Here is a 57,671-nt window from a genome sequence, read left to right as displayed (position 1 = left end):
CGAGGGTGAGCGGCTCCTCGGGGTCGGCATCCTCCTCGGCCTCGTGGTTCAGGCCCTCGCGATGATCCCCTACCTGCGCGAGACCGGCTTCAGGCTCCGACTGCGGTTCGACTGGAAGGGCCACGGCCTCGGCAAGGCGGCGATGCTCGCCAAGTGGACGATCCTGTTCGTGCTCGCCAACCAGGCAGGCGCACTCGTCGTCATCCAGCTGGCCACGGCGTCGGTCACGGACGCCGACATCGCCGGCACCGGTTACAGCGCCTACGCCAACGCCCAGCTCATCTGGGGCCTGCCTCAGGCCATCATCACCGTCTCCCTGATGGCCGCCCTGCTGCCCCGCATCTCCCGCTCGGCAGCCGAGGAGGACGGCGGCGCGGTCCGGGACGACATCTCCCAGGGCCTGCGCACGACGGCCGTCGCCATCGTGCCGGTCTCGTTCGGTTTCGTCGCGCTCGGCGTCCCGATGTGCACGCTGATTTTCGGCTCCTCGGGTACAGGCGCGGCCACCAACATGGGCTACATGCTGATGGCGTTCGGCCTCGGCCTCATCCCGTACTCCGTGCAGTACGTCGTCCTGCGCGCCTTCTACGCCTACGAGGACACCCGGACGCCCTTCTACAACACCGTCATCGTGGCCGTGGTCAACGCGGCGGCCTCGGCACTGTGTTACTTCCTGCTGCCCTCGCGCTGGGCCGTCGTCGGCATGGCCGCCGCCTACGGCCTGGCCTACGTGATCGGTGTGGGCGTCGCCTGGCGCAGGCTGCGCAAGCGGCTCGGCGGAGACCTGGACGGTGCCCGGGTACTTCGGACGTACGCCCGGCTGTGCATCGCCTCCGTCCCGGCCGCCCTGCTCAGCGGTGCGGCCTGTTACGCGATCAGCCGCGCGCTCGGTCAGGGCGTGCTGGGGTCGTTCGCCGCGCTGCTCGCCGGCGGGGTGCTCCTGTTCGGTGTCTTCTTCGTCGCCGCCCGCCGGATGCGCATCGAGGAAGTCAACTCGCTGGTCGGCATGGTGCGCGGACGCCTGGGACGCTGAGAGCGGGGGTAGGCGCACAACCATCGTCTGCCGCCGTGTGTCGTGCATAGCGGCGGACTGTGGGCACAATTGGGTTCGGCGTCGGACTGCGCGCATCGGGAGCCGGCCGGCGCGCATCGATTGGGGAGGCAGGAACGACGGTGGCGGAACGGAGCACAGCTGCCGTCGACGTGGCAGACAACAGCGGCGATGAGCCGCTGACCGCACAGGCGGACCAGTCCACGGCCGACGGGGTGGCCAACAACCGGGAGCGGGACACGGACGGCGACGAGGCAAAGGGCAGCCCCACGAGCGAGGATTCCGGCAAGGCCTCGCCTCCCGAACTGCACAGCGGGCACAAGCTCGCCAGACGCTACCGCCTCGAGGAGTGCGTCACCCGCCTGGACGGTTTCAGCAGTTGGCGGGCCGTCGACGAGAAGCTCCGCCGCGCCGTCGGAGTCCACATCCTTCCCGCTGACCACACGCGCGCCCGCTCCGTGCTGGCCGCGGCACGCTCCTCCGCCCTTCTCGGCGACCCGCGCTTCGTCCAGGTCCTCGACGCCGTCGAGGACAACGACATCGTCTACGTCGTGCACGAGTGGCTCCCCGACGCCACCGAGCTGACCGCCCTCCTCGCCTCCGGCCCGCTGGAGGTGTACGACGCCTACCAGATGGTCAGTCAGGTCGCGGCCGCCATGGCGGCCGCCCATCGCGAAGGCCTCGCGCATCTGCGCCTGAGCCCCACCGCGGTGCTGCGGACGTCGACGGGTCAGTGGCGGATCCGCGGGCTCGCCGTCAACGCCGCCCTGCGCGGCATCAGTTCCGACACCCCTCAGCGCACCGACACCGAGGCCATCGGCGCCCTGCTGTACGCCGCCCTCACCCAGCGCTGGCCGTACGAGAGCGACGCCCACGGTCTGGCCGGTCTGCCCAAGGACATCGGACTGATCCCGCCGGACCAGGTGCGCGCGGGCGTCCACCGCGGCCTTTCCGAACTCGCCATGCGGGCGCTCGCCAACGACGGCGCCACCGCCTCCCGCCACGAGTCCCCCTGCACCACGCCGGAAGAACTGGTCAAGGCGATCGGCGAGATGCCCCGCATCCGCCCGCCCGAGCCGGCGTACACTGCCCCGCCCCAGTACCAGCGCACGGCCTACCAGCAGGGCGCCTACGGCCGCACCGCGCCACACCCTCGCGTCACCCAGCCGGCACCGGCCCCGCCGCCCCCGCTGCAGAGCCGCACCGGCAAGGCACTGAAGTGGAGCGTCTCCGCCCTGCTGATCGCCGCACTCGGCCTGGGCAGCTGGCAGCTCGCGGACGCGATCATGGAGCGGGGCGGCAAGGCCGACGACCAGAACCAGACGCAGACGACCGACGGCAACGACAAGAACAGCGAGCAGACCAAGCCGGTCAAGCCCATCAGCGTCCAAGGAGCCCAGGAGTACGTCGCCGAGGGCGTAGCCCAGGCCCCGGGAGACGTGACCAAGACCTACGACGGCGACCGTTCCACCTACTGGCGTACGAAAAAGTACGTCGACGGGCCGACACTCGCGCCGTACAAGCCCGGCGTCGGCATCGTCTACGACCTCGGATCGGCGCAGGAGCTATCGACGGCGTCGATAGGTCTGCGGTACGCCGGTGATCACACGACGGTGCACCTCTACGCCACCGATTCACTGTCGCCCTCGACAGGCATCGACGGAATGGAGAAGATCGCGACCGCCACGACCAGTGGCACCTCGCTCACGGTGAAGGCAGCCAAGCCACTCAAGACCCAGTACGTCCTGCTGTGGATCACGGCCGTGCCGAGTGCTCCCTCCGACGGCTACAGCGGCGCCGGGTACAAGCAGGCCGTCACCGACGTGACGTTCAAGGGCTGAGAGCCCGCCGGGGAAGAGGGAGAGGAGGCCCATGGCGGATGACACCGCATACAGCGGCATCAGCGATCAGGACCTCCTCGCCCGGCATGTCGAGGGCGACACCGACGCCTTCGGTGAGCTCGTACGCCGCCACCGTGACCGCCTCTGGGCGGTGGCCCTGCGGACGCTGGGGGACCGCGAGGAGGCCGCTGACGCCGTTCAGGACGCCCTGGTCTCCGCCTACCGGGCGGCTCATACCTTCCGCGGGCAGGCAGCCGTCACCACATGGCTGCACCGGATCACGGTGAACGCCTGCCTGGACCGCGCCCGCAAGGCCGCCTCCCGCAAGACCGCCCCCGTCGACGACACCGAGCGCCTGGAGCAGCTTCTGGAGCCGCACGAGTCGGCCTCGGCCCCCGCCGAGCGCAACGACCTGCACCGCCAGCTGCTGGAGGCCCTGGGCACCCTGCCGGCCGACCAGCGGGCGGCCCTGGTTCTGGTGGACATGCAGGGTTACCCGGTCGCAGAGGCCGCCCGGATCCTCGAGGTGCCGACCGGCACGATCAAGAGCCGGTGCGCCCGGGGCAGAGCCAGACTTCTGCCGCTGCTCACCCACCTGCGCCCCGAGGGCAGCGGCGAGGACGGGAGGCCCGGCACCGAACGGAACCGGGCGCAGGGGACATCCGTCCCACCCGCAGCGGGACCGCACCGTGCGGGTCCGTCGAGCGCGGGGCCGAGCGATTCAGCCGTAGTGAAGGGCGGAGGTGGACGAGCGTGACGTCGTCGACGACAGACATGACCGGGCACCCGGACGTCGCGGAGATCTCCGACCTCGCCGAAGGCCTGCTCCCGCCCTCGCGGACCACAGATCTACGGCGGCACCTGGAGACCTGCGCGCTCTGCGCCGACGTCTACACGTCGCTGGAGGAGATCCAGGGACTGCTCGGCACGCTGCCGGGACCGGCTCGGATGCCCGACGACGTGGCCGGCCGGATCGATGCCGCCCTGGCCGACGAGGCCCGGCTGAACGCCACTGCACCGGAAGCTCACGAGTACACGCCTGCCGCTACCGCGCCCGCCGCCTCGGGCAGGAACGACGGCACCCACGTTTCACGTGAAACATGGTCATCGGCAGACCGGCCCGCCGGACGTGCCCGCCCTTCATTCACCGGACCGGGCCGCAAGGACCGCCGACGAAGTGGGCGACGCAGGATCGCCGTCCTCAGCGCCGTCGCCGCCGCTGCCGCCCTCGGGCTCGGTTCCGTGCTCGTCTCCTCACTCAGCGGGGACGACTCGTCCGAGGACACCGCCCACGGGCAGCAGACCGCTCTCGCGGACACCTTCTCCGAGGGACAGCTGAAGGAACAGGTCACCGATCTCCTCGCCAGTGAGCAGGGCGCGCAGAACGGTCCGCGTACACCGCGCAGCTTCGGCACGGAGTCCGAGGCCAGTGGTGAGAACCATGTCTTCAAGCAGCCGACGGTCCCCGAGTGCGTCCAGAAGGGCATCGGCCGCGACGACGCTGCGCTCGCCACCAAGGAGGGCGTCTACAAGGGCAAGGAAGCGCTGCTCGTCGTGGTGCCCGACGCCTCGAACGACAGCCGTGTCACCGCGTACATCGTCGAGTCGGCGTGTGTGGATCAGCCTGCTGTGAGCAAGGCCAAGATCCTCCTGAAGCACTCTTACGCACGTTCCTGAGCACTGAGATCTGTTCCTCTTCAAGCACTGGCATCTGTTCCTCGTCCCGTCGGCCCGGGACTTCCACTCCGTGTGCCCCGACACAGCGGGAATGCGCGCCCCGTAGGATCCGTTGGGTGGGGTGAGAGCTCCGAGAGAAGCTCCACCCGGCCCTGAAGACGCAGTCCAGAGACGAGGAATGAAGCCGTGAGCGACGTCCGAAACGTGATCATCATCGGCTCCGGGCCCGCCGGCTACACGGCGGCGCTCTACACCGCGCGCGCGTCGCTGAAGCCGCTGGTGTTCGAGGGCGCCGTCACAGCGGGCGGTGCGCTGATGAACACCACCGAGGTGGAGAACTTCCCGGGCTTCCAGGACGGCATCATGGGCCCCGAGCTCATGGACAACATGCGTGCCCAGGCAGAGCGCTTCGGCGCCGAGCTGATCCCGGACGATGTCGTCGCCGTCGACCTGACCGGTGAGATCAAGACCGTCACCGACACCGCGGGCACCGTTCACCAGGCCAAGGCCGTCATCGTCACCACCGGCTCCCAGCACCGCAAGCTCGGTCTGCCGAACGAAGACGCCCTGTCCGGCCGCGGCGTCTCCTGGTGCGCGACCTGCGACGGCTTCTTCTTCAAGGACCAGGACATCGCTGTGATCGGCGGCGGTGACACCGCGATGGAGGAGGCCACGTTCCTCTCCCGCTTCGCCAAGTCCGTGACGATCGTCCACCGCCGTGACACCCTGCGTGCCTCCAAGGCGATGCAGGAGCGCGCCTTCGCCGACCCCAAGATCTCGTTCGTCTGGGACAGCGAGGTCGCCGAGGTACAGGGCGAGCAGAAGCTCTCGGGCCTGAAGCTGCGCAACGTCAAGACCGGCGAGCTTTCGGACCTGGCGGTGACCGGCCTGTTCATCGCGATCGGCCACGACCCGCGCACGGAGCTCTTCAAGGGCCAGCTCGACCTGGACCCGGAGGGCTACCTGAAGGTGGACGCCCCGTCGACCCACACCAACGTGACCGGTGTCTTCGGCGCCGGTGACGTGGTCGACCACACCTACCGCCAGGCGATCACCGCCGCCGGCACCGGCTGCTCCGCCGCGCTCGACGCCGAGCGTTTCCTCGCCGCGCTCACCGACGGGGACAAGGCCGAGCCCGAGAAGACCACTGTCTGACCCCTTCCACCCCACGCACCAACCAGTTAAGGAGCCCGCCGTGGCCGAAGCCCTGAAGAAGGTGACCGACGCCTCCTTCGACGAGGACGTCCTCAAGAGCGACAAGCCCGTCCTGGTGGACTTCTGGGCCGCCTGGTGCGGTCCGTGCCGCCAGATCGCGCCGTCCCTCGAGGCGATCGCCGCCGAGTACGGCGACAAGATCGAGGTCGTCAAGCTGAACATCGACGAGAACCCGGGTACGGCCGCCAAGTACGGCGTCATGTCCATCCCGACCCTGAACGTCTACCAGGGCGGCGAGGTCGCCAAGACCATCGTCGGTGCCAAGCCGAAGGCCGCGCTCGTCCGCGACCTCCAGGACTTCATCGCCGACTGACGTTTCACGTGAAACACGAATGGGCCGACCCGTCCGGGTCGGCCCATTTCGCATGGAAGCGGTTGTCGACACCGCAGCGCCGCTACAGCGGCCGCAGCGCCGGTTCCTTCTGCACGGCTCCGAGCAGGCGATCCAGTGCCATCTCCACATCTTCCTTCCAGGACAGCGTGGAACGCAGATCCAGCCGCAGCCGCGGATGGCTGGGATGGGGCCGGACCGTCTTGAAGCCCACAGCCAGCAGGTGGTCCGCGGGCAGGACACAGGCGGGCTCTTTCCAGCGGGCATCCCCGAACGCCTCGATCGCCTTGAAACCCCGGCGCAGCAGATCCTTGGCGACTGTCTGAACCATCACCCGGCCCAGTCCCTGCCCCTGATAGCCCGGCATCACGAACGCGGTCATCAACTGCACCGCATCGGGAGAGACAGGGCTGGTGGGAAAGGCCGTCGAGCGCGGTACGTACGCCGGTGGAGCGTAGAGGACAAAGCCCACCGGAGCATCGTCGACGTAGACCACCCGGCCGCACGATCCCCAGTCCAGCAGGACGGCGGAGATCCAGGACTCCTTCTCCAGGGCCGGCGTGCCTGCCTCTACCGCGGCTTCACCGCTGACGGGGTCCAGCTCCCAGAAGACGCACGAGCGACAGCGCTGGGGAAGGTCCTGAAGGTTGTCCAGCGTGAGCGGTACGAGCCGGCGCCCCATGAAGGCCTTTCCTCGCTTCCTTCGCCCGCCGCGTCGCGGGCCGCTGTCAGAGCGCTCCGTTCCCTGAGCAGGCTGCCGATGAACCCACCGACCGCACCCAGCCCCAAGCCCGCGCTCACCAATCCGGTGCGGCTCATCGTTCGCATGGCCCCTGCCTTCCTCTCAGAGGTACCGCCAGGTGCTCGCGCCATCCTGATCGCATCGTATCCACGATGCGGTAACCCCGACACCGACGGAAAGCAAAGGGCGGGCCGTGTTCCGGTACGCACCGGACACGACCCGCCCCGTCAGCAGGTGGAGCACCGCCCGTGCTCCATCTGCCCTGGCCTCAGGAGTCGAGCTCCTCGGCTTCACCGTCCAGGAGGCCCTTCTGCAGCACGGGCCCTTCACCGGGAGCGAGGCTCCCAAGGATCCGCTCAAGGTCCTCCATGGAAGCGAACTCCACGGTGATCTTTCCTTTTTTCTGCCCCAGGTCGACCTTCACCCGGGTCTCGAAGCGATCCGAGAGCCGTGTCGCCAAGTCCGAGAGCGCCGGGGAGACCAGAGCACCGGCGCGCGGGCCCTTGGCGCGCTGCGCCTTCTGGGGCCGGGAACCCATCAAGGTGACGATCTCTTCGACGGACCGCACCGAAAGCCCCTCGGCCACGATCCGATGCGCCAGCCGGTCCTGCTCCTCAGGGTCCTCCACGGAGAGCAGTGCCCGCGCGTGCCCGGCGGAGAGCACTCCGGCAGCCACTCGGTTCTGAACCTTCGGCGACAGCTTCAGCAGACGCAGCGTGTTGGAAACCTGGGGACGGGAGCGACCGATGCGGTCCGCCAGCTGGTCATGCGTACAGTTGAAGTCCTTCAGCAGCTGGTCGTAGGCGAAGGCCTCTTCCAGCGGGTTCAGCTGGGCCCGGTGCAGGTTCTCCAGCAGCGCGTCCAGGAGGAGCTTCTCGTCCTCTGTGGCCCGCACGATCGCTGGGATGGCATCCATCTCCAGCTCTCGGCAAGCCCGGAGTCGACGCTCGCCCATGATGAGCTCGTAGCGTCCGGGCCCCGTCTGACGGACCACGACCGGCTGGAGGAGACCGACCTCCCTGATGGAGGTGACAAGCTCGGCCAGCGCGTCGTCGTCGAAGTCCTTCCGCGGCTGCTTCGGATTCGGCGTGATGGCCTCGAGGGGGACCTCCGCGAAGTGCGCCCCCATGGGCGGCCTCAGCCCGTCCATACCGCTCGGTGCCGCACTGCGCGCCGCCGACTCCTCCGTTTCACGTGGAACCGGGGGCAGCGTCGCGACCTTCGCGGCGGCCACTCCACGGTCGCTCGGCAGCAGGGGCATCGTCCCCTGCGGCGCGGAAGCCGCACTCCCCAGTGCCGCCGAAGCCACCGACTTCTCCGTCGGAGCATTGGGGATCAGTGCGCCTAGACCTCGGCCCAGCCCCCTCCGTCGATCACTCACTGGATCCCCTCCACCATGTTCGGGTCGTTCTGTGCGCCGATGTGGGCGTGCGTCGCGTCGTAACTGACACCTACACCCTTCAGCGCGATCTCGCGAGCTGCCTCCAGATAGGAGAGCGCTCCACTCGATCCTGGATCGTAGGTCAGTACCGTCTGTCCGTAACTCGGGGCCTCGGAGATACGAACCGACCGCGGAATACTCGTCCGCAGCACCTCGTCACCGAAGTGACTGCGCACCTCGTCAGCGACCTGGGACGCGAGTCGCGTCCGGCCGTCGTACATGGTGAGCAGAATCGTCGACACATGCAGCGTGGGGTTGAGGTGCCCCCGGACCAGGTCGACGTTCCGCAGCAGCTGCCCCAGTCCTTCCAGCGCGTAGTACTCGCACTGGATCGGGATCAGTACCTCCTGGCCCGCGACGAGCGCGTTGACTGTCAGCAGGCCGAGGGAGGGCGGGCAGTCGATGAGGATGTAGTCCAGCGGCTGCTCGTACGCCTGGATCGCCCGCTGAAGCCGGCTTTCGCGCGCCACCAGAGAGACCAGCTCGATCTCCGCACCGGCGAGATCGATCGTGGCGGGTGCACAGAAGAGACCCTCGACGTCGACTACCGGCTGGACCACTTCGGACAGTGGCCTGCTCTCGACCAGCACGTCGTAAATGGATGGGACGTCGGCGTGATGGTCGATGCCCAGCGCTGTGGAGGCATTGCCCTGCGGATCGAGGTCGACGACCAGGACCCTGGCACCGTGCAGAGCGAGCGACGCCGCAAGATTGACGGTCGTCGTCGTCTTGCCCACACCGCCCTTCTGATTGGCGACCACCATGACCCTGGTCTGCTCGGGCCGCGGCAGTCCCTCGCCGGCGCGTCCCAGAACCTCCACCGCCAGTTGGGCGGCACGACCGATCGGAGTGTCGTCCATCGGAGGCGGTGTTTCACGTGAAACATCCGCCCCCATCGACTCGGTACGGGGACCGGGGACCGGATCGGTCATCGGTCCCGCGATATTGGCGTCGGACCGCAAGGATTCACTCTCCTCGACTTCAGGCTCGCAATGAACAGAGCCTCCCATGTCTTCGGGGTCATGAACCAGTGAGGCCTGGTGTTCTGTGGAGAAATCCACCTCTGTGGACAACTCCGTGCCCTCCCCGAGCGACCCGAGAGGCTTTCGGTCACGAGGGTCGGCCGCAGCGCGGCCGCGACTGATGATGCCGTGCAGCAGTGAGCGACGTTTCACGTGAAACACGATGCACAGCAGCCGAAGCCGAACTGTCGCGACACTCCGGCGCGCGAAGGTTCGGCAGCTTGTGTGGAGTACTGCCGACCTTCAGGGCCCATCAGAACAGAGAGGCGCCGCCCACGCCCATTGCGGCTACCCGCGCGGCTATCCGCGACGCCGACGCGTCCGCCCCGTCCGGGCCGCCTTGGCCCGCTTGGCGGCAAAACGCACGCCTCCCGGGCTTTCCCCGACCTCGACCCGCACCACGGTGGACATGGGGTTCACGACGCCCTCACCGACATGCAGGATGGACGTCTCCACCGCACCCAGCTTGCTCAGCGCCGAGGCCGCGGCCTTCAGCTCGTCCTCGGCCGTATCGCCCTTGAGAGCGAGCATCTCGCCGTACGGGCGCAACAGCGGAACCCCCCATGTGGCCAGACGGTCCAGCGGGGCGACGGCACGAGCCGTCACCACATGCACCGGCGGCATCTTGCCCATGACCTCCTCGGCCCGGCCACGCACGACCGTGACATGGTCGAGACCCAGCAACTCCACGACCTCGGTCAGAAAGTTGGTACGCCGCAGCAGCGGCTCCAAGAGCGTGATCTTCAGGTCTTCCCGGACGAGCGCCAGCGGGATTCCCGGCAGGCCCGCACCCGAACCGACATCGCACACCGTCACACCCTCGGGCACAACCTCCGAGAGCACCGCGCAGTTCAGCAGATGGCGCTCCCACAGGCGGGGAACCTCGCGTGGACCGATCAGGCCACGCTTCACTCCCGCCTCGGCGAGCAGCTCCGCGTAGCGGACCGCATCCGCGTACCGATCACCGAACACGTCGCGTGCCTGCTCAGGCACAGGGGGAAGCTCCGCTGCCTCCGTCACAGGGGGACCGTCCTTCCGTACGGCACCGGCGCACCAGTCGCCGCTACAAGAACCACCAGAACTATCAGGCTGACAAAATCCGGCCCCGCCTGCGCAACAGACGGGGCCGGAGAACGTGAGAACAGGTCAGGCGGGAAGCACGACGACGAAGCGCTCGGGCTCCTCGCCCTCGGACTCGCTGCGCAGCCCCGCGGCCTTGACCGCGTCGTGCACGACCTTGCGCTCGAACGGCGTCATCGGCTTCATTCGCACGGGCTCGCCGCTGCTCCTGACCTCGGCAGCGGCCTTGGCGCCCAGCTCGGAGAGCTCGGCCCGCTTCCCGGCCCGGTAACCCGCGATGTCGAGCATCAGCCGACTGCGGTCGCCGGTCTCCCGGTGCACGGCCAGGCGCGTGAGCTCCTGCAGAGCCTCCAGCACCTCACCGTCCCGGCCGACCAGCTTCTGCAGGTCACGGCTGTTCGAGTCGCTGATGATCGAGACAGAGGCACGGTCGGCCTCGACGTCCATGTCGATGTCGCCGTCGAGGTCGGCGATGTCGAGCAGGCCCTCCAGGTAGTCCGCAGCGATCTCGCCCTCGTTCTCGAGGCGAGTCAGGGTGTCTGCACCCTCGGCAGCGGCGGAGGTGGTGCCTTCCGTCACGGGATGGGCTCCTTCTTACTTCTTCGACGGGGACTTGGGCCGCTGCGGGCCCTTGCGCTGTCCGGACTGGGCCTTGCTACGGCCACCGCCGCCGGACTTCTGAGCCGGCTTGTTGGCGCCGGCGGCAGGCTTGGCGTCCTGCGGTTCGTCCGACTTGGTCAGCGACGTTTTCGACTCGGGCTCACCGGCCACCTTCGCGGCCTGGCGCTGAGACTTGCTCTGCCGCTTGGGCTGCTGGCGCTTGGGAGTGGCCGGAGTGGTCACGGTCGCGCCGTCCTCGGTCTGGGCGGAGACCGCGGCGTCGTTCTTCACCACGGTGCCGTCGGCCTGGGCCGCCATGCCCGCCTTGTTCAGACCGTTGATGAACTTCCGCTCGAACTCGTTGCGGTCCCGGCCCTTGGCGACGATGGCCTTCACGATGGCCTTCTCACCACGACCACGCGTCTTGCCGTGCTGCGTGACGCTCTTCTGCAGTCGCTCCAGGTAGGCGGCCTGCGCCTTGGAACCCGGCGTCGGGTTGTTGCGGATGACGTACATCTGCTGGCCCATGGTCCACACGTTGGTGGTCAGCCAGTAGACGAGGACACCGACGGGGAAGTTGATGCCGAAGACGGCGAACATGACCGGGAAGACATACATCAGCATCTTCTGCTGCTGCATGAACGGCGTCTTGACCGTCGTGTCGACGTTCTTGGTCATCAGCTGGCGCTGGGTGAAGAACTGCGACGCCGACATCAGCACGATCATGATCGCGGTGACGATCCGGACGTCCGTCAGCGAGGAACCGAGAGCCTCCACCGCGGACGCGCCGTCGGTGAACTTCGAGGCCAGCGGCGCGCCGAAGATGTGAGCCTTCTGCGCACTCTCCAGCAGGCCCTTGTCGATCACACCGATGGTGTCGTTCGACGCGATGCTGTTGAGCACGTGGTACAGGGCGAAGAAGAACGGAGACTGCGCCAGGATGGGAAGGCACGAGGAGAGCGGGTTGGTACCCGTCTCCTTGTACAGCTTCATCATCTCTTCGGACTGGCGCTGCTTGTCGTTCTTGTAGCGCTCCTGGATCTTCTTCATCTCCGGCTGGAGCGTCTGCATCCCGCGCGTCGCCTTGATCTGCTTCACGAAGAGCGGGATCAGGCAGATACGGATGAGAATCACCAGGGACACGATGGACAGGCCCCAGGCCCATCCGGTGTCAGGGCCGAAGATGGCGCCGTACACGCTGTGGAACTGGACGATGACCCAGGAGACAGGTGTCGTGATGAAGCTGAAGAGGCTGGCAATCGTGTCCACTAATCATGCTCCTTGGGCATGGGGCTGGGTCTCTGCGGCCGGGCTCGGAGGACTGGACTGGCTCGTCGGAGCAGTCTGTCCCTCGGTGGCCGGTTCGGCGGCGGAGGGCCCGCCCTTGCGTGCACGCCAGGCGCCGCGCAGCATTTCGTGCCACCGCGGACGCTTACGCGGCGGAACATGGTCCACGCCGCCCAGCGACCACGGATTGCACCGCAGGATCCGCCAAGCGGTGAGCGCCGTGCCCTTGATGGCACCGTGCCGGTCTATGGCCGTGTAGCCGTAGTGGGAACACGACGGGTAGTACTTGCACACCGGCCCCAGCAGCGGACTGATCGTCCACTGGTACAGCTTGATCAGAGCCAGCAGCGGGTACTTCATCGCGCGCCCCCTCCCAGCAGCCGCTCCAGGGCGGCATCCAGGTCTCGGGCCAGCTGTGCATGGTCTGCGTCACCCGCACCGGGTAGCGCTCGTACGACTACCAGGCTACCGGGGGGCAACAGGTCGATCCGGTCGCGCATCAGATGGCGAAACCTGCGCTTCACCTTGTTGCGCACGACCGCACCACCCACGGCCTTGCTCACGACGAAACCCGCACGTGTCGGGGGAGCGCTCTCCCCAGGCGCGTGCGGGTCCGTGGCACCGCTTCGAAGATGGACGACGAGGACCGGGCGGCCGGCCCGGCGACCTCGTCGTACAGCGGTCGCGAAGTCCTCGCGCCGCCTCAGCCGGTTCTCGGTGGGCAGCACGATGTCATGACCTGACCGGGATCAGGCGGACAGACGGGCGCGACCCTTGCTACGGCGAGTCGCGAGAATCGCGCGGCCGGCACGGGTACGCATACGCAGCCGGAAACCGTGGGTCTTCGCGCGGCGACGGTTGTTCGGCTGGAAGGTGCGCTTGCTCACTCGGGGGCTCCAGAAAGAATCGGGGTTGGCGGGGTGCCGTCCTGGCTGTCACCGTGCGCCCACGAGTAGCTCGCGTTACGCCCGAGTGCACCGCTTTTCGATCACCTTGGACGTGACCTGTGCCCATCGGAGGCAGGCGGCAGCAGCCATCGACAACTCGACTTGGTTACGGTACGTGGGACTGCGCCATTCGGTCAAACCAGCGGTGACCGGGAGACGCTTGTCCACAGGCTGGGGACAACAACTTGAACCCTACCGGCCGCGCTGACTACCGTGAATGGACTCCGATTCGTTCCCTTATCCCTGCCCCACCCGAGTTTCATCCCGACCCGTCCCCGAATCACACCTTCGAGGGACTCGTGAGAGAGCGTGCCCTGTGGCTGACGTACCTGCCGATCTTGCCGCAGTGTGGCCACGCGTACTGGAGCAACTCCTCGGGGAGGGCCGCGGGCAAGGTGTCGAGTCGAAGGACGAGCACTGGATCCGACGCTGCCAGCCCCTCGCACTGGTCGCCGACACCGCCCTGCTCGCCGTACCGAACGAATTCGCGAAGGGCGTACTGGAGGGCCGCCTCGCCCCCATCGTCAGCGAGACGCTGAGCCGTGAATGCGGCCGCCCCATCCGCATCGCGATCACCGTCGACGACACCGCGGGCGAACCCGCCGGCCCCACCCCGCCGGCGCCCCCCGCCCGCCCCCAGCCCCGCTACGAGGAGCCCGAGCTCCCCGCCCCCGGCGGCCAGGGCCGCGACGAATACGAGAGCTACGACGGATACGGCCGCCACCGCGCCGAACAGCTCCCCACCGCCCGCCCCGCCTACCCGCAGGAGTACCAGCGCCCCGAGCCCGGCTCCTGGCCGCGCCCGGCACAGCAGGACGACTACGGCTGGCAGCAGCAGCGCCTCGGCTTCCCGGAACGGGACCCCTACGCGTCACCGCCGCAGGAGTCCTACGGCCCGGACCCGTACGGCAAGGACGCGTACCAGCAGGACTACCGTCCGCAGTCCCCGGACCGCCCGCCGTACGACTCCCAGCGCGGCGACTCCCGCGGTGACTACGAACGCAACGACTACGAACGCAACGACTACGAACAGCCCCGCGGCGACTACGACCAGCGTGGCCCCCGCCGGGACCTGCCCGAGCCGCAGTCCGGCTCCGGACACGTCCACCGCGGCGGTCCCGTCGGACCCGGCCCCGCCACCGGCGCCCCCGGCCCGCTGGCCGCACAGCCCGCGCCGGCGACGGGCCCGGGCGAGCCGACCGCACGACTGAACCCGAAGTACCTCTTCGACACCTTCGTCATCGGCGCCTCCAACCGCTTCGCCCACGCGGCGGCCGTCGCCGTCGCCGAAGCACCCGCGAAGGCGTACAACCCGCTCTTCATCTACGGGGAGTCGGGCCTCGGCAAGACCCATCTCCTGCACGCGATCGGGCACTACGCCCGCAGCCTCTACCCCGGCACACGCGTGCGCTACGTGAGCTCGGAGGAGTTCACCAACGAGTTCATCAACTCCATCCGCGACGGCAAGGGCGACAGCTTCCGCAAGCGCTACCGCGAGATGGACATCCTGCTCGTCGACGACATCCAGTTCCTCGCGGACAAGGAGTCGACTCAGGAGGAGTTCTTCCACACCTTCAACACGCTCCACAACGCGAACAAGCAGATCGTCCTCTCCTCCGACCGGCCCCCCAAGCAGCTGGTCACGCTGGAGGACCGGCTGCGGAACCGTTTCGAGTGGGGCCTGATCACCGACGTCCAGCCGCCCGAGCTGGAGACGCGCATCGCGATCCTGCGCAAGAAGGCGGTCCAGGAGCAGCTCAACGCCCCGCCGGAGGTACTGGAGTTCATCGCCTCCCGGATCTCGCGCAACATCCGCGAACTGGAGGGCGCGCTGATCCGGGTCACGGCGTTCGCATCGCTCAACCGGCAGCCGGTCGACCTGGGCCTCACGGAGATCGTCCTGAAGGACCTGATCCCCGGCGGCGAGGACTCGGCACCCGAGATCACCTCCACGGCCATCATGGGCGCGACCGCCGACTACTTCGGCCTCACCGTCGAGGACCTGTGCGGCACCTCGCGCGGGCGCGCACTGGTGACGGCCCGGCAGATCGCGATGTACCTGTGCCGCGAGCTGACGGACCTCTCCCTGCCGAAGATCGGCGCGTTGTTCGGCGGCCGGGACCACACCACCGTGATGCACGCAGACCGCAAGATCCGCAATCTGATGGCCGAGCGGCGCTCCATCTACAACCAGGTCACCGAGCTGACCAACCGCATCAAGAACGGCTGACACCGCCCGCACCGGTCACCGAGGCGCCCCGGACACCCCTGGGGCGCCTTTCCCGTGCCCCCGTGCCCCCCGTTGCCTCCGTGCCCGTACTTGCGGCCCTGCGCCCCCGCTGCTGCCCGTACACCTGCGGCCCTGTGCTGCCGGCGCCCCCTGCGTCCCGTGCCTGTGCACGCGTCCCGCACCTGCGATCCGTGTCCGGGACCGTCTCGGCGGGTCCGCAGCGGTGCGGCGCGGCAGGGACCGGACCCGCCCAGGACCCGCCCCCGCTCCTCCACTGTTCGAATTCCTGCCGGGTTACGGCCGCTCTCCACAGATTCGGTGACTTTTTTCCGTCCACACCTTGGGGACTGGGAAGTTGTCCCGATCCTGTCCACAGGCCAGGGTGTTACGAGATCATCGGGGCAGGTCAGGTCCCTGTGGATTCGTGGACGAACACTATCCACAGCCTGTGGACAGTGAAACGGTCCACAGGCTGTGCACGAAGTTGTCCACGGGCAACCCACAGGCTGAGGCGAGTTGTCCCCAGCGATCTCCAGCTTCTCCACACGCCTGTCCACTGTTCGGCAACCTGACGCGCCCCGTCACCGCGTCGAGTGAAAGGCGTCACATCGAGAGCCCTGGTTGGGCTGTGGGCAACCTGGGTAAACCTGGGGACGGCTCTGGGGAGAAGTCGCCCCTCCCTGTGCACGGTGTGTGCAGAACTTTCTGTTCTCCACAGACGAGCCCGGTTGTCCACCGGCTCCGCCCACAGGCACGGTGGACAAAAAACCTGCTCTGACCTGGGCAAACGAGGTTATCCACGGTATCCACAGGCCCTACTACTACTAACGACTAGAGAGAGTGCGGAATTCGTTTCGAAGTGGGTCCTGTGCACAACTCGCCCTCTCGAGCCCGGCCGCCCCTCGTCACGACTTGACCCCGAACGGCACCTACTGTCAGTGGGGTGCGTCAGACTGGTCCCCGGTGTTCTGCCCCTCACGGGGACCGACGACACCGACTCAGACGACGAAGGCCAGGCAGAGCGAGCAGCGCCGGCAACAGCAGGAGGCGGCAACAGTGAAGATCCGGGTGGAACGCGACGTACTCGCGGAGGCAGTGGCCTGGGCGGCTCGCAGCCTTCCGGCCCGTCCGCCGGCGCCGGTCCTCGCGGGCCTGCTGCTGAAGGCCGAGGAGGGGCAGCTGAGCCTGTCCAGCTTCGACTACGAGGTCTCCGCGCGGGTCTCGGTGGAGGCGGAGATCGAGGAGGAGGGCACGGTCCTGGTCTCGGGCCGCCTGCTCGCCGACATCTCCCGCGCCCTCCCCAACCGGCCGGTGGAGATCTCCACAGACGGTGTACGGGCGACGGTGGTCTGCGGCTCCTCGCGGTTCACCCTCCACACCCTGCCTGTGGAGGAGTACCCGGCGCTGCCGCAGATGCCGGAGGCGACGGGCACGGTCCCCGGCGAGGTGTTCGCCTCGGCCGTGCAGCAGGTCGCCATCGCCGCCGGCCGTGACGACACGCTGCCCGTCCTCACCGGTGTGCGCATCGAGATCGAGGGCGACTCGGTGACGCTGGCCTCCACCGACCGCTACCGCTTCGCGGTCCGCGAGTTCCTGTGGAAGCCGGAGAATCCGGACGTCTCCGCGGTCGCCCTGGTGCCCGCCAAGACGCTGCAGGACACCGCCAAGGCGCTGACCAGCGGCGACCAGGTGATCCTGGCGCTGTCCGGCTCGGGCGCCGGCGAGGGCCTGATCGGTTTCGAGGGCGCGGGCCGCCGGACGACGACGCGGCTGCTGGAGGGCGACCTCCCGAAGTACAAGACGCTGTTCCCGACGGAGTTCAACAGCGTCGCCGTGATCGAGACGGCTCCCTTCGTGGAGGCCGTCAAGCGCGTGGCCCTGGTCGCCGAGCGCAACACCCCGGTCCGGCTCAGCTTCGAGCAGGGCGTGCTCATCCTGGAGGCCGGCTCCAGCGACGACGCACAGGCTGTGGAAAGGGTGGACGCACAGCTGGAGGGCGACGACATCTCGATCGCCTTCAACCCGACGTTCCTGCTGGACGGTCTGAGCGCGATCGACTCTCCGGTGGCGCAGCTGTCCTTCACGACGTCCACGAAGCCGGCGCTGCTCAGCGGCAGGCCCGCGGTGGACGCCGAGGCGGACGAGGCCTACAAGTACCTGATCATGCCGGTGCGGCTGAGCGGCTGAGCGGCTCGGCTCATCGGGTGGGGCGCCGGTTGTCCACAGGGTGAGGGCAAACCCGCAGGTGAGGGCGTACGTATGAGCGCGTACGCCCACAGCTGTGCACGGGCGTCCGGGTTTAGGCTCGGACGTGGGTACGAAAGTGCCGCGGCACGCATCGTCGGGTCATCCGTCGGGTCAGGACGTGCCGTCCCGCCCCTCGCACACCTAAGGAAACGCAACTGATGGAGCTCGGTCTCGTCGGCCTCGGCAAGATGGGCGGCAACATGCGCGAGCGGATCCGCCGCGCGGGCCACACCGTCGTCGGATACGACCGCAATCCGGACCTCGCCGACGTCCACAGCCTGGAAGAGCTTGTGGGCAAGCTCAGCGCCCCGCGCGTGGTCTGGGTCATGGTCCCGGCCGGTGAGGCCACCCAGGCCACCGTCGACCGCCTCGGCGAGCTGCTGGAGCCCGGTGACATCGTCGTGGACGGCGGGAACTCCCGCTGGACGGACGACGAGAAGCACGCCGAGGAGCTGGCCGCCAAGGGCATAGGCTTCGTCGACTGCGGCGTCTCCGGCGGCGTGTGGGGCCTGGAGAACGGTTACGCGCTGATGTACGGCGGCGACGCGGACGACGTCGCCCGGGTGCAGCCGGTCTTCGACGCCCTCAAGCCGGAGGGCGACTTCGGCGCCGTGCACGCCGGCAAGGTGGGCTCCGGCCACTTCGCGAAGATGGTCCACAACGGCATCGAGTACGCCATGATGCAGGCCTACGCCGAGGGCTGGGAGCTGCTGGAGAAGGTCGACTCCGTGGAGAACGTCCGCGAGGTCTTCCGGTCCTGGCAGGAGGGCACGGTGATCCGTTCCTGGCTGCTGGACCTGGCGGTCAACGCGCTCGACGAGGACGAGCACCTCGGTGAGCTGCGGGGCTACGCGCAGGACTCCGGTGAGGGACGCTGGACTGTGGAGGCCGCGATCGACAACGCGGTGCCGCTGCCGGCGATCACGGCGTCGCTGTTCGCGCGGTTCGCGTCCCGGCAGGACGACTCGCCGCAGATGAAGATGATCGCCGCGCTGCGCAATCAGTTCGGTGGCCACGCGGTCGAGAAGAAGTAGGCAACACCCGAAGGTCAACACCGGAGGGTCAACACCCGAAGGCTGGGGAGGTCGGCGAAACGACCATGCACGTCACGCATCTGTCGCTGGCCGACTTCCGCTCGTACGCCCGGGTCGAGGTCCCGCTCGACCCGGGCGTCACCGCCTTCGTCGGTCCGAACGGGCAGGGCAAGACGAATCTCGTCGAGGCGGTCGGCTATCTCGCCACGCTCGGCAGCCACCGGGTCTCCTCCGATGCGCCCCTGGTCCGGATGGGCGCCGAGCGTGCGGTGATCCGCGCTCAGGTCAGGCAGGGGGAGCGGCAGCAGCTGATCGAGCTGGAGCTGAACCCGGGCAAGGCCAACCGTGCCCGTATCAACAGGTCCTCGCAGGTCAGACCGCGTGACGTGCTGGGCATCGTGCGTACCGTGCTGTTCGCGCCCGAGGATCTCGCCCTGGTGAAGGGTGACCCCGGTGAGCGGCGCCGCTTCCTGGACGAGCTGATCACCGCCCGCTCCCCGCGCATGGCCGGGGTGCGTTCCGACTACGACCGGGTCCTCAAGCAGCGCAACACCCTGCTGAAGTCGGCCGCGCTCGCCCGCCGTCACGGTGGCCGCGCGATGGACCTGTCCACGCTGGACGTATGGGACCAGCACCTCGCGCGTGCGGGTGCCGAGCTGCTCGCGCAGCGGCTGGATCTGATCGCCTCCGTGCAGCCGCTGGCGGACAAGGCGTACGAGCAGCTGGCCCCGGGCGGGGGCCCCGTCACGCTGGAGTACAAGCCGTCGGCGCCCGGTGAGGCGCACACGCGTGAGGATCTCTACGAGCAGTTGATGGCCGCGCTCGCCGGGGCCCGCAAGCAGGAGATCGAGCGGGGCGTCACCCTGGTGGGGCCGCACCGGGACGATCTGCTGCTCAAACTCGGCCAGCTGCCCGCCAAGGGGTATGCCTCCCACGGCGAGTCCTGGTCGTATGCGCTGTCGCTTCGGCTGGCGTCGTTCGACCTGCTGCGGGCGGAGGGCAATGAGCCCGTTCTCGTCCTCGACGACGTCTTCGCCGAGCTGGACGCGCGGCGGCGGGAGCGGCTGGCCGAGCTGGTGGCGCCGGGTGAGCAGGTGCTGGTGACGGCCGCGGTCGACGACGACGTACCGCATGTGCTGGCGGGGGCGCGGTTCACGGTGGCGGAGGGGTCGGTGGAGCGCGTATGAGCGCGGACGAACCGGTCCCCGGAAAGCCTCCCGGCGGCAGCGGCAGCGGCAGCGGCAGGAGTCCGGAGCCGTCGGGTGTGGATCTCGCGCGCGTGGCACTCAGGGCCGCGCGGGAGGCGGCACGCGCGCGTGGGGACGCGGCGCAGCAGAAGAAGCAGGCGCGGCGTGGGGGCCTGCGCTCCGGCGCGCGCGCCGACGGCCGTGATCCCATGGCACTGGGTTCGGCGATCAACCGGCTGATCACCGAGCGCGGCTGGGAGACGCCGGCCGCGGTGGGCGGGGTGATGGGCCGGTGGCCGCAGATCGTCGGTGAGGACGTGGCGAAGCACTGTGTGCCGGAGCGGTACGACGAGGAGGAGCGGGTGCTGGTCGTCCGCTGCGACTCGACGGCGTGGGCGACGAACCTGCGGTTGCTGGCGCCGACGCTGGTGGCCCGGCTCAACGAGGACCTCGGGCATGGTTCGGTGCGGGTGATCAAGGTCCTGGGACCGGGTGGTTCCGGCGGGCCCGGCCGGCGTTACGGGCCGTTGCGCGCCCCTGGGAGCCGGGGCCCGGGAGACACCTACGGGTGACCCTGGGGGTGCTCTGGCACCCCGTCAGGGGTGGGTGATGTACCTCACATAATCGGGCGTCAGCGGCTGTGGTGAACCGCCGCCGCCCCCTTCGTCGTGGAACCGCACACGGTTGCGAATCGCGATCTGACTCCCAAGTAGCCAAGGGTTGACGCCTCGAAGCGCTGAGTGCCGTTGTGAGCCTCTTGAGGCCCCCATCCACATATCGGGAGTCGGACGAGCCTGGTTCAGGGCGGCACATGCGGACTCAGGTACCGGCAAACCCCCATCAGTGTCAGTGCTACCGGTAGAATGGAAGACAATCCCGCCCCGAATGTGGGGACCGTCCGGGACTAGCTGAGCAACGCTGATCAAGGCTTACCAACGCAACATGCCGCAGCCGCTCCGGCAACCCGCCGACGAGCCCGGCTCGTGCTGTGCCAGAAAGGGCGCTTCGTGGCCGATTCCGGCAACCCCAACGAGAACAACCCGTCCACCGACACCGGCGCGAACGACGCGGCGAGCACCCCGAACGGCGCGGCTCCCACCTCGTACGACGCCAGTGCCATCACCGTCCTCGAGGGTCTGGACGCGGTCCGCAAGCGACCCGGTATGTACATCGGCTCAACCGGTGAACGAGGCCTGCACCACCTGGTGCAGGAGGTCGTGGACAACTCCGTCGACGAGGCGCTGGCCGGCCACGCGGACACGGTCGACGTCACGATCCTCGCCGACGGCGGTGTCCGGGTCGTCGACAACGGCCGTGGCATCCCGGTGGGCATCGTCCCCTCGGAGGGCAAGCCCGCCGTCGAGGTCGTGCTGACCGTGCTGCACGCGGGCGGCAAGTTCGGCGGCGGCGGTTACGCGGTCTCCGGTGGTCTGCACGGCGTGGGTGTCTCCGTCGTCAACGCCCTCTCCACGAGGGTCGCCGTGGAGGTCAGGACCGACGGCTACCGCTGGACGCAGGACTACAAGCTGGGTGTTCCCACGGCGCCGCTGGCTCGGCACGAGGCCACCGAGGAGACCGGCACGTCGGTCACCTTCTGGGCCGACGGTGACATCTTCGAGACCACCGACTACTCCTTCGAGACGCTGTCCCGGCGCTTCCAGGAGATGGCCTTCCTCAACAAGGGCCTGCGGATCAACCTCACCGACGAGCGCGAGTCGGCGAAGGCCACCGCCGGCGCGGACGAGGCGGGCGAGGACGAGAAGCACGAGGTCAAGAGCGTCTCGTACCACTACGAGGGCGGCATCGTCGACTTCGTGAAGTACCTCAACTCCCGCAAGGGAGACCTGGTGCACCCGACCGTGATCGACCTCGAGGCCGAGGACAAGGACAAGAGCCTGTCCCTCGAGATCGCGATGCAGTGGAACGGCGGCTACACCGAGGGTGTGTACTCCTTCGCCAACATCATCCACACCCACGAGGGCGGCACGCACGAGGAGGGCTTCCGCGCGGCGCTCACCTCGCTGATCAACAAGTACGCGCGGGACAAGAAGCTGCTGCGCGAGAAGGACGACAACCTCACGGGTGACGACATCCGCGAGGGCCTGACGGCGATCATCTCGGTGAAGCTGGGCGAGCCGCAGTTCGAGGGCCAGACCAAGACCAAGCTGGGCAACACGGAGGTCAAGACCTTCGTGCAGCGCGTGGTCTACGAGCACCTGGCCGACTGGCTCGACCGCAATCCGAACGAGGCGGCGGACATCATCCGCAAGGGCATCCAGGCGGCCACCGCGCGCGTGGCGGCCCGCAAGGCCCGTGACCTGACCCGCCGCAAGGGGCTGCTGGAGACGGCGTCGCTGCCGGGCAAGCTGTCCGACTGCCAGTCGAACGACCCGACCAAGTGCGAGATCTTCATCGTCGAGGGCGACTCCGCCGGCGGCTCCGCCAAGTCCGGCCGGAACCCGCAGTACCAGGCGATCCTCCCGATCCGCGGCAAGATCCTCAACGTCGAGAAGGCGCGCATCGACCGGATCCTGCAGAACCAGGAGATCCAGGCGATGATCTCCGCGTTCGGCACGGGCGTGCACGAGGACTTCGACATCGAGAAGCTCCGCTACCACAAGATCATCCTGATGGCGGACGCCGACGTCGACGGCCAGCACATCAACACCCTGCTGCTGACCTTCCTGTTCCGGTTCATGCGGCCGCTGGTCGAGTCCGGGCACGTGTACCTCTCCCGCCCGCCGCTCTACAAGATCAAGTGGGGCCGGGACGACTTCGAGTACGCGTACTCCGACCGTGAGCGCGACGCCCTGATCGAGATGGGCCGCAACGCCGGCAAGCGCATCCGCGAGGACTCCGTGCAGCGCTTCAAGGGCCTCGGCGAGATGAACGCCGAGGAGCTGCGCATCACGACCATGGACCAGGAGCACCGCGTGCTCGGCCAGGTCACGCTCGACGACGCCGCACAGGCCGACGACCTGTTCTCGGTGCTGATGGGCGAGGACGTCGAGGCCCGGCGCGCGTTCATCCAGCGCAACGCCAAGGACGTCCGCTTCCTCGACATCTGAGTCGGTCTCAGCTGACCGCACCAGGAAGGACCTTCACCAGCTATGACCGACGAGAACACCCCTGTGACGACGCCCGAGGGTGACGCCCTGGCCATGCGTGTCGAGCCCGTCGGGCTCGAGACGGAGATGCAGCGCTCCTACCTCGACTACGCGATGTCCGTCATCGTCTCGCGTGCGCTGCCCGACGTCCGCGACGGCCTCAAGCCCGTCCACCGGCGCGTGCTGTACGCCATGTACGACGGCGGCTACCGCCCCGAGCGCGGCTTCTACAAGTGCGCCCGCGTCGTCGGCGACGTCATGGGCAACTACCACCCGCACGGTGACACCTCCATCTACGACGCCCTGGTCCGCCTCGCCCAGCCCTGGTCGATGCGCATGCCGCTCGTCGACTCCAACGGCAACTTCGGCTCGCCGGGCAACGACCCGGCGGCGGCCATGCGGTACACCGAGTCGAAGATGGCGCCGCTGGCCATGGAGATGGTCCGCGACATCGACGAGGAGACCGTCGACTTCACGGACAACTACGACGGCCGCTCCCAGGAGCCGACCGTCCTGCCCGCCCGCTTCCCGAACCTGCTGATCAACGGCTCGGCGGGCATCGCGGTCGGCATGGCCACCAACATCCCGCCGCACAACCTGCGCGAGGTCGCGGCCGGCGCCCAGTGGTACCTGGAGAACTACGAGTCCTCGCACGAGGAGCTCCTCGACGCGCTCATCGAGCGCATCAAGGGCCCCGACTTCCCGACCGGCGCCCTGGTGGTGGGCCGCAAGGGCATCGAGGAGGCCTACCGGACCGGGCGCGGCTCGATCACCATGCGCGCGGTCGTCGAGGTCGAGGAGATCCAGAACCGCCAGTGCCTGGTGGTCACGGAGCTGCCGTACCAGACCAACCCGGACAACCTCGCGCAGAAGATCGCCGACCTGGTGAAGGACGGCAAGATCGGCGGTATCGCCGACGTCCGCGACGAGACGAGCTCGCGCACCGGCCAGCGCCTGGTCATCGTGCTCAAGCGGGACGCGGTCGCCAAGGTCGTCCTGAACAACCTGTACAAGCACACCGACCTGCAGTCGAACTTCGGCGCCAACATGCTGGCCCTGGTCGACGGCGTGCCGCGCACCCTCTCCCTGGACGCGTTCATCCGGCACTGGGTGAACCACCAGATCGAGGTCATCGTCCGGCGCACGAAGTTCCGGCTGCGCAAGGCCGAGGAGCGGGCGCACATCCTGCGCGGCCTGCTCAAGGCCCTGGACGCCATCGACGAGGTCATCGCGCTGATCCGGCGCAGCGACACCGTGGAGATCGCACGCGGGGGCCTGATGGACCTCCTGGAGATCGACGAGATCCAGGCCAACGCGATCCTGGAGATGCAGCTGCGCCGCCTGGCCGCCCTGGAGCGCCAGAAGATCGTCCGGGAGCACGACGAACTCCAGGCGAAGATCAACGAGTACAACGAGATCCTCGCCTCCCCGGTCCGCCAGCGGGGGATCGTCAGCGAGGAGCTGGCGGCGCTCGTCGAGAAGTACGGCGACGACCGCAAGACCAAGCTGATCCCGTACGAGGGCGACATGTCCATCGAGGACCTGATCGCCGAGGAGGACATCGTCGTCACGGTCACGCGTGGCGGCTACATCAAGCGCACCAAGACCGACGACTACCGGGCGCAGAAGCGCGGCGGCAAGGGCGTACGGGGCACGAAGCTCAAGGAAGACGACATCGTCAACCACTTCTTCGTGTCCACCACGCACCACTGGCTGCTGTTCTTCACCAACAAGGGCCGGGTCTACCGGGCGAAGGCCTACGAGCTGCCCGACGCCGGCCGGGACGCGCGCGGTCAGCACGTGGCGAACCTGCTGGCCTTCCAGCCGGACGAGACGATCGCCCAGATCCGCGCGATCCGCGACTACGAGGCGGTGCCCTACCTGGTCCTGGCCACCAAGGCCGGCCTGGTGAAGAAGACGCCGCTGAAGGACTACGACTCGCCGCGCTCGGGCGGTGTGATCGCCATCAACCTGCGTGAGCAGGAGGACGGTTCCGACGACGAGCTGATCGGAGCCGAGCTGGTCTCGGCCGACGACGATCTGCTGCTGATCAGTAAGAAGGCTCAGTCGATCAGGTTCACGGCCTCGGACGACACGCTGCGCCCGATGGGGCGGGCGACCTCGGGCGTAAAGGGCATGAGTTTCCGCGAAGGGGACCAACTGCTCTCGATGAATGTTGTTCGAGCCGGTACGTTCGTGTTCACTGCCACTGACGGCGGGTACGCGAAGCGGACCTCTGTCGACGAGTACCGCGTCCAGGGCCGCGGCGGCCTCGGCATCAAGGCTGCCAAGATCGTCGAGGACCGTGGATCGCTCGTGGGCGCGCTGGTGGTCGAGGAGCACGACGAGATCCTCGCCATCACACTCTCGGGCGGTGTGATTCGTACGCGAGTCAGCGGGGTCAGGGAGACGGGCCGTGACACCATGGGCGTCCAACTGATCAATCTGGGCAAGCGCGATGCCGTCGTCGGCATCGCTCGCAACGCCGAGGCGGGACGTGAGGCGGAGGAAGTCGACGGCGATGTGGTCGTCGACGAGACCGCCGAGGGTGCCGCGACCACCGGCACGGACGAGGGTGAGGCGCCCTCGGCCGAGTAGGACGAGGAGAGAGTCATCGTGAGCGGAGCCACGGGCGCCGGATCGGCCGGTACCTCCAGGGGTACGGATACGGGCGGCGGCGGCCGTGGCTCCGCAGCGCGTGCGACGGATTCGCACACGACTCAACTGCGCAAGATCGACGACGGCCCGTCCGATTCGCACTCGGCGAGCCCGTCCAAGACGCATGGATCCCAGGGGGGAACTGTGACGGACACCCGAGGCCAGCAGACTCAAGCGGCGGCCTCGCCGCTGCCGGGAGAACGGCAGCCCCAGCAGCCCAGCGGGCCGTACCACCCGCCGCAGGCCTACCAGACCCAGGGCGGCAACACGTCCGCCACCGTGCGCCGCCCGCGCACCGGCGCACGCACCACGCCCCGCGTCCGCAAGGCACGCCTGCGCGTGTCGAAGGCCGACCCGTGGTCGGTGATGAAGGTCAGCTTCCTGCTCTCCATCGCGCTCGGCATCTGCACGATCGTCGCGTCCGCCGTGCTGTGGATGGTCATGGACGCCATGGGCGTCTTCTCCTCGGTCGGCAGCACGGTCTCCGAGGCGACCGGCTCGAACGAGTCCAACGGCTTCGACCTGCAGTCGTTCCTGTCGCTGAGCAACGTGCTGCTGTTCACGACGGTCATCGCGGTCATCGACGTCGTCCTCGCGACGGCGCTGGCGACGCTCGGCGCGTTCATCTACAACCTGTCCGCCGGCTTCGTCGGCGGCGTGGAGCTGACGCTCGCCGAGGACGAGTGACCGTCGCCCACCGGGCTCGCCACAACCGATTTTGGGACTGCCCGCCTCGTGCGCTAATCTTCAGGAGTCAGCGCGCGGGACACACACCGCAGAGCGCGGCGGGGCTATAGCTCAGTTGGTTAGAGCGCATCCCTGATAAGGATGAGGCCACAGGTTCAAATCCTGTTAGCCCCACCAGCGAGAAGACCCCCAGTCGATACCGGCTGGGGGTCTTCGCCGTTCACGGGGATGTCCATGACGGGCATCGGACGATGTCCTGACGGGCACCAAGGGAAACGCCCGGCCGCTGGCGACGGGGGATGCGCCAGCGGCCGGGCTGTGGCCAAGGCTAACAAGGCCGGGTGCGTGGCGGGGGATATTCACTGATCGCACGGTGGTTCGTACGAGAGACGCGGCAGGTACTCGTGCCACTTCTCCTCGGTCAGCACGCCCCGGGTGGTCGAGCAGATGCGGTCGATGGCGTCGTCCACACCCAGGTTCCACAGCCGGACGGTGTCCGTACCGCTGGACACCCCGAGCATGAGACTCACGGGGCTGAAGGACAGGAAGCCGCCGGTCTTGGCGTTGGGGTTCATCGACTCCCCGACGGGAGCGGCTTCGCCCGGTGTGTGGACGTCCCAGAGCCGGACCGTGTTGTCGTTGGAGCCGCTCGCCAGGGTGTCGCCGTCCCGGCTGAACGTCAGCGACACCACCGAGTCGGTGTGTCCGGCGAGGGTGGACTCCGCCCGGGCCGTTCCGTCGGGGCCGCCGGTGTCCCAGAGCCGTACCGTGCCGTCGTCGCTGCCGCTGGCCAGCGTGTGGCCGTCCGGACTGTAGGCGAGCGCGTTGACGGGGCCCAGGTGCCCTGTACGGGGCGCGCCGAGGGGAGTGGCGTGGCCGGGGTCGGCCACGTCCCAGAGCCGGACGGTGTCGTCCGCGCTGCCGCTGGCGAGCGTGTGGCCGTCGGGGCTGAAGGCGAGGGTGTTGACGTACCCCGTGTGGCCGGTGAGCGGCGTGCCGAGCGGGCGGGGTCGGGCGGGGTCGGCGGTGTCCCACAGCTGGATGGTGCGGTCCTCGTAGGCCGTGGCCAGCGTGTGGCCGTCGGGGCTGAACGCCAGCGTGTCGGGGCCCGCGTACCGGGTGCGCAGCGCCACGGGTGTCCCGTGGGCGGAGGGCCGGGCCGGGTCCGTGACGTTCCACAGGCGTACCTCGCGGTTTGCCGTCAGCACGGCGAGTGTGGCGCCGTCCGGGGAGAAGACGAGCGACCGTATGTCACCCGTCCCCGGGATGAAGGGCGCGCCCAGTGACACGGGCCGGCCGGGGTCCGTCACGTTCCACAGCCGGACCCTTCCGTCGCGCGACGCCGTGGCCAGTACCTGCCCGTCCGGGCGGAACGCTCCGACGCGACCGGTCATGTCCGACGTCGGTATCGACCACAGACGGACCTTGCTGTCGCCGCTGCCGGTGGCGAGGGTGCGTCCGTCGGGGCTGAACCCCAGGGCGTACATCTCCCCGCTGCTTCCGGCGAGGGGCACGCCGATCTGCGACGGGTAGGCGGGGACACTGACGTTCCAGAGGCTCGCCGTGCTGTCCGCGCTGCTCGCGGCGAGCATGTCGCCGTCGGGACTGAAGGCCACCGACCAGATGGGTCCGGTGTGGCCGGTCAGCGGTGAGCCGATCCGCTTCGCGTCCCGCGGGTCGGCCACGTCCCAGAGCCGGACGGTGTCGTCCGCGCTGCCACTGGCGAGGGTGCGTCCGTCGGGGCTGAACGCCACGGAGTGCACCAGGCCGGTGTGGCCGGTCAGCGGTGAGCCGATCCGTGTCGCGTCCCGCGGGTCGGCCACGTCCCAGAGCCGGACGGTGTCGTCGTCGCCCCCGGCTGCCAGCGTCCGGCCGTCGGGACTGAACGCCACCGAGCGCACCGCCGCGGTGGCGCCCGTCAGGGTGTCGAGCTGCTCCGGCCGGCGGGGGTCGGCCACGTTCCACAGCCGTACGGCGTGGTCGTCGTGGGCGGAGGCCAGTGAACGGCCGTCCGGGCTGAAGGCGAGCAGGTAGACGGTGCCGCCGTGACCGGGCAGGGGAGCACCGAGCGGGCGCGGGTGACGCGGGTCGCCGATGTCCCACAGCCGGATCGAGCCGTCGTCGGAGGCGCTGGCCAGGGTCTTGCCGTCCGGGCTGAACACCGCCGAGCTCACCCAGCTCGTGTGACCGGTGAGGGGCTCGCCCAGCGGTCGCGGACGCGCGGGGTCCGACACGTCCCACAGGCGGACGGTCCGGTCGTAGCTGGCCGTCGCCAGGACCTTCCCGTCGGGGCTGAAGGAGGTGAGGTACACGGCGCCCGTGTGCCCGAGCAGCGGCGTGGCCAGCGGCGCGTTCACGATCGAGAGCAGCCGGTTCCGCACATCCTCGTCGTCCGGTCGCAGCCGGTGCGCCGCCAGGTCGAGCTGGGCCGACAGCGACGGGTCCGTGTACTGGACCCGGTCCGCCTCGGCGACCACCTGCTCGAACACCGCGTCGTTGCGCTGCTGCCAGGCGATCACCGCCGAACCGACCGCCACGAGCGCCAGGACGACCAGCGCCGACACCGCGGCACGGCTGATCAGGACGGTGCGCCTGCGCGACCTGACCGCGGCGGCCAGGAACTCCACCGCGCTCCGGGTCAGGAAGGTTCCGTCGTCCGACTCCGCCCAGCTGTGGGCCTGTTCCAGGCGGGAGCCCCGGTAGAGCAGCGAAGCGTCCCGGTCCGACTCCTCCCAGGCCCGGCCGTCCTCCTCCAGACGCTGGCGCAGCAGGTTGCCGGCGCGGTCCTCGTCGATCCAGTCGCGCAGCCGCGGCCAGGCGTGGAGCAGCGCCTCGTGGGTGATCTCCACGGTGTCCGCGTCGAGTGTCACCAGCCGGGCGCGCACCAGCGCCTCGAGCGACTCCTCCGTCTTGCCGGGGTCCCTCGACTCCTGGGCCAGCCGGCGCCGCGCGCCCCGCCTGCGGGTGGCCTGGGTGTCCTCGCTCAGCCGGACCAGCCTGAGCAGCAGCAGCCGCGCGGCCGTGCGCGCCGCCGGGTCGAGGCCCGACCAGGCCCGTTCGGCGGTCGCCGCCACCGCTCCCTGGATGCCGCCGGCCGCGCGGTAGCCGGCCAGCGTCAGCCGGCCCGCCTTGCGGCGCTGCCAGGTGGCGAGCAGGGCGTGGGAGAGGAGGGGCAGCACGCCCGCGTCGTGCGACCCGCGCGGGCCGTCGGTGCTCACCTCACGGATGATCAGCTCCGCCAGCCCCGGTTCGAGTTCCATGCCCACGGCCCTGGCCGGGCCGGTCACCGCTTCGCGCAGTTCCGCCGTGGTCAGCGGCCCGAGCACCATGTGCCGGTGCTGCAGGGCGTCGGCCAGCTCGGGGTAGCGCAGGCACTGCTCGTAGAAGTCCGCGCGTACACCGAGGGCGACGAGCACGGGTGCCGGGTCCTCCGCGTCACCGGGCGCGCAGATGGCCTGGAGGAGCTGGATGAACGCGCGCCGGTCCGACTCGTCGGTGCAGAGGGTGAAGACCTCCTCGAACTGGTCCACGATGACGACCGGGCGGGCCGCCGCGGTCGTGCCCGCGGACGTCTCCGCCGTGCCCGCGGACGTCTCCGCCGTGCCCGCGGACGTCTCCGCCGTCTCCTTCGCCGACTCCTCCGATGACGTCGTGCCCGCGCGGGCCCATGCCGCGAGGGCCTTTCTGGCCGCCCGCGCGATCTCCGGAGCGCCGGGCTGCTCCGCCGCCGCGCCCTCCGCGGTGGAGGCGGTGGAGGCGGTGGAGGTGGAGGTGGAGGTGGTGGGGACAGTAGGGACAGTGGGGACGGTTGAGGCGATGACGGGCGCGAGGCCGGGGATCCGGCGGGCCAGCTCTCCGAGCGGATCACTTCCCGGTACGAGCTGGAGTACTTGCCTCGGCCGGCCGGTTCCGTCGCCCTCGGCGTCCCCGTCGTCCAGCGCGCCGTTCCGCAGGGCGGGCACCAGGCCGGCGTTCAGCAGAGACGACTTCCCGGCTCCCGAGGCGCCTACGAGCATGACCAGGCCGCCCGTGTCCTGGGCCGCGCGGAGCTGGGCGACCAGGGCGTCCGTGCTCCGCCTCCGCCCGAAGAACCAGTCGGCGTCCTGCTGACGGTACGCGGCCAGCCCGCGGTAGGGGCAGACACCGCCGGGACCGGCCGGGGACTCGGCCGGGAGGCGTTCCTCGTCCGAGGGGTGCGGTCCGGGCCGTTCGCCGGTCGGGTCGGCCACCGCACGCTCCCACAGGAGCTGCCACCGGGCCAGGTCGTACAGGCCCGTGGAGACCGGTACGGGTCGCGCGCGCCGCGCCTGGGGGATGAGGACGTGCAGCACCGCCGCGAGAGCGGGGAACTGGGCGGGCACGTTCTTGGCCCGCCGCCAGTCGCTGATCCGTTGCGCGGAGACCCGTACGGGCCGCCCCCGTTCGTCGACCCGCTGGAGCCGGGCGACCGCCTCGGACACGCGTTTCAGGGGAGGGTTGCCGGCCTCCTTGTAGAGCAGTGCGAGACGTTCTGCGAAGGCCGTGCGTGCCCCTGAGTCGAAACTCAAGGTCTCCACTCCTTAACTTCCCCCGCACTTGGACGTCCGGACCGGAAAACTCACTCTATACGCCTGACCTGCGGGTACGTCAGGGTCGCGGCACCGGAACCTCCCCAGCGGCGACCGTGGATGGCAGGATCACGTCGCAGTGGCGAGTCGGCCGCCCGACACCCTGACAGGTCAGCGGCCCAGCACACGGCGGAGTCACCCCGCGTGGCCGAACGTTCTCGGTCAGCTTTCGGTGGCCCGGCCCTCTTCGACCCGGTCCGGTACCGCGTACAACACGGCGCCGGCATGGTTCGGTACCGGTCCCCACGAGGGGAGGGACCGGTGCCGAACGATGCCGGCGGGCGCGGGCGGCCGTCGCGGGCGGCGGTCAGTCCTTGGCGGACGGCCGACGGGCGGGCGGTACCAGCAGGTCGCGCTCGGGATGCTTCTCGCCGGTGACGCTGCCCTGGATACCGAGGTCGGCCCGGGCGTTCTCGTGGAAGGCGTTGATGGCCCGGAACGCCGCCCGGTGCCGCTCGCGCCACTCCTCCAGGCTGCCGGTGATACGGCCCGTGGCCTGCCAGTCGATCTCGGCGAGCACCGCGTTCAGCTCGTGCCCGGCCTCGACGGCGTCGTCACCGCCGAGCAGCATGACCCGCTCGAACGCCGATCCCCACCGCCGGCTCGCCTCCGCCAGGTCCTCGCGGAGGTCCTCCTCGGGCCGGTGGTCCTCGCGCAGGCCCTCCCTGGCCTCGTAGAGCCGGACGGCGGCGGCGATCCTCATCTTCGAGGCGTCCACGTACTCCCCGTACGCGTCGACCTTCTTGTCGTCCCAGCGCGTCAGCGACTGGTGGCGGTTTCTGCTCCGCTCCATCAAGTGGTTCGTGACGTGTGTGCTCAGTGCGCCGAGCAGCACGGCCGCGATCGTCACGAGTTGCTCGCCGGTCCCCAAACCGTCCCCCAGTCACAACTCCGCAAGATGCTGGATGATCTTACGTTCATCGGACCAACAGGCAAGCGGGCAGGGCGGATTCAGCGCGGTGATCCGCGGGCAGGCAGGTCCTGATGGTTCCGAGTCAACCGCCGCTGGAGTGTGTATGAGGATCTCCGTCGACCCCGAGCAGTGTTACGGCTCCGGCGACTGCGTCCACCGGGCCCCGTCCGTCTTCACCAAGGTGGACGGCCTGGGCGCCGTGATACCCGGACGGGAGAACGATGTCGACGCACCACGGGTGCGCGAGGCGGCCGAGGGATGCCCCTCCGCCGCGATCACCATCACGGGGGAGCACTGAGCACCCGAGGAGAAATGAGGATCTCGGCGCATCGGGCCCCTGTCACGCGCGGCAGCGGGGCAGCCGCTCCTCGTCGCGTCGGAACGAGAGGTGATCCCATCGGAACGAGAGGTGATCGCATGACGGACCGTGCTTCGGAACTGCTCGTCACGCTCGCCCGCGGGTACGTGAGGCAGGCCCCCGGTTCCCTGTTCAAGGGGGCGATCGCCGCGCGGTACCTGAATCCCCGCCTGCGCGACCACCCTCGACGACGGGTGGTCGACGCCGGGTTCGGGGCCAGGTTCGCCGTCGACACCCGCGACCTGATCCAGCGGTACGTCTACATGTACGGCGCCTGGGAGCCGCACATGATGCGATGGCTCGCGAGCCGGCTCCGGACCGGGGACGTCCTCGTCGACGTCGGCGCGAACCTCGGCTTCCTGAGCGTCTACGGCTCCCGGCTGGTGGGGAGAACGGGCCGGGTGGTGTCGATCGAAGCGTCCCCCGTCTTCCATCGGCGACTGATCCAGCACGCCGGGCTCAACGGGTGCGACAACATCCGTGCGGTCAACGCCGCGGTCTCGGACCGCCACAGGACGGTCACCTTCGTACTCGCGAGCTCGCGGAACACGGGCGCGAACAGCATCGTGCCGTGGGACGGGCCGGCCGAGTCCACCTTCGAGACGGAAGCGCGTCCGCTGCCCGAACTCCTCCGGCCGGACGAGATCGCACGAGCGCGTGTGATCAAGATCGATGTGGAGGGCGCGGAGGGCGGTGTCGTACGCGGGCTCGCCCCGTTGCTCGACGGGCTCCGTCCCGATGCGGAGATCGCTGTGGAGGTGACTCCGGAGCGCATGGAACTGCTGGGCGATTCCGTCGACGAGTTGCTGGGCACGATGCGCGGGCACGGGTTCCACACCTACCGCCTGGCCAACGACTACGCGCCGGAGAGCTATCCGAGCGCCCTGCGCCGGCCCGAACCTCCGGTGCGGTGGCGCGGGCCGGTCACAGCCGAGAGTGACCTGGTCTTCTCCCGGGTCGACGCCGAGGTGCTGACGTGACGTGACTCCGCCGCTCCCCGGGTGGCCTCGGTCCGGGCGGCCCGCCGCTCAGTCGCGCACGCCTCGGGCGCGGCGGCGGGAGGGCTGGCGCAACCGGGGTGGGCGGCGGGAGGGGCTGGTCCGACCAGGTGCGGCGGCGGGCGCCGGCCCGCCGGGCAAGGAGTGCGTGCGCCCCGTACCCGGCAAGCCCGCCGCGTGCGGGTGCGCGGCCGGTCCGCCGGGTACGGGGCGCGGGTGCCGGTGCCGCTCCCGGTTCAGCTGCGGGCCCCGCGAGTCTCAGGCCCTCCGTCCGGAAAACGCCACCCGAAGGACGCCAGCGCCCGCGCCCTGGCCTCCACCACCGCCATCCGGGCGTCCCGTTCGGCGGGGTCCACATGGGCCGCCTGGCCGGTCACCTGGCCCTCCCACTTGCGGTAGAGAAGGCCCACCTCCTCGGAGAACCACCCCCGGCTCACGCAGTTGAGCGCCAGCAGCAGGCCGGTGTCCTCGGAAGCGGGCAGGGCCATCCAGCCGCCGAGCGCGAGCAGCAGATCACGCCGTACCAGGAGCGTCGCCGGGTGGACCTGGGCGCGGAACGCGTTCGCCTTCCAGAAGTCGAGCACTTCCCCCCGCTCGATCGGCCCGTGGTCCGGGTCGCCGGGGAAACCGGCCGTCGAGCCGTCCGGCAGGAGGTCCAGCACCCGGGACGTCGCCCACCCGAGCGTCGGGTCGGCCTCGAGGGCGGCCAGGTCGCGGGCCAGGGCGCCCGGCGGGAGCTGGTCGTCGGCGTCCAGGATCTTCACGTACTCGCCGTCCGCGTGGGACAGGGCGATCGTGCGGGCCACTCCGGGGCCGCCCGGCTGTCCCCGCCGCCCCTGCCGGAACACGATCCGGGGGTCGTCGGGCACGTGCGGCCGTACGTCGTCCGTCCGCCCGTCCTCCTGGATCACCCAGCGCCACTCCCAGCCGTCGGGCAGCTCCTGCGCGCACAACGACGCGTGGGCCTCCGGCAGGAAGGGGGCGGAGGGGCCGTGGACGGCCGTGACGATGATGATGCGCCGGCTCACGGCAGCACTCACCACCTTTCCAGATGAGTGGTGAAGAGCAGTTCCGTACGGTCACCGGGCAGCGTGACGTCGGAGATGTCCACCACGCGGTCGTCGGTGTCGTACGAGGTCTTGCGCAACAGGATGACCGAGGTGCCCGGCGGCAGGTCCAGCGCGGTGGCCTCCTCCGGTGTCGGAGGGCGGGCGGTGAGGCGTTCCTCCACGCGGTCCAGCTCGATGCCCACGGTGTGGAGCTGGTTCTGGGTGCCGCCCGGCCAGGGCTCGTTGGTCTCGTCCAGGAGATCGGGGTTGGCCGCGACCATGTCCCGGACGAGATGGGAGGTGACGAGGCTGAACGGGGCGGACTCGGCCGAGTGCCGCGTCCGGTAGGCGCGTTGGAGGAGCACGGTGCCCTCGGGCACGCCGAAGGCCCTCGCCAGCTCCCCGGACGCCTCGGTCTCGCGGTACTGCGCGTGGAAGACGAGGTCGTCGATCCGGAGACCGGTGTCGCGCTCCGTGGCGCCTGTTCCGGCCCGCGTCGCGTGTGGTCGGCGTGCCCGGTCCTTCTCCCACTGGTGCCGGCTGTTCTCCCGGACCGCCGGGGTGCGGGGGCGCCGGACGAAGGTGCCGCGGCCGTGCCGCCTGTCGATCAGGCCCTCGTCGCTCAGCAGCCGGAGCGCGTTCTGAACGGTCGGCACGCTGCGCCCGTACCGCTGGGCGAGGTCGGCTTCCGAGGGCAGGCGGTCGCCGGGCTTGCGCTCACCCTCGCGGATGGAGCGGCGGAGGGCGTCAGCGATCACCTCGTACGCCTTGGGCACTGGCACTCACCGGTTTCGGTCCGTGGTCGGGCTGTGGGTCCGAGCTGGGCACGACCCGATCACACCCTACGACTCCTCAAGAGGTCTTGATGAGTGGCGTATTCCGCTTCTTTGGTCTTCTCCGGCTTCTCCGAGCTTCCCCGGACTTCCCCGGTGTTCCCCGGTGTTCTCCGCACATGGCGGCGGCCCGGCTGCTCTGTCGAGCTGCCGGGCCGTTTCTCGCGTGCGGTGCTGTACGCAGATCGCCGTGTCGTCGGGGCTGGACGGGGGCGGCGCGGCGGGAGCCGTGCGCGCCGGGCCGCTCAGCGTTGGAGAGGCGCGGTGTGCTGGGAGGCGGTGTGCTGCAGGGCCGAGGACCCGGCGGAGTCGTCGCACAGGAGGCCGGGGGCCGCGGCGGCACTGGTGAGCGGGCGGTTGCGGCAGCTGGGGGCCTTGCCGTGGGCCTCGGCGCGGATGCGCTGTTTCATCGTGGGGGGCAGGGAGCCGGTACGTGACCAGGACCAGGGGGCCGCCGTCGTGGGTACCACCTCGGGGGAGGTGCTCTCGGTGTTGCTGTGCGCTCCGGTCTGCGGTACGGCCGCGGAGGCGGTCGTCGTGATGAGTCCGAGCGCCGTGCACAGCGCGAGGAAGGCGGTGACGATGGTTGTCCACAGTGTCAGGACCTTGTTCCGGGCCATGACCCCTCACTTTCGGGTTGGGCGATTTGCGTACTTTCCTCATGATGTGTATGTGGGTCGCGAAGTGGTGGACCGACGCCCGTGGCGCGTGGATGTTCAGATCAACACCACCCGGATGGGTGCAAGAGCGGAGAAAAGGTGCCCAGACGGGAGAGAAGCGGCCAAAGTCACCGTCCGTAGAGGTGTGATCACCCTCCGATCGGAACGGCGTGGTCCGCTCTTATCGGGCTCTGACGACGGTCAGTTGGCCGCCGACACAGGTCACCGATCGGTATCGGCCGGTGTGTATAGTCGGGCGCCAGAGGTCCCCTACGTCAAGGAAAGACGAGGTCGCGCGGTGAAGAAGCTTCTCCTGGTCGCACTGGCCGCCATCGGCGGACTCCTCGTGTACCGCCAGATCCAGGCGGATCGCGCCGAGCAGGATCTGTGGACGGAGGCGACTGACTCCGTGCCCACGGGTTCGTGAGTACGACCGACATCCGGTTCTGAGCAGACCCCGGCCGTCATACGGTCGGGGTTTTGTGTTGCCCGGACTCCGTTGCCCGGACTCCGTTGGCTGGACTCCTCTTCCGGACTCCTTCGCTCGGACTTCGTTGGCCGGATTCCGCTGCCGGGATTCCGAGCGGGGGGCGCGGAGCGCGGGGTCGCGGGGCAGGATGGGCCACGGTCCCCTCCGGGTGGCTGCGACAGTGCCGACGAGCTCGAGGGGTGGCGGGTGATGGGACGGTGGTGTACGGCGTGGGGACGTGCCGGATCGGGGCGTGACCGGCCGCCGACGCCCGCGCGGCCCGCGTCGGCGCCCACGCCCGCGCTCACGCGGCGCACGCCGGTGCGTGGGACGCCCGGGCGGCCGGCCGTCGTCACCGCCGTACTGACCCTGACCGCGGCCCTGACCGCCGCCCTGCCCGGCGACGGTGCGGCTCTCGCGGCCGGTGTGCCCGCCGGCTACGCCTTCGCCGAGGACGCCCGGCGGATCGAGGGCGCGAGCGGCACCTCGGACGCCGCACCGCTGGAACCCGGCGCCACGTACCGCAGCTCCCTGCCGAGAAGCGGCACCCTCTACTACCGCCTCGAACTCGACACCGCCCTCGACACCTACGTCTCCGTCACCGCCGTACCCGGCCCCGGCGGCGAGGTCACCGCGGTGGACGGCATCCGGGTCTCCGTACAGGACGCCGACGGCGGATCCTGCTCCTCGGACAGCGCGACGTTCGGCGCCGCCCACAGCCCCCGCCCGGTCACGGCCTGGGGCATGCGCGAGATCGCCCCGGGCGCAACCCGGTGCCAGGAGCCCGGCACCTACTACGTCACGGTCGAGCGGTCCCGGCCCCAGGACTCCCCGCCGGAGGCCTGGGACCTGGAGCTCACCGCCGTCACCGAACCCCGCGCGAAACAGACCGGCGCGACCACCGCACCCGAGGCCTGGAACTCCGCCTCACCCGAACCCCTCACCGGCCGGCCGGAACGGCGCCCGGGCGGCAACGGATTCGCCCACGCCACCACCGTCGGCCAGGGCGCCTGGCGCGACGACATCCGGCCCGGGCAGACCCTCTACTACAAGGTGCCGGTCGACTGGGGCCGCCAGCTGTACGCGACCGCCGAACTCGGCGGCTCCGGCGACCAGTCCGGCTACGCCACCAGCGCTCTTCGCCTGGCCCTCCACAACCCCGTGCGCGGCGAGGCCGACGACGCCGCCAAGGGCTACACCGGCCGTCGGACGACGGTCGGCCTCGCTCCCCTGCCGCCGGTCGCCCACGCCAACCGGTACGCCACCGGCCGGCAGACCAGCGCGATGCGGTTCGCCGGCGCCCACTACCTCGTGGTGCACCTCGCGGCACAGGTGGCCGACGACTTCGGCGAGGGGCCCTTCGCGCTGACGCTGCGCGTCCGGCTCGAGGGAACGGCGCAGGCCGGCCCGCAGTACGCGGGAGAGTCCGAGCCGAAGGGCGTCTTCGAGGTACCGGACCGGGGCCGGGGAGCCGCGCCGGAGAACGGGGCCACGAGCGACGACCTCGCCATGAAGGCGGTAGCCGTCGGCGGGATCGGTACCGGCAGCCTGCTGCTCATGGGCCTGGGCGTGTGGACGGCGGCGGCACGGCGCAGGACCGGCACCACCTGACGGAGGCCACCTGGGCTCAGATCCGGGTCAGGGCCCAGAAACCCACGGCGTAGCAGGCCAGCGCGAGGATCAGGAGCGGCACCGCCACCTTGGCCGGAGGCCCCGGACGGCGTCGCCGCCGTGTCGCCCGGTGCTGCCGACGCCCCTGGGCGGAAGGGGGCCCCTGCGGGGTCTGAGCGGTGTACGAGGCGGTGGGCACGTCGGCGTCCTGCCGCGCAAGGGGCGGGGGCAGGGCCTGTTCGGGGAACGGGGGCGGGGTCGGGTACGAGGTCTGGTGCTGCGGTCCGCTCTCCGGAAAGGCCGTTGGCTGTCCGTACGGCTGTGGCCCGGGCGCCGGCTGGTAGGCGACGGCCGCCTGCGGGGGCGGCAGACGGAAACTTCCGGTCTCCGACATGGCGGCCGGCCGAGCGGGCCCGGTGGACGACGCCGACGGCGTGCCGTCAGGGACGGGCAGAGTCCTCCCGGAAGCGGATGGGGACGTTCTGTCCGGGCCTGGCGGCGGGCTCCCGCCCGGGGTGGACGGCGTACGGTCGTGGGCCGGTGGGGTTCCGCCCGGGGTGGACGGTGTTCGGTCCGGGGACCACGTTCCGTCCGGGCTGGACGGCGCATCTCCTGGAAACGACGGCGTATCTCCTGGGAGCGACGGCGTGCCCGCCCCCGGAAACGGCGGCGTGCCACCCGGGATCGCCGGTGTCCGGTACGGGATCGCCGGTGTCCGGTACGGGTGCGGCGGCGTACCGTCCGGGACCGGCGGCGTACCGTCCGGGACCGGCGGTGGCCGCCACGGTGTCGACGGTGTACCGTCGGCCGCCGCTCCGGGGCCGGACGACTGTCGCGGGTCCGACGCCGCGTCGTTCACCCCCGACGCCCGTTCCAGTGGCCCGTCGGGACCGAACCCGGAGGGCAACGGGCCGACTTGGTCGAAAATCTCGATCAGCTCGTCGTCGGGCCCGGGCTCCGGCAGCAGCTCCGCCGCCGCGGCCAGCGCCTTGCGCGCCCCCGTGGCGGTACGGAACCTCGCCGACGGATCCGGCTGCACCAGCGTCGCCACGACCTGCCACAGCGCCTCGGGGACCCCCCGCGGCGCGGGCGGCGTCCCGTGCTCGGCGAAGTGCTGCACCAGCGCCTTGGTGTCCGGCTTGGCACCCTCCAGCAGATACAGCGCGACCAGACCCACCGCGAACAGGTCCGCGGGGAAGTCCGGCTCCGCCCCCATCATCTGCTCCGGCGCGAGATAACCCGGCGTCCCCACCACGAGGTTGGTCTCCGTCAGCCGGGGCTCGCCCAGCCGCATCGCGATGCCGAAGTCGGACAGCCGCAGCCGGGGCCGGCCCGTCCCGGTCGCTTCGAGCAGCAGGTTGGCGGGCTTGACGTCACGGTGCACGACGTCCTCCGCGTGCACCGCGGCAAGGCCCGCCAGAAGCTGGTCGAGGAGCGTGCAGACGAACGCCGGCGGCAGGGGACCGTAGTCCCCCACCAGGTGGACGAGCGAACCGCCCGTGACCAGATCCATGGTGAACAGGACCTTGTCGTCGTCCGCTGCCCAGCTCGCGGGCGCGAGCACATGGGGATGATCGATCCGCATCGCCTGTTCACGCACGAACCGCAGCAGCGAGTGCGCGTCCCGCTGCTGGAGCACCTTGGCGGCCACATACCGCCGACGGCGGTGGTCCCAAGCCCGCCAGACGGCACCGGCCCCGCCGCGGCCGACCGGATCGACCAGCTCGTACCGTCCGGCGAAGACCTCACCCATGACTGTGTGTCGCCCCTCCCCTCGCGCCACTGCGGGACCGACCGCCGAACCCCCTTCCGGCGACCGGCCCCGGGATCAGTTCTGGTGGGACTGGTAGTGCGCCACCGCGTCCGAGGTACGGCCAGCGCCGTACACCCGCAGGAACTCCGCCAGCTCCGGGTGGGAAGGGGACAGCGCGTCCGCCGCGTCGATGATGTCCCCCGCAGCGGCCACCGAACGCAGCAGCGACTGGATCTCGCGGACCACCCGCTTGACCGTGGGCGCCCCCGAACTACTCGTGGTCGTCGTCGTGTTGCTGAGCACCGAGCCCCCCTGCGACTTCTTGATCTCGTCCATGCGCTCCGTCGCCTCGGCCGCGCTCACGCTGCCGTCCGCGACCTGCCCCGCCAGGTCCTGCAGCAGCTGCACCCGCTGGACCACCGCGGGATTGCCGATCTTCGCCCGCTGACCGCTCATCAGCTGGGACAGCATCGGCGCGGACAGGCCCAGCACCCCCGCGAGACGCGCCTGGTTGAGACCAAGATCGTCGATAAGCTTGCGGAAGAGCGCCCCCAGCGGCTCCCCGTACCAGTTCCGCTGCAGTTCCCGCGCTCTCGCGGTGGCTTCCTGCTGTGCGGCGTCCATTGCGTCTCCCCATCGCTTCCCCAAAAACCGCAGTTCGCTCCAGCGAACCACGCCGAGCATCTTACGGAGCGTGGTGTTTTCCCGGGACCCCCAATCATTTGTGAGATACGGGGGGCTACCCGGTACTCTTGTCTGCGGCACCCGTCGGGACGCAATGATCCGGCCGGACGCCTCTTCCGGGGCCTTAGCTCAGTTGGTAGAGCGCTGTCTTTGCATGGCAGATGTCAGGGGTTCGACTCCCCTAGGCTCCACCGCAGGTCAGACGCCCTCCGGGACAGTTCCCGGAGGGCGTCTGCGCGTTCTGGCAGGGCTCCGGGCACGACGCCTGGCCCTGCGGATGCGCCCGGCCGGCCTCCCTGCGGCGTCGAGCAGCCGGAGCGACGCTCAAGGTCATCGGGCCGGACCGGTCGTCACCACGTGCCGTGAAGCAACCGGCCGCCACCCACAGGCCGACCCCGGGAGTGACCGGAAACACCCGGGTAGGCCACCTCGGGCGACACCTGCCGACCTGACCGGCAACCGCCGTACCGAAGAAGGAAGTTGGACCGGCCGCGCCCCTGAACTGCGCCCCCGGACCACTGGACCGGAGAAACCGTGCCCCCGCGGCGCACGCCGACTCCCCAGGGCCCCGCCGAGCACCGGGCGGCGCTGTCTGCTCTTGATATCGTCACCCCACAGGGCACCAGCGCCACACCCCTGCGGGGCGGTGCCACGTGGCACATCGCCGTCGCAGCCGACCGGCCGCTGCCGACGAGGTGGAAGGGGTAGACCATGCGGGCGAAGGTACGGGCCGCTCTCGACGCGATCTATATGAAGCGCCTGGTCAAGCAACTGGAGGGACGCCAGCGCCCCCAGCACATCGGCATCATGCTCGACGGCAACCGCCGGTGGGCCAAGATGTCGGGCATCGACGACCCCCGAGAGGGCTACCGGGCCGGCGGAGCGAAGGTGCAGGACTTCCTGCGCTGGTGCGACTCCGCGCAGATCGAGCACGTCACCCTGTTCATGCTCTCCGACGACAACCTCCGACGGCCCGAGGAGCAGCTGAACCCGCTCATCGACATCATCGCCGAGGTCGTCGAACAACTGGCCGCACCCGGCAACCCCTGGCCCGTCGAAGCGGTCGGCGCCCTGGACCTGCTGCCCGCCGAATCCGCGAGCCGCCTCAAGACCGCCACCGCCGCCACCCAAGGCCGCCAAGGCGGCACCAAGGTCGACGTCGCCGTGGGATACGGAGGCCGACGGGAGATCGTCGACGCCGTCCGGTCCGCCCTGACCGAGCACAGCTCCCAGGGCGGGGACATCGACGAATTCATCGAGACCTTCACCATGGAGCACATCTCCAAGCACCTGTACTCCAAGACACGGTCCGAATCCGACCTCATCATCCGCACCTCCGGCGAGCAACGCCTCTCCGGATTCCTGCTCTGGCAGTCCGCCTACGCCGAGGTCCACTTCTGCGAGACCTACTGGCCGGACTTCCGCGAGATCGACTTCCTGCGCGCCCTGCGCTCCTACTCCCTGCGTGACCGCCGCTACGGCCGCTGAGCAGCGTTTCACGTGAAACATCACCGCGGGACGGAAGGCCCTGAAGCCTTCCGCCCCGCAGCAAGGTGAAATCCGTCCGGCCAGGTCAGCGAGGCTCGTCGCCCTCCGCCGCCTCCTCCTGCGCCTGCTTGGCCTGCACCTCGGGATCGAGAAGCGCACCACCGGTGCCGTCCACCGACGTCAGCCGCCCCGACTCGGCAACCTCCGTCGCCTCCGGCGGCTCCACCAGCCAGTCCGGGTTCGCCTGCTTGTCCCACCACTTCCAGGCGGCGAAGGCACCGCCCGCGACGACACCCGCCACCGCCAGCACCCTGGCGATCCGCCCGGCCCTCGCCCGACGCCGATGCCTGCGCGTCAGCCTCTGGATCTCCTTGGCCGTCACCTGACCCCGCAGCGCCGCCAACGCGGCAGCACCCCGGGCAGCGGCCTCGTCCCTGACAGGTCCGGCCGCGGCCACCGCCTGCTCGATCCTCGGCCGGGAGTAGTCCGCCGCCTGCCGGGCGGCCAGACGCGTACGGACGGCGGCCTCCTGCGCGGCCGCGTCCATCTTCGGCGGCACATGCGTGCGGGCCTGCTCCAGCCGCGGCGCGACATGCGCACCGTACTGATAACGGGCCTGACATGCGGCCTGCGACACCTTCGGCGCCAGCCGTACGCGCGCCTCCTGTGCGTAGTGAGCGGCCCTGTCCTTGGCCGTGTCGGCGTAGGGCGCCACCACTTCCGCGGCGTGCAGCACGCTGTCCTTCGCCGAACCGGTCGCGGCGCGCACGCTGTCGATGCGGGTCACGGGTTCCTCCTCCTCGGTGGCGTACGGTAATTCGACTTTCCACCCTTTTACGGATCATGCCTGCGGACGCACTGCCAGGCATGCGAGGGCAGGCATCCGGGTCACGGACGGTGCCTTCGAGCCCTCTGGGACTTCTGGGACACATGGTGACGAAGCTGCGCACAAAAGCTGATCAACACCAATAACGAATGAATACCGGGCAACGAGAGCCTGCCGACGACAATGCCACGGAACGGCGCGCCGCGCTCGTGACCCGGCGGTATGAGCGACACACGCGCACGCGACCGTGCGAGGATCGGTGCGCACAACAGGACGACGGAAGGCACACCGTGGCCGAGCAGCTCTACGCCACCCTGAAGACCAGCCAAGGGGACATCGAGATCCGGCTGCTGCCGAACCACGCCCCCAAGACGGTCAGGAACTTCGTCGACCTCGCCCAGGGCCGGCGGGAGTGGACCCACCCCGCCACCGGCGAGAAGTCAACGACCAGGTTCTACGACGGCACGGTCTTCCACCGCGTCCTCAGCGGCTTCATGATCCAAGGCGGCGACCCGCTGGGCAACGGCACCGGCGACCCCGGCTACCAGTTCGAGGACGAGTTCCACCCCGACCTCGCCTTCGACAAGCCCTACCTGCTGGCCATGGCCAACGCCGGCCCCGCCACCAACGGCTCGCAGTTCTTCATCACCGTCTCCCCGACGACATGGCTGAACCGCAAACACACCATCTTCGGCGAAGTGACCGACGCGACCAGCCAGAAGGTCGTCGACACCATCGCCGCCACCCAGACCAACCCCCGCACCGAGCGACCCGTCACCGACATCGTCATCGAGTCGGTCGTCGTCGAGACCCGCGAGGACTGACCTCCCCGCCCACAGGGCAGGAACCAAACGCCCCGCTCATCCGTAAAGATGAGCGGGGCGGTGCATGTGCGCACACCGCCCGCAGGACGACCGAGGGGACGCCATGGAACACGCGGCAGCCGGCTCACCGGACGCCCAGAACCCGCCCGGCTGCTACCGCCACCCCGACCGGGAGACCGGCATCCGCTGCACCCGCTGCGAACGCCCCATCTGCCCCGACTGCATGGTCAACGCCTCCGTCGGCTTCCACTGCCCCGACTGCGCCACCGGCCGCACCGGCACCGGACCCGCCCCCGCCGCCTCCCGGCCCCGCACCCTCGCCGGCGGCACCATCGCCGCCGACCCCCACCTCCTCACCAAGATCCTCATCGGGATCAACGCGGCCGTCTTCATCGCCGTACACACCCTGTCGGCGTCGTTCCTCGGCGACATGGTGCTGATCGGACGCTGGCCCCCCGCCCCCTGGGCCCCGACCGAAGGCGTCGCGGAGGGCGAGTGGTACCGCCTGGTGACCACGATGTTCACCCACGAGGAGATCTGGCACATCGGCTTCAACATGCTCAGCCTCTGGTTCCTCGGCGGCCCCCTGGAAGCAGCCCTCGGCAGAGCCCGCTACCTCACGCTCTACCTCGTCTCCGGCCTGGCCGGCAGCGCCCTCACCTACCTGCTGGCCTCACCCACCACGGCCACCCTCGGCGCCTCCGGCGCGGTCTTCGGCCTCTTCGGCGCCACCGCGGCCCTCGTCCGCCGCCTCAACGCCGACATGCGGCCGGTCGTCATCCTGCTCGTGATCAACCTGGTCTTCACGTTCAGCCCGGGCTTCAACATCGCCTGGCAGGCCCACATCGGCGGCCTCGTCGCCGGCGCCGCGATCGGCTACGCCATGCTCCACGCCCCGCGTGAGCGGCGGACGCTCGTGCAGTACGGCACCTGCGCGCTGGTCCTCGTGGCCGTCGTCGGACTGACCCTGTTGAGGACCGCCCAGCTCACCTGAGCGCGCGTTGTCCACAGTCGGTGGCCGATCTTGTGCACAGCGTGCGGGAACAAGCGTGCCCCCTGTCACTGACCCGTGTTTCCGCAGGTCAAACAGGGGGCGAACGAGCTTTCGAGTGCCGGTACTTCCGTCACACCGGTGTCAACGGACGGCGGGTTATCCACAGATCGTCTTTCTTTTCCCCACCATGTGGATGGCGCCTGTGGATAACCCAGTGGATAGCCCTGGGGAGAGCTACCGCGGAGTTACCGCGGCGCTACTTCCACTGCGTCGAGACACCGAATCCCGCGGCGATGAAGCCGAAGCCCACCACGATGTTCCAGTTGCCCAGCGCGTCGATCGGCAGTGAACCGTCGGTGACATAGAAGAGGACGATCCAGGCGAGACCGAGGACGAACATGGCCAGCATGACGGGCGCCACCCAGCTGCGGCTGGTCAGCTTGATGCTGGTCGCCTGCTTCGACGGCGGCGGCGTGTAGTCGGCCTTCTTGCGGATACGTGACTTCGGCACGAGGGTCTCTCCTGTCGATGCGCTGCGTGGCCGCGCAGGGAACGGGGTCGGGGACTTGGAGCGCTCCCCCGGGCGTCCGTTAGCGTAGTGCTTCCGTGGCGCCGAAGGAGATAAGGGTACGTTGAGCAATTCTGCCGACTCTCCCGGGACGGGATCCAGCCCTGTCCGCAGGCGCCGTTTCCGGCCCGTGCGGGTTCTCACGGCAGCCGTCTTCGCCCTCGCGGGGCTCATTTTCTTCACCAGCTTCAATACCGCCAAGGGCACCAATATCCGCACCGACGCCTCTTTGCTCAAGTTGTCCGATCTCATCCATGAGCGCAGCCGGGAGAACGGTGAGCTGGAGGAATCCAACGCGGCTCTCCGGGACGACGTCGACGCACTCGCCGAGCGCGACGACGGCAGTACGAAGGCGGAGGACGACAAACTCGCGGAGCTGGAGAAGAAGGCGGGCACGCGGAAACTGAAGGGCGAGTCGATCTCGGTCACACTCGACGACGCCCCGCCGGACGCCACCGCCAAGCTGCCCGGCTATCCGGAACCCGAGCCCGACTACCTGGTGATCCACCAGCAGGACCTCCAGGCGGTCGTGAACGCCCTGTGGCAGGGCGGTGCCGAGGGCATCCAGGTCATGGACCAGCGGCTGATCTCCACCAGCGCGGTGCGCTGTGTGGGCAACACGCTGATCCTTCAGGGCCGGGTCTACTCACCGCCGTACAAGATCCAGGCGGTCGGTGATCCGGAGCGGCTGAAGGAGGCGCTGGCGGCGTCGCCGGCGATCCAGAACTACATGGTGTACGTCAACGTGTACGGGCTGGGCTGGAAGGTCGAGGACGAGGGGCGGGTGACGCTGCCGGGCTACTCGGGCACGGCTGACCTTCACTATGCCCAGCCTGTGGATTGACGCCGTTCCAGGGGGCCCCGCGCCGTTAGTCTGGTGCCGTACGGCGTGAGCCTTGCGCCGTGGTGCGACGGAAGGGACGGCATGTACGGCTGGATCTGGCGGCATCTGCCGGGGAACGCGTGGGTGAAGGCGCTGCTCTCACTCGTGCTGGCGGTGGCCGTGGTCTACGTCCTCTTCCAGTACGTCTTCCCGTGGGCCGAACCGCTGCTTCCCTTCAACGATGTGACGGTGGACAACCAGTGAGTGCGCGCATCCTCGTCGTCGACAACTACGACAGCTTCGTCTTCAACCTGGTGCAGTACCTCTACCAGCTGGGCGCCGAGTGCGAGGTGCTGCGCAACGACGAGGTGTCGACGGCGCACGCCCAGGACGGTTTCGACGGTGTGCTGCTGTCGCCGGGCCCGGGCACGCCGGAGCAGGCGGGCGTGTGCGTCGAGATGGTGCGGCACTGCGCGGCGACCGGGGTGCCGGTCTTCGGTGTCTGCCTGGGCATGCAGTCGATGCAGGTGGCGTACGGCGGTGTGGTCGACCGGGCGCCGGAGCTGCTGCACGGCAAGACCTCGCCGGTCGAGCACGTGGGCCGGGGCGTCTTCGCTGGGCTGCCCTCTCCGTTCACGGCGACGCGGTACCACTCGCTGGCGGCGGAGCCGGCCACGGTGCCGGCGGAGCTGGAGGTGACGGCCCGGACGCCGGACGGGATCGTGATGGGGCTGCGCCACCGGGAACTTCCGGTCGAGGGCGTGCAGTTCCATCCGGAGTCGGTGCTGACCGAGCACGGGCACCGGATGCTGGCCAACTGGCTGGTGGAGTGCGGCGACCAGGACGCGGTGGCGAGGTCGGCGGGGCTCGCCCCGGTGGTGGGCAGGGCCACGGCGTGACCGCGCTGCGTCCCGAGCGCGAATCCGGCGCGGCCGGTGACCAGGGATCCTCGTACGGGCAGCCGTACGGGGATTCCGGTGCGTTCGGGGACGGTTGGAACGAGGACTTCCGTCCCGGCGGGGCGTATCGGCCGGTCGTCGACGACGAGACGGTGGCGTTGCGGATTCCGGAGCCGCCGCTGGAGCGGAGGGCTGCCCCCTCTCCTGCGTCCGCCACCTCTCCTGCCTCCGCCACCTCTCCTGCGGTCGGTCCCGCGGGCGGCGGGCGCGCGGCGCGCCGGAAGGCCGCGAAACGGCGTCACGGGCGCCGTGGGGCTTCCCGGGAGCCGTCGGCGGTATCGGAGTCGGAGGAGGCGCCGAGAGCGCCTCTGTCGCGCGTTGAGGCGCGTCGGCAGGCCCGTGCGCGCAAGCCGGGCCCGGCCGTGATCGCGAGCCGGGCGATCGGTGAGCTCTTCATCACGTCCGGTGTGCTGATGCTGCTGTTCGTCACGTACCAGTTGTGGTGGACGAACGTACGGGCGCAGGCGCAGGCGGACAAGGCGGCGAGCAGCCTCCAGGAGGACTGGGCGAGCGGCAAGCGGAATCCGGGGGCCTTCGAGCCGGGGCAGGGGTTCGCGCTGCTGCACATTCCCAAGCTGGACGTGGTGGTGCCGATCGCGGAGGGCATCGACAGCAAGAAGGTGCTGGACCGCGGCATGGTCGGACACTACGCGGAGGGCGCGCTGAAGACGGCGATGCCGGAGGCGGAGACGGGCAACTTCGGGCTGGCGGGGCATCGCAACACGCACGGTGAGCCGTTCCGGTACATCAACAAGCTGAGCCCGGGCGATCCGATCGTCGTGGAGACGCAGGACGAGTACTTCGTCTACAAGATGGCGTCGATCCTGCCGGTGACGTCGCCGAGCAATGTGAGTGTCCTCGACCCGGTGCCGAAGCAGTCGGGTTTCAAGGAAGCGGGCCGCTACATCACCCTCACCACCTGCACGCCGGAGTTCACGAGCAAGTACCGGATGATCGTCTGGGGCAAGATGGTCGAGGAACGGCCGCGCAGCAAGGGCAAGCCGGATGCGCTCGTCAGTTAAGGGCGGATGACCAGTGGCAGCGACCACCGACACGGAGCACGAAGAGCAGTCCGGCGTGGCCGGCCGGCCCAGGCCCGCGGCACGCCGCGGCGGTCGGGGGCCTGGGCGGTTCCTCGCGCGGGCCGTCAGCGTCTTCGGCGAGCTCCTGATCACCGCGGGCCTGGTGCTGGGCCTGTTCGTCGTCTACTCGCTGTGGTGGACGAACGTGGTCGCCGACCGAGCGGCGGGCGAACAGGCCGACAAGGTCCGCGACAACTGGGCCCAGGACAGGGTCGGTACGGACGGTCCGGGGGCGCTGGACACGAAGGCGGGTATCGGCTTCCTGCATGTGCCGGCGATGGGGAACGGCGACATCCTGGTGGAGAAGGGCACGTCGATGAAGGTCCTCAACGACGGCGTGGCCGGCTACTACACCGACCCGGTCGAGTCGGCGCTGCCGACGTCGGGCAAGAAGGGCAACTTCTCGCTGGCGGCCCACCGGGACGGGCACGGGGCGAAGTTCCACAACATCGACAAGATCGAGGAAGGGGACCCGATCGTCTTCGAGACGAAGGACACGTGGTACGTCTACAAGACGTACGCGGTCCTTCCCGAGACGTCGAAGTACAACGTCAGGGTCCTCGACCCGGTCCCCAAGGAGTCCGGCAGGAAGAAGGCCGGCCACTACATCACGCTGACGACCTGCACGCCGGTGTACACGAGCCGGTACCGGTACGTGGTGTGGGGGGAGCTGGTGCGTACGGAGAAGGTGGACGGGGAGCGGACTCCGCCGAAGGAGCTGCGCTGACCGACCTTCTTGTGGGAGGCCAGTCGCCTAACATGACGGAGGTCCGAAGCCGCAACTTCGTCTTGCGGCTTCGGACCCCTTTGTTCACCCCGCTACAGGACAGTCAGTGGTGCACCGGCGCTCCATTCCTCCAGGAGTCCGCGGTGTACGGCGGTGATGCCGCTCTCGGCGGCGATGTTCTGGGCGTCACGGGTGAAGGGACACGTCGCCACGAACAGGGCCACCTCGCAGCTGTGCAGGACCTTCGCTCCGACGAACTTCTGGATCTCGGGGCTGGTGATGGAGAGGTGGGGCGCGAACCTCTTGCACTGGACGACGAGAGTCCGTCCGTCGGCTGTGAGCGCGGTGATGTCGATGCCTCGGTCCCTGCTGCCGCCGCGCACGATGACCTCGGTGCAGCCGTCACGGCGGAGCAGCGTGGCCACGTGCTCTTCGAACTCACGGCCGTTCATGGCGTCCATGGAGGCCATGACGCCGGCGAGGGGGCGGTCCTGCCGAGGGGCTTCCAGCCTCTGGAGCCGGGCGTGGTGTTGCCGGAGCCGCATCTCGATGCGCTGGACGCCTGTCCGGAGGGCGACGAGTTCTCGTTGGTGATCGCTCGATGTTTCGATCAGGGCGTTGAACATCGGCACGACGGTCCTGCCGAGGATGTGGGTGATGCGCTCGTCGATGCGGGCGTCGAGGGCGGCGGTTGCGGGAGCGGGGTCTTCCACAGGCTGTGTGCGCGCCAGGTACTCCGTGTCGAGCAGGTACGTGCGTACCTGGCAGGCGGTTTGGCTGTCGCGCAGGAGCATGGCGATGTTGAGTACGGCTCGCCTGGAGTAGACGGTGAGGCTTCGGCGGGCCTGTGGATAACTGAGCAGTGAGAGTGACATGTTGTCACTCTCGAATTGCCGCAGGTCAGCGCCTCGGAGCACGGTCATTCCGTTGGCTTCGAGTTCTTCACGGTGGCGCTTGGCCAGCTGGCGGACGGCTTCGACGGTGACCTCGAAGTACGCGGCCACCATCGCCGTCGTCACGTGCATGCCGTCCGGCAGCAGTGACAGTGCTTTCACCTTGTCGAGTGCATCCGTGCGTGCGAGGACGCTGCCGCGTAGGGCCGGTGATTCCAGTAGGACGGTCTCGCTGATCATGATTCGCTCCGCGGGGTGAGTTGCGTGGTCACCCTGAGTAAACGAGTCATGACATACGAAGACACGATCGATTCACGGCTGGGCACACGACAGAGCCCCGGTCCCTCCGCTGAGGGGCCGGGGCTCTGGCCGTTCGGGGTTCCGTCGGTGGGTCAGTCGTCGTCGCCGCCGCGGAGGCCGCCGATGAAGCCGCCGCCGTTGTTCCCGCCGCCGTTGCCGTTGCCGTTGCCGCCCATGGTGGTGAGGGTGATCTGGGTGGCGGCCGGGTCGTCGACCTCGGTGCCGGGCTGCGGGTCCATGGCGATCACCGTCGCGTTGTCGTCACCCGGGGCGTTGGGAGCGACCTGGACGTTGGTGAAGCCGCTCTGCTGCAGGGTCTGCCGTGCCTGCGCGAGGGACTGGGTGCGGACCTCCGGCACCTTCGTCTTCGCCGTGACCTTGCCGATGGCGATCGTCACCTGCGAGCCCTTGTCGACCTGCTGGCCGGACTGCGGTGTGGTGGAGATGACCTTGCCGGCCTGGTTCGGGTCGGTCGTGGGCTGCTCCGTGCAGGTGGCGACCAGGTTGCTGTTCTCCATCTGGGACGTCGCTTCTTCACAGGTCCGGCCGAGCACGTCGGGCACCGTGGCCTTCTCCTCGGCCTTGGCGACCTCCAGGGTCACCGTGGAGCCCTTCTCCAGCTCGTTGCCCGGGTCGGGGTTCTGGCTGAGGACGGTGCCCTCATCCTGGGAGGACTCGGTCTGCTTGGTCTCGACCTCGAAGCCCTTGTCCTTGAGCTGCTGGGTGGCCTCGTCGACGTTCTTGTCGATGACGTTCGGCACGGCGACCTTCGGGGCGCCGGTCGAGACGACCAGGTTGACGGTGGACTTCTTGTCGACCTCGGTGCCCTGCTTGGGGTCCTGGGAGCAGATGCTGCCCTTCTTCTGGTCCTCGCAGGGCTTCTGCGTGAAGGCCAGTTCCAGGTCGGCGTTGGTCGCCAGTTGCCTGGCGTCGTCCTGGGTCTTGCCGACGAAGGCGGGCACCGGGACCTTGTTGTTGTCCGGCCCTCCTCCGTTGCTGAAGGCGTACTTGCCGATGAGGATGGCGCCGACGAGGACGAGGATGCCGGCCAGGACCAGGAAGATCGTGGAGGCGTTCGACTTGCGTGGCTGCTGGCGGCGCCGGTCGGGGCGGTCGTCGTAGGCGTAGCCGCCGTCGTCCGGGTTCATGGGCGGCAGCATCGTCGTGGCGCCCGCGCCGGCGTCCGAGCGCAGGGCGGTGGTCGGCTGGTCGTCGGGGTAGGCGCCGTAGCCGCCGGCGGTCATGGCGCCGAGCGCGGCGGTGGCGCCGACGGGCTGGCCGTCGAGGCAGGCCTCGATGTCGGCGCGCATCTCGTCGGCCGACTGGTAGCGGTAGTCGGGGTCCTTGACCAGGGCCTTCAGCACGATCGCGTCCATCTCGGGCGTGATCTCGGGGTCGAAGACGCTGGGCGCCTGCGGTTCCTCGCGGACGTGCTGGTAGGCGACGGCGACCGGGGAGTCGCCGACGAAGGGCGGGCGTACGGTCAGCAGCTCGTAGAGGAGGCAGCCGGTGGAGTACAGGTCGGAGCGGGCGTCGACCTGCTCGCCCTTGGCCTGCTCCGGGGAGAGGTACTGGGCGGTGCCGATGACCGCGGCGGTCTGCGTCATGGTCATGCCGGAGTCGCCCATGGCGCGGGCGATGCCGAAGTCCATGACCTTGACCTGGCCGCCGCGCGTCAGCATGACGTTCGCGGGCTTGATGTCGCGGTGGACGATGCCGGCGCGGTGGGAGTACTCCAGGGCCTGGAGGATGCCGATGGTCATCTCCAGGGTCCGCTCCGGCAGCAGCTTGCGGCCGGAGTGGAGCAGCTCACGGAGTGTGGAGCCGTCGACGTACTCCATGACGATGTACGGGATCGACACGTTGTCGATGTAGTCCTCGCCCGTGTCGTACACCGCCACGATCGCGGGGTGGTTGAGCGAGGCGGCCGACTGGGCCTCCCGGCGGAAGCGGGCCTGGAAGGACGGGTCGCGCGCGAGGTCCGCGCGCAGTGTCTTCACCGCTACCTGGCGTCCGAGCCGGGTGTCATGAGCGTGGTAAACCTCCGCCATGCCACCACGGCCGAGCACTGGGCCCAGCTCGTACCGGCCGCCGAGGCGACGCGGCTCTTCCATGGTTACCTACCAGCCCTCTCCGTCGGTCCCGACCGGCATGCTTGTACGGTCGGAGGCTGCCGTCCGGCCTACCGTACCCGGCTCGCTCCGGGTGACCTGGCCAAGCCCGATACCCGATACACGACCGGTATCGCAACGTGCGCCTATGTGAAGGGGACGTGACCGGAGTCACGCCCTGTACAGCCCGTGGTTACTTCTTGCTCTCCAGAACGGCCTCCATGACGTTCTTCGCGATCGGCGCCGCGAGTCCGCCGCCGGAGATGTCGTCACGGACGGCGTTCTCGTCCTCGATCACCACGGCCACGGCGACGGGCGAGCTGCCGTCGTCGCCCTTGGCGTACGAGATGAACCAGGCGTAGGGGTTCTCGCTGTTGTCGACGCCGTGCTGTGCGGTGCCGGTCTTGCCGCCCACGGTGACGCCGTCGATCCGTGCGTTGGTTCCGGTGCCGTCCTTGACGACGGTCTCCATCATGTCCTGGAGGATCTGGGCGTTGTCCGCGGAGAGCGGCTTGCTCATCTCCTCGGGGTCCGTCTTCTCGATGGTGTCGAGGCCGGGGTCCTGGAGTTCGTCGACCATGTACGGCTTCATCAGGGTGCCGTTGTTGGCGATGGCGGAGGTGACCATGGCCATCTGCAGGGGGGTGGCGGCGGTGTTGTACTGGCCGATGGCGGAGAGCGCGGTCTGCGACTTGTTCATGTCGTCGGAGAAGACCGAGGCGCTGGAGCGGACGGGGACGAACTGCTCCTCGGTGAAGCCGAACTTCTTGGCGGTCTCGAGCATCTTGTCGTTGCCGAGGTCGGATCCGATCTTGCCGAAGACGGTGTTGCAGGACACGCGGAGTGCTTCGCGGAGGGTGGCGTTCTCGCAGGGGAGGTCGCCCTCGTTGGGCAGCTCGGTGGTGGTGCCGGGCATCGTCCAGGGCAGGGGGGAGTCGGTCTTCTCGTCCGCCGAGTCGTACTTTCCGTGTTCCAGGGCGGCTGCGGCGGTGAGCACCTTGAAGGTGGAGCCGGGCGGGTAGACCTCGCGCAGGGCGCGGTTGAGCATCGGGTCGTCGGGGTCGTTCTTCTTCTGGAGCCTGTTCCAGGCCTCGCCGTCCGCGGTGCTGCCGCCGGCGATCGTCGTGGGGTCGTACGACGGGTAGGAGGCCATCGAGAGGATCTTGCCCGTGGAGGGTTCGAGCGCGACGACGGCTCCCTTGGCGCCCTGCTTCTTCAGGCCGTCGTAGGCGGCCTTCTGGGCGGCGCCGTTGAGGGTGGTGACGACGTTGCCGCCCTCGCGCTTCTTGCCGGTGATCATGTCGAGGGTGTTGCGGAAGAAGAGCCGGTCGTCGTTGCCGGTGAGGATGCCGTCGTGGATGGCTTCGAGCTGGGTGGCGCCGTAGGCCTGGGAGACGTAGCCGGTCACCGGCGCCCACATGGCGCCGTTCTTGTAGGTGCGCTTGTACTTGAAGTCGCCGTCGGTGGTGGCGTGGCCGGTGATGGCCTGGCCGTCGACGATGATGTCGCCGCGCGGGCTGGCGTACCGCTCGATGGCGACGCGGCGGTTGTGTTCGTCCTCCTTGAGCTCGTCCGCCTGGACGTACTGGAGCCAGTTGTCGCGGATGAGCAGGGTGAGGACCAGGAGGCCGCAGAAGATCGCGATGCGGCGCAGTGGCTTGTTCACGGTCGGACCACCTGGGTCATCTCGGCGTCGGGGCTGGCGGGGGCCGCGGGTGCGGGGCGGCGTGCCGTGTCGCTGATGCGCAGGAGGATGCCGATCAGGGCCCAGTTGGCGATGACGGAGGAGCCGCCGTAGGCCAGGAAGGGCATGGTCATGCCGGTGAGGGGGATGAGGCCCATGACGCCGCCGGCGACGACGAAGACCTGGAGGGCGAAGGCGCCGGAGAGGCCGATGGCGAGGAGTTTGCCGAACGGGTCGCGGGCGGCGAGGGCGGTGCGTACGCCGCGTTCCACGATCAGCGCGTAGAGCAGGATGAGGGCCATGAGGCCGGCGAGGCCGAGTTCCTCGCCGAAGGTGGCGAGGATGAAGTCGGAGTTCGAGGCGAAGCGGATGAGGTCGGAGTGGCCCTGGCCCCAGCCGGTGCCGAGGGTGCCGCCGGAGCCGAAGGCCCACAGGGCCTGCATGGCCTGCTCGGAGTGGCCCACGACCTGCTCGCGGGAGAGCATGTACTCCTTCATCGGGTCGAGCCAGGCGTCGACGCGCTGCTGGATGTGGGGTTCGAAGCTGGCCACGCCGACGGCGCCGACGCCGGACATGAGCAGGCCGAAGACGATCCAGCTGGTCCGTTCGGTGGCGACGTACAGCATGATCACGAACATGCCGAAGAAGAGCAGCGAGGTGCCGAGGTCGGTCTCGAAGATGAGGATGAGGATCGAGATCGCCCAGACGACGAGGATCGGGCCGAGGTCGCGGCCGCGGGGCAGGTAGAGGCCCATGAAGCGGCGGCTGGCGAGGGCGAGGGCGTCGCGTTTCACCATGAGGTAGCCGGCGAAGAAGATCGCGAGGACGATCTTGGCGAATTCGCCGGGCTGGATGGAGAAGGAGCCGACCTGGATCCAGATGCGGGCGCCGAAGACGTTCTTGCCGAGGCCCGGTACGAGCGGGAGCAGCAGCAGGACCAGGGCGCCGACCATGGAGATGTAGGTGTAGCGCTGGAGGACGCGGTGGTCCTTCAGGAAGATCATCACGGCGACGAACAGGGCGATGCCCATCGCGGTGTACATCAGCTGGCGGGGTGCGGCGTTGCCGGCCTGGTCGATGCTCTGGAGCAGTTCGGACTGGTCGAGGCGCCAGATGGCGACGAGGCCGAGTCCGTTGAGCAGGGTGGCCAGGGGCAGCATCAGCGGGTCCGCGTACGGGGCGAACTTGCGGACGACGATGTGTCCGACGCCGGCCAGGAGGCCGAGGCCGAGGCCGTAGCTCAGCAGGCCGGCGGGCACCTCGTCGTTGATGGCCAGTCCTACGTTGGCGTAGGCGAAGACCGGGATGACGACGGCGAACACGAGCAGAGCCAGCTCGGTGTTGCGCCGGCTCGGGGCGCCGATGGCGCCGATCGTGGACGTGTGGTGCGTCGGCGAGTTGGAAGTACTGCTCATCGTGTGACGGGGCCTCTCACGGCTTGCCTACTGCTTACCGCACAGCGAGACGACCTTCTGCTCTTCCTCCGAGAGGGTCGGGCCGGGGCCTGGAGTGGGTGCGGTCGTGGACGGGGTCTCGGACGATTCGGGTGCCTTCGGTGATCCCGACGGGTTCGGGGACGGTGAGGCCTTGGACGTGAAGGAGGCGGGAGTGGTTCCCGTGGTGCCTCCGGCCTCGCCCTCGCCCTCGCCCGGCTTCGCGTTCTTCTCGTTCGCGGTCTGCTCGGTCTGGGCGGTGCGCCGGTCGGCCTGCTTCTTGCAGGCGGAGGCCTGGACGGCCAGTTCCTCGATCTTCGCCCGGGCGTCGGCCAGGTCGCTTTCGGGGATGGTGGCCTCGACCAGTTTCTGCTGGTAGGGCGGGAGGTACTTGAGTTCGATCTCGGGGTGGTCCTTCTGGACCTTCGAGAGGGAGACCCAGGCGAGGTCCTGGCTGATGCCCCGGTAGAGCGCGAGGTGGTCGTCCTTGGTGCCGACGTAGTACTGGGTCTGGGTCCAGCGCCAGCCGCCGTACGTGCCGCCGCCGATGACGGCGAGGGCGAGCACGGTGTAGAGGGACCTCTTCAGCCACGTGCGGTTCTTACGGGGTTTGACGAAGTCGTCGGGGCCGTAGTCGTCGAAGTCGCCGGCCGGGATGTAGCCGGTGGTGTCGCCGCTGCCGGGCGGGCCGAACTCGCCGCCCCCGCCGCGCTGTCCGCCCTGGCGGCCGAGGCCGGCGGCGCGGCCGGCCGGGGTCTGCATGATGCCGTTGTCGCCGAACTGGGCCTGGTTCTCGGCGACGGCGCCGACCACGACCGGGGTGTCGGAGAGCTGGCCGGCGAGGGTGTCGCCGGTGTCGAGGTCGAGGACGTCGGCGATGATGACGGTGATGTTGTCGGGGCCGCCGCCGCGCAGGGCGAGCTGGATCAGTTCCTGGACGGTCTCCTGGGGGCCCTGGTAGCTGGCGAGGGTGTCCTCCATCGTCTGGTGGGAGACGACGCCGGAGAGTCCGTCGGAGCAGATGAGGTAGCGGTCGCCGGCCCGGACCTCGCGGATGGACAGGTCGGGTTCGACGTGGTCGCCGCTGCCGAGGGCGCGCATCAGCAGGGAGCGCTGCGGGTGGGTGCCCGCCTCCTCCTCGGTGATGCGTCCCTCGTCGACGAGTCGCTGCACCCAGGTGTGGTCCTGCGTGATCTGGGTGAGGACGCCGTCGCGCAGGAGGTAGGCGCGGGAGTCGCCGACGTGGACGAGACCGAGGCGCTGGCCGGTCCACAGCAGGGCGGTGAGGGTGGTGCCCATGCCTTCGAGGGCGGGGTCCTCCTCGACCATCTGCCGCAGCTGGTCGTTGGCGCGCTGCACGGCGGTGCCGAGGGAGGTGAGGATGTCGGAGCCGGGCACGTCGTCGTCGAGGGCGACGATGGTGGAGATCACCTCGGAGGAGGCGACCTCGCCGGCGGCCTGGCCGCCCATGCCGTCGGCGATGGCGAGCAGGCGGGGACCGGCGTAGCCGGAGTCCTCGTTGCCCTCCCGGATCATGCCCTTGTGCGATCCGGCGGCGAAGCGCAGTGACAGACTCATGCGCACCTCGCCCGTCGGCTCCGCCTGCAGCCGGTCGTGTCGAGCCACACTGCCCACCCTCCGGTCGGGAGCGCGCCGGGGCCCGGCGTGCCGGCCACCGCTGCGTGCTCGCTCCGCTCGCGCTGTTTCATTGGTGTAGCACTACTTCCGCAGCTCGATGACGGTCTTGCCGATGCGGATCGGCGATCCCGGCCCGATCGGTGTGGGGGTCGTCAGCCGGGACCGGTCCAGGTAGGTGCCGTTGGTGGAGCCCAGGTCCTCGACGATCCACTGGCCGTTCTGGTCCGGGTAGATCCTGGCATGGCGGCTGGAGGCGTAGTCGTCGTCCAGCACGATGGTCGAGTCGTGTGCCCGGCCGAGCGTGATGGTCTGGCCCTGGAGGGCAACGGTGGTGCCGGTGAGGGTGCCCTCCGTGACGACCAGTTTGGTGGGCGCGCCGCGGCGGCCCCGGCCGCCGCTCGGCTGCTGGCGCTGCGGTGGAGGCGCCTGGCCCTGGCGCGAGGCCTGCTGCGGTCGGGCGGCGTCGCGCCGCGCTCCGCGCTGGGTGACCCGCGTACCGAACAGGTCGCTGCGGATGACCTGTACGGCCACGATCACGAACAGCCACAGTACGGCGAGAAAACCCAGCCGCATGACCGTGAGGGTCAGCTCTGACATTGCCCCCGGATCACCCTTCGGCTTGCCTATAGAGAATGGTGGTGCTGCCCACGACGATCCGCGAGCCGTCGCGGAGCGTAGCGCGGGTGGTGTGCTGCCCGTCCACCACGATGCCGTTGGTGGATCCGAGATCCTGGATCGTCGAGGGCGTTCCGGTCCGGATCTCGCAGTGCCGGCGGGAGACGCCGGGGTCGTCGATCCGCACGTCGGCCTCGGTGCTGCGTCCGAGGACGAGGGTCGCGCGGGAGATCTGGTGGCGGGTGCCGTTGATCTCGATCCAGTGGCGGGTGCGTCCGCCGGGCGCGGGTGCGGCCGGGGGCTGCTGGCCGCCCGCGGGCTGCGGGTAGCCGTAGCCGCCGGGGCGTCCGCCCGGCGGCGGTGCGGCCGGCATGGGCGGGGCGCCCGC

Annotated in this window: 49 protein-coding genes, 2 tRNA genes and 2 pseudogenes (1 of these 53 running past the window's edge); 28 read left to right on the top strand and 25 right to left on the bottom strand. The window is 69.5% G+C overall.

The window, feature by feature from the left end:
• The 6 genes from murJ to trxA form a co-directional block, all read left to right on the top strand.
• On the top strand, nucleotides 1-1,033 hold the end of the coding sequence (gene murJ, locus ACP4J0_RS17665; protein WP_426599629.1) for a murein biosynthesis integral membrane protein MurJ. It extends 1,481 nt beyond the left edge of the window; 1,033 of the gene's 2,514 nt are visible here — the last part of the coding sequence; its start codon lies beyond the left edge, outside the window; the stop codon is at nucleotides 1,031-1,033.
• Between the two features lie 140 nt (nucleotides 1,034-1,173).
• Entirely contained in the window at nucleotides 1,174-2,892 is a 1,719-nt protein-coding gene (locus ACP4J0_RS17660; RefSeq protein WP_426599628.1) for a protein kinase family protein, read from the top strand.
• 31 nt (nucleotides 2,893-2,923) lie between these two features.
• A complete protein-coding gene (gene sigM / locus ACP4J0_RS17655; protein WP_426599627.1) occupies nucleotides 2,924-3,649 on the top strand; it encodes an RNA polymerase sigma factor SigM in 726 nt (241 codons plus the stop codon).
• 17 nt (nucleotides 3,650-3,666) lie between these two features.
• A complete protein-coding gene (locus ACP4J0_RS17650; RefSeq protein WP_426599696.1) occupies nucleotides 3,667-4,569 on the top strand; it encodes an anti-sigma factor family protein in 903 nt (300 codons plus the stop codon).
• 186 nt (nucleotides 4,570-4,755) lie between these two features.
• A complete protein-coding gene (gene trxB, locus ACP4J0_RS17645) occupies nucleotides 4,756-5,724 on the top strand; it encodes a thioredoxin-disulfide reductase (RefSeq protein ID WP_426599626.1) in 969 nt (322 codons plus the stop codon).
• 40 nt (nucleotides 5,725-5,764) lie between these two features.
• On the top strand, nucleotides 5,765-6,097 hold the full coding sequence (gene trxA, locus ACP4J0_RS17640) for a thioredoxin (protein ID WP_426599625.1): 333 nt from the start codon (nucleotides 5,765-5,767) through the stop codon (nucleotides 6,095-6,097).
• An 82-nt stretch (nucleotides 6,098-6,179) separates the two neighbouring features.
• Here the strand turns inward: trxA and ACP4J0_RS17635 are convergent, their stop codons facing one another.
• The 9 genes from ACP4J0_RS17635 to rpmH form a co-directional block, all read right to left on the bottom strand.
• The gene (locus tag ACP4J0_RS17635; RefSeq protein WP_426599624.1) at nucleotides 6,180-6,797 is read right to left on the bottom strand and encodes a GNAT family N-acetyltransferase; all 618 of its coding nucleotides are present in this window, start codon (nucleotides 6,795-6,797) and stop codon (nucleotides 6,180-6,182) included.
• Between the two features lie 328 nt (nucleotides 6,798-7,125).
• A complete protein-coding gene (locus ACP4J0_RS17630; RefSeq protein WP_426599623.1) occupies nucleotides 7,126-8,238 on the bottom strand; it encodes a ParB/RepB/Spo0J family partition protein in 1,113 nt (370 codons plus the stop codon).
• Complete coding sequence (locus ACP4J0_RS17625; protein ID WP_426599695.1) at nucleotides 8,235-9,308, bottom strand: ParA family protein; 1,074 nt, start codon at nucleotides 9,306-9,308, stop codon at nucleotides 8,235-8,237. Before ACP4J0_RS17625 ends, ACP4J0_RS17630 begins: the two co-directional genes overlap by 4 nt.
• A gap of 312 nt (nucleotides 9,309-9,620) precedes the next feature.
• Nucleotides 9,621-10,340 carry a 16S rRNA (guanine(527)-N(7))-methyltransferase RsmG gene (rsmG, locus tag ACP4J0_RS17620; protein ID WP_426599622.1) on the bottom strand — a complete coding sequence of 240 codons (720 nt, stop codon included), beginning with the start codon at nucleotides 10,338-10,340 and terminating at the stop codon, nucleotides 9,621-9,623.
• A 126-nt stretch (nucleotides 10,341-10,466) separates the two neighbouring features.
• Complete coding sequence (locus ACP4J0_RS17615; RefSeq protein WP_426521504.1) at nucleotides 10,467-10,979, bottom strand: protein jag; 513 nt, start codon at nucleotides 10,977-10,979, stop codon at nucleotides 10,467-10,469.
• 15 nt (nucleotides 10,980-10,994) lie between these two features.
• A complete protein-coding gene (gene yidC / locus ACP4J0_RS17610) occupies nucleotides 10,995-12,269 on the bottom strand; it encodes a membrane protein insertase YidC (RefSeq protein ID WP_426599621.1) in 1,275 nt (424 codons plus the stop codon).
• Nucleotides 12,270-12,272: 3 nt separating this feature from the next.
• Entirely contained in the window at nucleotides 12,273-12,647 is a 375-nt protein-coding gene (gene yidD, locus ACP4J0_RS17605) for a membrane protein insertion efficiency factor YidD (protein ID WP_426599620.1), read from the bottom strand.
• Nucleotides 12,644-13,015: a ribonuclease P protein component gene (rnpA, locus tag ACP4J0_RS17600; protein WP_426521507.1), complete on the bottom strand. Its 372-nt coding sequence runs from the start codon at nucleotides 13,013-13,015 to the stop codon at nucleotides 12,644-12,646. The genes yidD and rnpA overlap by 4 nt, the downstream gene beginning before the upstream one ends.
• Before the next feature lie 21 nt (nucleotides 13,016-13,036).
• Nucleotides 13,037-13,174, bottom strand: coding sequence for a 50S ribosomal protein L34 (rpmH, locus tag ACP4J0_RS17595; RefSeq protein ID WP_003975051.1), 138 nt, complete (start codon nucleotides 13,172-13,174; stop codon nucleotides 13,037-13,039).
• Nucleotides 13,175-13,550: 376 nt separating this feature from the next.
• Between rpmH and dnaA the strand changes: the two genes are divergently transcribed.
• The 9 genes and pseudogenes from dnaA (at nucleotide 13,551) to ACP4J0_RS17550 (ending at nucleotide 26,561) form a co-directional block, all read left to right on the top strand.
• Nucleotides 13,551-15,464, top strand: a complete 1,914-nt coding sequence (dnaA, locus tag ACP4J0_RS17590) for a chromosomal replication initiator protein DnaA (RefSeq protein ID WP_426599619.1) — start codon at nucleotides 13,551-13,553, stop codon at nucleotides 15,462-15,464.
• Nucleotides 15,465-16,520: 1,056 nt separating this feature from the next.
• A complete protein-coding gene (gene dnaN / locus ACP4J0_RS17585) occupies nucleotides 16,521-17,651 on the top strand; it encodes a DNA polymerase III subunit beta (protein WP_426599618.1) in 1,131 nt (376 codons plus the stop codon).
• Between the two features lie 143 nt (nucleotides 17,652-17,794).
• A pseudogene (gene gnd, locus ACP4J0_RS17580) lies at nucleotides 17,795-18,745 on the top strand (phosphogluconate dehydrogenase (NAD(+)-dependent, decarboxylating)); the annotation flags it as partial.
• Between the two features lie 65 nt (nucleotides 18,746-18,810).
• Nucleotides 18,811-19,932, top strand: coding sequence for a DNA replication/repair protein RecF (gene recF / locus ACP4J0_RS17575; RefSeq protein ID WP_426599617.1), 1,122 nt, complete (start codon nucleotides 18,811-18,813; stop codon nucleotides 19,930-19,932).
• Complete coding sequence (locus ACP4J0_RS17570; protein WP_426599616.1) at nucleotides 19,929-20,504, top strand: DUF721 domain-containing protein; 576 nt, start codon at nucleotides 19,929-19,931, stop codon at nucleotides 20,502-20,504. The genes recF and ACP4J0_RS17570 overlap by 4 nt, the downstream gene beginning before the upstream one ends.
• A gap of 435 nt (nucleotides 20,505-20,939) precedes the next feature.
• Entirely contained in the window at nucleotides 20,940-23,000 is a 2,061-nt protein-coding gene (gene gyrB, locus ACP4J0_RS17565) for a DNA topoisomerase (ATP-hydrolyzing) subunit B (protein WP_426599615.1), read from the top strand.
• A 42-nt stretch (nucleotides 23,001-23,042) separates the two neighbouring features.
• A complete protein-coding gene (gyrA, locus tag ACP4J0_RS17560; protein ID WP_426599614.1) occupies nucleotides 23,043-25,637 on the top strand; it encodes a DNA gyrase subunit A in 2,595 nt (864 codons plus the stop codon).
• Between the two features lie 18 nt (nucleotides 25,638-25,655).
• Entirely contained in the window at nucleotides 25,656-26,384 is a 729-nt protein-coding gene (locus ACP4J0_RS17555) for a DUF3566 domain-containing protein (protein ID WP_426599613.1), read from the top strand.
• A gap of 100 nt (nucleotides 26,385-26,484) precedes the next feature.
• Nucleotides 26,485-26,561, top strand: a tRNA-Ile gene (locus ACP4J0_RS17550).
• A 182-nt stretch (nucleotides 26,562-26,743) separates the two neighbouring features.
• Here ACP4J0_RS17550 and ACP4J0_RS17545 read toward each other — a convergent pair.
• Together ACP4J0_RS17545 and ACP4J0_RS17540 are read right to left on the bottom strand one after the other, a co-directional pair.
• Entirely contained in the window at nucleotides 26,744-30,940 is a 4,197-nt protein-coding gene (locus ACP4J0_RS17545; protein ID WP_426599612.1) for a hypothetical protein, read from the bottom strand.
• 358 nt (nucleotides 30,941-31,298) lie between these two features.
• Nucleotides 31,299-31,841 (bottom strand): hypothetical protein, encoded by a 543-nt coding sequence (locus tag ACP4J0_RS17540; RefSeq protein WP_426599611.1) that lies wholly within the window; start codon nucleotides 31,839-31,841, stop codon nucleotides 31,299-31,301.
• Between the two features lie 166 nt (nucleotides 31,842-32,007).
• Between ACP4J0_RS17540 and ACP4J0_RS17535 the strand changes: the two genes are divergently transcribed.
• Nucleotides 32,008-32,202 (top strand): ferredoxin, encoded by a 195-nt coding sequence (locus ACP4J0_RS17535; RefSeq protein ID WP_426521530.1) that lies wholly within the window; start codon nucleotides 32,008-32,010, stop codon nucleotides 32,200-32,202.
• Between the two features lie 119 nt (nucleotides 32,203-32,321).
• Nucleotides 32,322-33,242, top strand: coding sequence for an FkbM family methyltransferase (locus ACP4J0_RS17530; protein ID WP_426599610.1), 921 nt, complete (start codon nucleotides 32,322-32,324; stop codon nucleotides 33,240-33,242).
• A 254-nt stretch (nucleotides 33,243-33,496) separates the two neighbouring features.
• On the opposite strand, the gene ACP4J0_RS17525 is transcribed toward ACP4J0_RS17530, so the two are convergent.
• From ACP4J0_RS17525 to ACP4J0_RS17515, 3 genes are all read right to left on the bottom strand, one after another.
• Nucleotides 33,497-34,288: a glycosyltransferase family 2 protein gene (locus tag ACP4J0_RS17525; protein WP_426599609.1), complete on the bottom strand. Its 792-nt coding sequence runs from the start codon at nucleotides 34,286-34,288 to the stop codon at nucleotides 33,497-33,499.
• Between the two features lie 8 nt (nucleotides 34,289-34,296).
• Nucleotides 34,297-35,085 carry a GntR family transcriptional regulator gene (locus tag ACP4J0_RS17520; RefSeq protein ID WP_426599694.1) on the bottom strand — a complete coding sequence of 263 codons (789 nt, stop codon included), beginning with the start codon at nucleotides 35,083-35,085 and terminating at the stop codon, nucleotides 34,297-34,299.
• 302 nt (nucleotides 35,086-35,387) lie between these two features.
• The gene (locus ACP4J0_RS17515; protein WP_426599608.1) at nucleotides 35,388-35,762 is read right to left on the bottom strand and encodes a DUF6344 domain-containing protein; all 375 of its coding nucleotides are present in this window, start codon (nucleotides 35,760-35,762) and stop codon (nucleotides 35,388-35,390) included.
• Between the two features lie 337 nt (nucleotides 35,763-36,099).
• Here ACP4J0_RS17515 and ACP4J0_RS17510 point away from each other — a divergent pair, with 337 nt between their 5' ends.
• Nucleotides 36,100-36,228, top strand: coding sequence for a DLW-39 family protein (locus tag ACP4J0_RS17510; protein ID WP_003999697.1), 129 nt, complete (start codon nucleotides 36,100-36,102; stop codon nucleotides 36,226-36,228).
• 252 nt (nucleotides 36,229-36,480) lie between these two features.
• Nucleotides 36,481-37,881 carry a hypothetical protein gene (locus tag ACP4J0_RS17505; protein WP_426599607.1) on the top strand — a complete coding sequence of 467 codons (1,401 nt, stop codon included), beginning with the start codon at nucleotides 36,481-36,483 and terminating at the stop codon, nucleotides 37,879-37,881.
• A gap of 16 nt (nucleotides 37,882-37,897) precedes the next feature.
• Here the strand turns inward: ACP4J0_RS17505 and ACP4J0_RS17500 are convergent, their stop codons facing one another.
• Entirely contained in the window at nucleotides 37,898-39,634 is a 1,737-nt protein-coding gene (locus ACP4J0_RS17500) for a protein kinase domain-containing protein (protein ID WP_426599606.1), read from the bottom strand.
• A gap of 75 nt (nucleotides 39,635-39,709) precedes the next feature.
• The gene (locus ACP4J0_RS17495; protein WP_426599605.1) at nucleotides 39,710-40,258 is read right to left on the bottom strand and encodes a helix-turn-helix domain-containing protein; all 549 of its coding nucleotides are present in this window, start codon (nucleotides 40,256-40,258) and stop codon (nucleotides 39,710-39,712) included.
• A gap of 178 nt (nucleotides 40,259-40,436) precedes the next feature.
• Here ACP4J0_RS17495 and ACP4J0_RS17490 point away from each other — a divergent pair.
• A tRNA-Ala gene (locus tag ACP4J0_RS17490) sits at nucleotides 40,437-40,509 on the top strand.
• Between the two features lie 520 nt (nucleotides 40,510-41,029).
• Nucleotides 41,030-41,806 carry an isoprenyl transferase gene (locus ACP4J0_RS17485; RefSeq protein WP_426599604.1) on the top strand — a complete coding sequence of 259 codons (777 nt, stop codon included), beginning with the start codon at nucleotides 41,030-41,032 and terminating at the stop codon, nucleotides 41,804-41,806.
• A gap of 85 nt (nucleotides 41,807-41,891) precedes the next feature.
• Here ACP4J0_RS17485 and ACP4J0_RS17480 read toward each other — a convergent pair whose 3' ends face one another.
• Nucleotides 41,892-42,593 carry a DUF5324 family protein gene (locus ACP4J0_RS17480; protein WP_426599603.1) on the bottom strand — a complete coding sequence of 234 codons (702 nt, stop codon included), beginning with the start codon at nucleotides 42,591-42,593 and terminating at the stop codon, nucleotides 41,892-41,894.
• A 329-nt stretch (nucleotides 42,594-42,922) separates the two neighbouring features.
• Here ACP4J0_RS17480 and ACP4J0_RS17475 point away from each other — a divergent pair, with 329 nt between their 5' ends.
• Both ACP4J0_RS17475 and ACP4J0_RS17470 read left to right on the top strand, forming a co-directional pair.
• Nucleotides 42,923-43,456 (top strand): peptidylprolyl isomerase, encoded by a 534-nt coding sequence (locus ACP4J0_RS17475; RefSeq protein ID WP_426599602.1) that lies wholly within the window; start codon nucleotides 42,923-42,925, stop codon nucleotides 43,454-43,456.
• Nucleotides 43,457-43,559: 103 nt separating this feature from the next.
• Nucleotides 43,560-44,450 (top strand): rhomboid family intramembrane serine protease, encoded by an 891-nt coding sequence (locus ACP4J0_RS17470; RefSeq protein ID WP_426599601.1) that lies wholly within the window; start codon nucleotides 43,560-43,562, stop codon nucleotides 44,448-44,450.
• A gap of 256 nt (nucleotides 44,451-44,706) precedes the next feature.
• On the opposite strand, the gene crgA is transcribed toward ACP4J0_RS17470, so the two are convergent.
• Nucleotides 44,707-44,961 (bottom strand): cell division protein CrgA, encoded by a 255-nt coding sequence (gene crgA / locus ACP4J0_RS17465; RefSeq protein WP_426599600.1) that lies wholly within the window; start codon nucleotides 44,959-44,961, stop codon nucleotides 44,707-44,709.
• 121 nt (nucleotides 44,962-45,082) lie between these two features.
• Here crgA and ACP4J0_RS17460 point away from each other — a divergent pair, with 121 nt between their 5' ends.
• The 5 genes from ACP4J0_RS17460 (at nucleotide 45,083) to ACP4J0_RS17440 (ending at nucleotide 48,609) form a co-directional block, all read left to right on the top strand.
• Complete coding sequence (locus ACP4J0_RS17460; protein ID WP_426599599.1) at nucleotides 45,083-45,862, top strand: DUF881 domain-containing protein; 780 nt, start codon at nucleotides 45,083-45,085, stop codon at nucleotides 45,860-45,862.
• An 81-nt stretch (nucleotides 45,863-45,943) separates the two neighbouring features.
• Nucleotides 45,944-46,105: a hypothetical protein gene (locus ACP4J0_RS17455; RefSeq protein ID WP_043382636.1), complete on the top strand. Its 162-nt coding sequence runs from the start codon at nucleotides 45,944-45,946 to the stop codon at nucleotides 46,103-46,105.
• Complete coding sequence (locus ACP4J0_RS17450; protein ID WP_426599598.1) at nucleotides 46,102-46,740, top strand: aminodeoxychorismate/anthranilate synthase component II; 639 nt, start codon at nucleotides 46,102-46,104, stop codon at nucleotides 46,738-46,740. Before ACP4J0_RS17455 ends, ACP4J0_RS17450 begins: the two co-directional genes overlap by 4 nt.
• Nucleotides 46,737-47,822, top strand: a complete 1,086-nt coding sequence (locus ACP4J0_RS17445) for a class E sortase (protein WP_426599597.1) — start codon at nucleotides 46,737-46,739, stop codon at nucleotides 47,820-47,822. Before ACP4J0_RS17450 ends, ACP4J0_RS17445 begins: the two co-directional genes overlap by 4 nt.
• A 13-nt stretch (nucleotides 47,823-47,835) precedes the next feature.
• Entirely contained in the window at nucleotides 47,836-48,609 is a 774-nt protein-coding gene (locus tag ACP4J0_RS17440) for a class E sortase (protein ID WP_426599596.1), read from the top strand.
• Nucleotides 48,610-48,701: 92 nt separating this feature from the next.
• Here the strand turns inward: ACP4J0_RS17440 and ACP4J0_RS17435 are convergent, their stop codons facing one another.
• The 7 genes and pseudogenes from ACP4J0_RS17435 to fhaA form a co-directional block, all read right to left on the bottom strand.
• A complete protein-coding gene (locus ACP4J0_RS17435; RefSeq protein WP_426599595.1) occupies nucleotides 48,702-49,742 on the bottom strand; it encodes a restriction endonuclease in 1,041 nt (346 codons plus the stop codon).
• Between the two features lie 152 nt (nucleotides 49,743-49,894).
• Entirely contained in the window at nucleotides 49,895-51,916 is a 2,022-nt protein-coding gene (gene pknB, locus ACP4J0_RS17430; RefSeq protein WP_426599594.1) for a Stk1 family PASTA domain-containing Ser/Thr kinase, read from the bottom strand.
• A gap of 190 nt (nucleotides 51,917-52,106) precedes the next feature.
• The gene (locus tag ACP4J0_RS17425; protein ID WP_426599593.1) at nucleotides 52,107-53,579 is read right to left on the bottom strand and encodes a peptidoglycan D,D-transpeptidase FtsI family protein; all 1,473 of its coding nucleotides are present in this window, start codon (nucleotides 53,577-53,579) and stop codon (nucleotides 52,107-52,109) included.
• On the bottom strand, nucleotides 53,576-55,012 hold the full coding sequence (locus ACP4J0_RS17420) for an FtsW/RodA/SpoVE family cell cycle protein (RefSeq protein WP_426599592.1): 1,437 nt from the start codon (nucleotides 55,010-55,012) through the stop codon (nucleotides 53,576-53,578). The genes ACP4J0_RS17425 and ACP4J0_RS17420 overlap by 4 nt, the downstream gene beginning before the upstream one ends.
• A gap of 27 nt (nucleotides 55,013-55,039) precedes the next feature.
• Nucleotides 55,040-56,608: a Stp1/IreP family PP2C-type Ser/Thr phosphatase gene (locus ACP4J0_RS17415; protein WP_426599591.1), complete on the bottom strand. Its 1,569-nt coding sequence runs from the start codon at nucleotides 56,606-56,608 to the stop codon at nucleotides 55,040-55,042.
• A gap of 141 nt (nucleotides 56,609-56,749) precedes the next feature.
• The gene (gene fhaB, locus ACP4J0_RS17410; protein WP_426599590.1) at nucleotides 56,750-57,265 is read right to left on the bottom strand and encodes an antibiotic biosynthesis regulator FhaB; all 516 of its coding nucleotides are present in this window, start codon (nucleotides 57,263-57,265) and stop codon (nucleotides 56,750-56,752) included.
• Nucleotides 57,266-57,275: 10 nt separating this feature from the next.
• Nucleotides 57,276-57,671, bottom strand: a pseudogene (gene fhaA / locus ACP4J0_RS17405) (antibiotic biosynthesis regulator FhaA); the annotation flags it as partial.

The organism is Streptomyces sp. WG7, from assembly GCF_049975785.1.
GTDB lineage: Bacteria > Actinomycetota > Actinomycetes > Streptomycetales > Streptomycetaceae > Streptomyces.
The sequence above is the reverse complement of the archived record's forward strand: the minus strand, read 5'-3'. Positions and strand labels throughout refer to the sequence as shown.

What these genes read in the sequence shown, in the direction of transcription:
- sigM (WP_426599627.1), top strand. Translation starts at nt 2,924, where the DNA reads ATGGCGGATGACACCGCATACAGCGGCATCAGCGATCAGGACCTCCTC.
- ACP4J0_RS17650 (WP_426599696.1), top strand. Translation starts at nt 3,667, where the DNA reads ATGACCGGGCACCCGGACGTCGCGGAGATCTCCGACCTCGCCGAAGGC.
- ACP4J0_RS17635 (WP_426599624.1), bottom strand. Translation starts at nt 6,797, where the DNA reads ATGGGGCGCCGGCTCGTACCGCTCACGCTGGACAACCTTCAGGACCTT.
- ACP4J0_RS17625 (WP_426599695.1), bottom strand. Translation starts at nt 9,308, where the DNA reads ATGGGAGGCTCTGTTCATTGCGAGCCTGAAGTCGAGGAGAGTGAATCC.
- yidD (WP_426599620.1), bottom strand. Translation starts at nt 12,647, where the DNA reads ATGAAGTACCCGCTGCTGGCTCTGATCAAGCTGTACCAGTGGACGATC.
- recF (WP_426599617.1), top strand. Translation starts at nt 18,811, where the DNA reads ATGCACGTCACGCATCTGTCGCTGGCCGACTTCCGCTCGTACGCCCGG.
- ACP4J0_RS17570 (WP_426599616.1), top strand. Translation starts at nt 19,929, where the DNA reads ATGAGCGCGGACGAACCGGTCCCCGGAAAGCCTCCCGGCGGCAGCGGC.
- gyrA (WP_426599614.1), top strand. Translation starts at nt 23,043, where the DNA reads ATGACCGACGAGAACACCCCTGTGACGACGCCCGAGGGTGACGCCCTG.
- ACP4J0_RS17535 (WP_426521530.1), top strand. Translation starts at nt 32,008, where the DNA reads ATGAGGATCTCCGTCGACCCCGAGCAGTGTTACGGCTCCGGCGACTGC.
- ACP4J0_RS17530 (WP_426599610.1), top strand. Translation starts at nt 32,322, where the DNA reads ATGACGGACCGTGCTTCGGAACTGCTCGTCACGCTCGCCCGCGGGTAC.
- ACP4J0_RS17515 (WP_426599608.1), bottom strand. Translation starts at nt 35,762, where the DNA reads ATGGCCCGGAACAAGGTCCTGACACTGTGGACAACCATCGTCACCGCC.
- ACP4J0_RS17505 (WP_426599607.1), top strand. Translation starts at nt 36,481, where the DNA reads ATGGGACGGTGGTGTACGGCGTGGGGACGTGCCGGATCGGGGCGTGAC.
- ACP4J0_RS17500 (WP_426599606.1), bottom strand. Translation starts at nt 39,634, where the DNA reads ATGGGTGAGGTCTTCGCCGGACGGTACGAGCTGGTCGATCCGGTCGGC.
- ACP4J0_RS17495 (WP_426599605.1), bottom strand. Translation starts at nt 40,258, where the DNA reads ATGGACGCCGCACAGCAGGAAGCCACCGCGAGAGCGCGGGAACTGCAG.
- ACP4J0_RS17485 (WP_426599604.1), top strand. Translation starts at nt 41,030, where the DNA reads ATGCGGGCGAAGGTACGGGCCGCTCTCGACGCGATCTATATGAAGCGC.
- ACP4J0_RS17470 (WP_426599601.1), top strand. Translation starts at nt 43,560, where the DNA reads ATGGAACACGCGGCAGCCGGCTCACCGGACGCCCAGAACCCGCCCGGC.
- ACP4J0_RS17455 (WP_043382636.1), top strand. Translation starts at nt 45,944, where the DNA reads ATGTACGGCTGGATCTGGCGGCATCTGCCGGGGAACGCGTGGGTGAAG.
- ACP4J0_RS17435 (WP_426599595.1), bottom strand. Translation starts at nt 49,742, where the DNA reads ATGATCAGCGAGACCGTCCTACTGGAATCACCGGCCCTACGCGGCAGC.
- pknB (WP_426599594.1), bottom strand. Translation starts at nt 51,916, where the DNA reads ATGGAAGAGCCGCGTCGCCTCGGCGGCCGGTACGAGCTGGGCCCAGTG.
- ACP4J0_RS17420 (WP_426599592.1), bottom strand. Translation starts at nt 55,012, where the DNA reads ATGAGCAGTACTTCCAACTCGCCGACGCACCACACGTCCACGATCGGC.
- ACP4J0_RS17415 (WP_426599591.1), bottom strand. Translation starts at nt 56,608, where the DNA reads ATGAGTCTGTCACTGCGCTTCGCCGCCGGATCGCACAAGGGCATGATC.
- fhaB (WP_426599590.1), bottom strand. Translation starts at nt 57,265, where the DNA reads ATGTCAGAGCTGACCCTCACGGTCATGCGGCTGGGTTTTCTCGCCGTA.